Source organism: uncultured Caldilinea sp., from assembly GCF_937128415.1.
Taxonomy (GTDB): Bacteria; Chloroflexota; Anaerolineae; order Caldilineales; family Caldilineaceae; genus Caldilinea.
Genome location: NZ_CAKZMJ010000083.1, coordinates 1 through 55,980 on the forward strand (window position 1 = coordinate 1; position 55,980 = coordinate 55,980).

Consider the following 55,980-nt stretch of genomic DNA (forward strand, 5'->3'; position numbering starts at 1 on the left):
TCGCCCATCCACATGAAGACCACGTAGTCCGCCAGGCGTCGCGCCTGGTCGATGTCGTGGGTGACCATGAGGATGGTGTAGTGGCTGCGCAGCGCAGCGAGCAGCTCCTCGATGCCGCGCGCCGAAAGGGGATCAAGCGAGGCGGTGGATTCGTCGCAGAGCAGGATTTCGGGGCGGACGGCAAGCGTGCGCGCCAGGCACAGGCGCTGCTGCTGCCCACCCGAGAGCCCGGTCGCCGGCGCTTTGAGACGATCCTTGACCTCCTCCCACAGTCCAACCGCGCGTAGCTGCGCCTCCACGACCTCCGCAATCTCGCGCTTGTTGCGCCCTTGCAGACGCAGACCATACGCCACGTTGTCGAAGATCGACATCGGTAACGGAAAGGGCTTCTGCGCCAGCAGCCCGATGCGGCTGCGCACTGCGACGACGTCGACGCCGGGGGCGTAAATGTTCTCGCCGTCGAGCAGGACGCGGCCTTCGATGCGCACCTGCTCATTCAGCTCGAGCAGACGGTTGAAACTTTTGAGCAAGGTGCTCTTGCCGCAGCCCGATGGCCCGATGATCGCCGAAATCCGTCGCTCGGGAAACGCTGCGTTGATGTTTTTCAGCGCCTGCTGTTTGCCATACCAGACGTTGAGGTTCTGCACGCTGAGCGAAACCATGGCTCCCCCTAGCGGACTACATGCTTGCCCAACCGACGCATCGATAGATGCGCAGCGAGGCTGATGACCAGGATCATGACGGTGAGCACGAGGGCCGAGGCGTAGGCGCGCTCCTGGACGGACGGAAACGGCGCGCTCAGCTGGAAAAAGACCGCCAGCGGCAGCGACGCCACCGGCGAAAAGAGGCCGCCGGGCAGGTTGTCGGTGTAGCCTGCGGTGAAGAGCACCGAGGCGGCGTCGCCGATCCCGCGGCCAAACGCCAACAAGAGCGCCGTGAACAAGCCCGGCAGCGCCTGTCGCAGCAGCAGCCCGGCCACCTCCAGCCGCGTAGCGCCGAGCGCAAAGCCGGTCTCCAGCAGTTGAGGCGGGGCCATGCGCAGCACCTCGTCCAGCGTGCGCGCCAGGATCGGCAGCACGACGAGGCTGAGGGTGAGCACGCCGGCCAGCAGCGAGGCGCGCAGCCCCAGGAAGACCATCAACGAGAAGCCGAACGCGCCGTAGACGATGCTGGGAATGCCCCACAGCACGTCCAGCGTCAGCCGCACCCAGGCTGCGAGGCGGCTGCGCCGCGCATAGGCGTGCAGATAGAGCGCGAGCGGCGCAGCCAGACAGAACGCCGCCGCCGTTGCGCCGGAAGCCAGCAAGATTGAACCGGCGATCGCATTGGCGATGCCGCCGCCTCCGCCGAGATAGAAATTGCCGCGCGGCGGCTGCGTGAGCATCTCGACGCTCAAGGCGCCGACCCCGCGCCAGAAGATCACCGCCAGGATCAGGCCCAACGCCGCTGCAGCGCCGAGCATGCACAGCCGCATCAGCGCAAGGAAGACGCTCTCCTCAAAACGCCGGCGCTTGAGGTGCAGCGACTGCGCCGGACGAACGGAAGCTTGTAGGATCGAATCAGAGAGATGTTTGCTCATGGCTGTCCGGTCAGACGGTGAATCACAAGGCGCGCCACTGCGTTGAAGCAGAGGACGACAACGAGCAAGATCAGCGCAGCCGCCATCAGGGCCGAGTCATAGAGCGGCACGGACATCATTTCGCTGTAGTTGTTGGCGATCAGGGCGGGCAGCGGATAGGCGGCGTCGAAGAGCGAGGTCGGCGCACGCGGCGCATTGCCGACCACCATCATCACCGCCAGCGTCTCGCCAAACGCCCGCGAGAAGCCGAGCACCACCGCAGCCATTACGCCCGGCAGCGCAGCGTGGCGCACGATGCACTTCGTCGTCTCCCAGCGCGTGGCCCCGAGCGCCAGCAGCGTCTCGCGCATCTGCTGAGGCGCGCTGCGCATCACCTCCTCGGTGACGGCGACAATGAGCGGGAAGGTCATCAGCGCCAGCACAACCCCGGCCGCCAATACGCCATAGCCGCTCGGATTGGTCTGACGAAAGAACGGCGACATCGGCCCGAGCGCAGCGTCAACCGCCGGGCCGATCCGGTCGCGGATCAGCGGCACCACGAAGAGAACGCCCCACAGACCGTAGACGACGGAAGGGATGCCGACCAGCAGATCGATCAACGGCTTGAGCCAGGCGCGCGTGCGCGCCGATGTATATTCGGCCATGTAGACGCCGCAGAAGATGGCAGGGATCACCGCGATCGCCATGGCGACGACGGTGACCGCAATGCTGCCGGCGATGAACGGCGCCAGGCCGAAGCGACCCGCCATCGGATGCCAGGCATGGCTGCGCAACAGTTCGAGCGCGCCCACCTGTCGGAGGATCGGCAGGCTGCGCATCAGCAGCGTCACCGTCATCACCAGCAACAACAAGATGACCAGCCACTGCATCGTGCGCATGCCGGCGTCGGCGACGGCGTCGAGCAGCCGGCGTCGCCACATTGTGGCTCCACGCTTCACAGCGCCGGCTTGGGTGAGCAAGGTCAGGCTTTCTTCACGCGTCATTCGCTTATCCTGCAACTTAACTCTGCAACAATTCTCTACTGCAGCTTTGCCAACGCGGCGTCGATCTGCTCCTGCGTCAGCGGCGCATACCCTGCCTGGGCGACGTATTGCTGGCCGTCGGTCAGAATCCACCGATAGAACGCCTTGATCGTCGGACCCGGCTCGCCTTTGGTCACCAGATAAAGCTCACGCGCCGGCGGGAAGGGATAGACGCGACGTCGGATGGCGTCTATGATTGTGGCTTTGTTGGCGTAAAAGTCTTCATCAGGGCGAATGGCGCCGTCGCCGTCGAGATCGAGGGGGATCACGCGCAGCCCCGGCGTCGGCTCCCCCGTCGCCGGGTTATAGGCGAAAGCAATGTTGTTGTAACCGACGCCGAGGCGATCCTGGCGCACGGCTTCGGCCAGCCCCGGATCGCCGTTGACGCCGATGCCCTGCAGCTCCTCTTGAGTGGCTCCGCCTGCGAAGCGCGCCCACATCTCGCCGGCGCCCGATGCGTCGGCGCGCGTGTAGACGGTGATCGGATCGTCGCCGCCGACGCCGAGCCACTGTCCGTAGGTCGTCACCGTGCGCTCGATCCAAATTGCTCGCGCCAGCTCCGGGGTCAAACCGACGGCGAGAATGGCCGACAAGTGGGGATTGTCGGCGTTGACCACGCCCACGACCGCATCGATCACGACAGGAACAAGTGTGGCGCCTCTCGCCGTCTCTTCGGCGCGCGCCTCGCGCGAGAGCATGGCGATATCCACTGCGCCGCTGAGCACGTCGGTCATGCCTTTGCCGGCGCCGCCGCCTTGAATGTCAAAGCGCACGTTCGGGTTGAGCGCCTGATACTGCTCCGCCCAGAGGCTGACCATCGGCAACAGGGCGAAGGCGCCGGAGATGCTGATCGTTTCCTGTCGCGGCGCATCGCCTGCTGAGCCAGAGGGAGCGCCGCAGCCGAATAGCAGCGTGATGATCACGAGAAGGGACGCCGTTCGGCGCAACTGCCTTCTTGTTCTTTCAGTCACGATGCAATCTCCTTTTGGTTGTGCGGAGGGGTTTGAGCGGCGCGCTGAAACGGCTCGGCTTGCAGATGAGCAGCGCCCGCAGGTCAACGGGCAGCGCAGCAAGCTCGCGCAGGACGGCGGCCGCAAATTCTCCCCAGCTTTCGGCGCAGAGCGCCACCATGTCATACCGTTGCGTGGCCGCCTCATCAACGATCTGGCGAATCGGCTCGCCCTGCCGAATGCGCAACGTCGGTTCAATCCCTTTCGCCGTCGCCAGCCGCGTCACGGCGACGAGATGACGTCCGATGGCGGTTTCTGGGTCGAGCAAAGCATGCAAATCGCATCCGCTCGTCTCGTTCAACACGAGCAGCGCCAATTTAGCTGCTTCGGCCCTGGCGATCGCTGCGGCCCAGGGCAGCGCCTGCATGTCTGCGCCATGGCCGCGCAAGACCACCAGAATCTGCTTCAGCCGGGGCGAGTCGGTGGCCGCCATCAACAACGAAGTGCTCGAACGCAGCGCAACGTCTCCCCACTCCGCCGGTTTGGGCAACGGCAAGAGGCATAGTCGACACCGGGAGACGCTCGCCGTCGTGAGCGCAGCCGCCGCCGGCACCTCAGGCGAATCCAGGCGAGTGCATGGGCGCGCTTCCTCATCGGCGAGCGTCTGCGCCAAACGGAGCAACAGCGCGCCCTCCGGCACGTCAGGGGCGTACAACAGCAGTTGCGGCGGCTCTGACGAAGGAGATGCGGCGAAAAGCAGCGACAGGCGCTCGAACGTCTCCTGCAACAGCGCTGCGTCGGTCTGCACAGGCACAATCTCGGCCTCGAGCAGTTCTGCAAGCATCGCGCATGCGGCGGCGTTGTGTGGGTAGACCATCGCCACGCTGACGCGGCTGTCTTCGCGCGCCAGCGGCAGCGCCTGGTGATACCGGCACAGCTCCAAAGGAACGCGTTCGAGCAGCTCAGGGTCCAGTTCGATGTGTGTGAGATCCAGGATGGTCGCCATCGGTTGCACCTCGTCCTGATTTCAATCTAGCAGGACAAGGTCACAGCCGGCGTCGCGCGGGGGTCACAATCTGGTAACAAATCTGACCTTTCGGTGCAACTACGCCCTGAAGGCATAGCCGACGCCGGGCGCCGTCTCGATGACGTCGCCCCCGCCGAGCGCCTCCAGCTTGGCGCGCAGTCGATAGACAAGCTGTTTGAGCATGGCGCGGCTGGCGCCCTCCACGCCCCACACCGCCTGGATCAACGCATCGGCCGTCAGCACATGGCCGGCGTTGAGCATCAGGGCTTCGAGCAGCTTCGCCTCCAGCGGGGTCAGATGCAACCATGCTCCTTCCCGCCATCGCACTTCGTGGCGCAGAGGATCGAGCGTCCAGCCGTTGTGTGCGAGTTGACCCGCGGCGACGCCGGTCCCTGCGCGGCGCAACACTGCGCGCACGCGCGCCACCAGTTGGGCCGGACTGAAAGGTTTGACGATGTAATCGTCGGCGCCCAGCTCTAGCGCCTGCACGACGGCGTCGTCGCCGCTGCGCACGCTGAGGATGATGATCGGCGTCTGGCTCTGGCTGCGAATGGCGCGGCAGACGGTGAAACCGTCTTGTTTGGGCAGGTTCAGATCGAGCACAACCAGCGCAGGCTGCGTTGTTTCCCAGGCAGCCATGGCCGCCGCGCCATCGTACGCCGGAATCACTTCAAAGCCGGCGCGGCGCAACGTAAAACTCACTACGTCGGACAGCGCAAGATCGTCTTCTACAAGCAAAATTTTCATAGTGCGTTCAACTCAAACCAGAAAAGCGCGCCGCCGCCAGGCCGACTCTCCACGTCGATGCGTCCGCCATGCGCAAGGATGGTGGTTTTGGCGACGTACAGCCCCAACCCGACGCCGTACTGCTCGCGTTCGCTGTCGTGGCCGCGCACAAAGCGGCGGAAAATTTCGCTGCGCAACGCAGGATCGACGCCCGGCCCCCTGTCGGCGACGGCGACGCGCACAATTTTCTGCCGTGCGCCTTTTTCGCCCTTGTCTTCCTTCACCCGCACGGCGACGGTCGCCTCCACGGCGCTGCCGACAGGGCTGTATTTGCTCGCATTGATGAGGAGATTGAGCACGACCTGGGTCAACTGCGCTCCGTCGCCATGCACGAGCGCAGGCGCAGCCGGCAGCTCCACGATCAACGGCTGTTGGCGGCGTTCCAGCAACGGCGTCGCCACGCGCACGGCGTCCGCCAGGATCACCCGCATATCCACCTCGGCCAGATGCAACGAGAAACGCCCCGCCTCGATTGCGCTGCTGATCAGCAGGTTGTCGATCAGCGTCTGTAAACCGACCAAACTGAGATGGGCGGCGCGCAACACCTGTCGCGCCTCCGCCGGATCGAGTGGATTTTCCTCGTTGACCAGCAGCTCCAGCGACGCACGCAGCGCGCTGAGAGGCGTGCGAAACTCATGCGAGATGTTTGCCAGAAAATAGGATCGCAAGCGCTGATGCGCCTCCTCTTCGGTGACCTTGCGCGCCAGATAGGCGTTGAAGTTTTCCGATTCGTCCTGGACTGCGTTGACGGCGTCCTCGCTGCGACGCAGCGCGTCGACGACCGGGGCATTGCGGCGGCGAACGCCGCGCACGGCAAGCGCGATCAGGATGACAGCCGCAATGAGGCCCAAAATTATTAGCAGCGCCAGAACCAGAATACATCGCTCCGCTGCAACTAGATCGGAAATAGGCGACGCGCTTTCGAGCAACAAGGCCGACGCTCCTACAATGTGAAAGGGACACTCCGGAAAGCTCGAAGAAGCGTTTATGGTTGCCCATCTTCAATTATACTGTACTCCATGAAAACGGAGATTTACGGCGCTGCGGCGTTTTCCCTTTTCTTTCACTTTCGTTATACAATAAACGGCTATGCAAATGGATGCGTTTATTCGCTACCTCATCGCCAAGCGCACCGTCGACGATCGCGCGCTCAATCGCGTCGTTTGGTCGCAGCTTGTCGATGCCGTGCGGGCGCGACAGCGCCGCCTTTCGCGTCCGCTGCGCGTGCTGGAAGTGGGCGCCGGCGTCGGCGCAATGGTGGAGCGCGTTCTCGACTGGCGCCTTTTCGACCCGGACGCCGACGGCGTCGAGTATACGCTGCTCGACGGTGAACCGGCGTTGCTGGCCGTGGCGCAGGAGCGGCTGAGCGAGCCGCCCGCCTGGCTCCGGCTGGCCTACGCGCCGATCAATGTGTTCGAGTATGTCGAACAGAGGACGAAATATCCAACGGCGCCTCGCTATGACCTGCTGCTCGCCCACGCCTTTCTCGATTTGCTGGATCTGTCCACCGCCCTGCCCTTGCTGCGCTCGCTGCTGACGGACGATGGACTTTTCTATTTCACCATCAACTTCGACGGCGCCACGCTGCTCGAACCGACCATCGACCCGGCCTTCGACGCTGCGGTCGAAGCGGCCTATCATCGCACTATGGACGAGCGCATCATCGACGGCAGGCCTTCCGGCGACAGCCGCACCGGCCGTCATCTCTTCACGCAGCTGCCTAACGCCGGCTTCGAGATTCGCAGCGCCGGCGCGTCGGACTGGGTGGTGCATGGAGTGAATGGGAAATATCCGGCGGAGGAGGCGCACTTTCTCCAGGCCATCGTGGACACGATGCATGCGGCGTTGCGCAATGACCCGACGCTCGATCCATCCCGCTTTGAGGCGTGGATCGCACAGCGGCGCGCCCAAATCGAACGCGGAGAACTGGTCTACATCGCCCATCAGCTCGACTTTTTCGGCGTCGCCACGTCCACACCCACCCCACGGCGCCTCGCAAGCCCTGGCTCCCGCACGACGTAGCACGCAGCACGCACCATTCTGCGCAACCATGAATCTTTCAGGAGTGTCTTAGCATGCAAACCACCCTCGCCCGTCAGCGCATCTCCAACGGGACGCTGATCGTCGTCATCATCGCCTATCTGATGTTCATTGTGCTCGGCTTCCCCGACGGCATGCTCGGCGTGGCCTGGCCGTCGATGATGCGCGACTTTCGCGTGCAGAACGCCCAAATGGGGACGCTGCTGTTGGCCGCCACGATCGGCTTTCTGTTGACCAGTTTCAACACCGGTCGCCTGATTCGCTGGTTCGACGTCTCCAATCTGCTCGTGATCGGCAGCCTGGTGCGCGGGGCCGGACTGCTCGGCATGGCTTTTGCGCCGCAGTGGCTATGGCTGGTGGCGGCTTCCTTTGTCTTTGGCCTGGGCAGCGGCGCCATCGACGGCGGCATGAACACCTATTTTGCCATGCGCATCCGCAGCGCCCGCTTGATGAACTGGCTGCACGCCAGCTTCGGTCTGGGCGCCACGATTGCGCCGATCCTGCTCACAGCGCTCTTCAGCCTGGGGATCATCTGGCGATGGGGATACGCGCTGGTGGCGGCGCTGCAGGTCGCGGTGGGGCTGGCCGTCTTCCTGCGCGTCAGCGAGTGGCGAATGCGCAGCGAGGCGATGGAAGCAGAGACGCACGCAAGCCATCGCAGCACGCGCGCCACGCTGGCGCGTCCGATCGTCTGGGTCAATATTGCGCTCTTCTTCGTCTATGCGGGTATGGAAGTCACGGCGGGCAACTGGAGCTACTCCCTCTTCACAGAGGCGCGCGGGGTGGCCCCGGAGGTCGCCGGCCTGTGGGCCGGCCTTTATTGGGGCAGCTTCACCGTTGGGCGCTTCTTCTTCGGCGTGGTCGCCAACCGTTTCGCCGTCATCCCGACGGTGCGCGCTGCGTCGTTCACCGCCATCGCCGCCGCGGCGCTGCTGTGGTGGAATCCGACCAACTGGGTCGGTTTTCTCGGCCTGCTCATCCTGGGCTTTGCGATGGCTCCGGTCTTTCCGCTGCTGGTGACGGCCACGCCGCTGCGCCTGGGGGCCGCCGACGCAGGCAACGCCATCGGCTTCCAGGTGGCGGCGGCCAGCTTTGGCATCGGTGTGCTGCCTGGCCTCGCCGGCGCGCTCGCCGACCGCATGAGCCTGGAGGTGGTCGGCCCCTTCCTGGTGACGTGGCTGATCGTGATGGCCGTGCTGCACGAGATTGCAGTGCGCCACCATGGGGCTAAACGGGTTAAGTCGGCTGGCTCTTCATAAAACTTCTCACCACGGCGACGGCGCGTTCGACGCCCTTTTCGGCGCGAATCGCAGCCCCTACCTGTTCGTTGCGGCGACGAAAACTCGGCTCATACAGCGCCTGTACGATTGCAGCGGCAAGTCTGTCCGGCGTTAGCCGGTTGCGCGAAAGCGGGCGGGGCGTCACTTTTTGACGATAGGCCATCTCCGCCCATAGCGGCTGGTCGGCGCCGAAAGGGACGAGCACCTGGGGGATGCCTGCGCGCAGCGCTGCAGCCATCGTTCCGGCGCCGGCGTGATGCACCGCCAATGCCGCGTGTGGGAAAAGCCAGGCGTGCGGCGCATAGTCGAGCAGGAAGAAGTCCGGATGGCGGCGCTCCATGTGCAGCCCGCGCCAGCCAGACGCCAGGATGCCGCGTCGTCCACTGCGGCGGAGCGCCTCCACCACGCTCTGCGCCGTCTCCTCAGGCCGGCGGTCGCTCATGCTGCCGAAGCCGACATAGACCGGCGGCGGGCCGTCGGCAAGAAAAGCCTCCAGGCCAGGGGGAGGCTCCCAGTCGCTCACCTCTTCCAAAAACCAGAAGCCTGTCAGATGAACAGATGGTCCATAGTCCGCCGGACGAGGCAGCAAATGCTCGCTGAAGCCGTAGATAACGGGTGTGCGCTGTGCGATCAGGTCGCCGAACACATCTGTGTAGCGGAGCGCAGGCAGTCCGGTCAGCTCGCGACGGTGACGATTGACGAGGCGGGCCGAGGTGAGTTGCAGCAGCCGAAAGGCGGCGTGATGGGTCAGACGATGGTAGGCTCGGCTGCCTGGGAAAGAAGGACGTAGAGGAGGCAGCAGCGCGCAGGGAAAGGCCGACGTAGGCGTGAAGGGCTGCAGGCCGGCCAGCATCAGCGGGATGCGGTGGACGTGGCTGGCGGTGACGGCGTTGGGATAGGCGAGCGTCGAGGCCAGAATGAGATCGGCGTCCCGGGCGGCCTCGATGACGTCGATCATGACCTGTCGCAGCAGGGGCGCTGCGAGCAAGTGAAGCCGACGCACCGCCGCCAGAGGGTTGCGTTGCGTCAAGAGCCTGCGTCCGTCGTCACTCGCCAGCAAGGCGCGTATGTCGCCGGCCAGCGGCGCAAAGGCGACGCCATGCTTTTCAACAAATTGCCGGTGCGTTGCGTGTGTGCAGAGGACAACGGCGTCGCCGGCGGACTGTAAGCCATGCGCCAGCGCAACGTAGGGGCGCACATCGCCGTGGGTGCCAATAGTGACGATCAAGATGCGCATGAAGACAGTGTACGGGGATGGGAGTGGGGGAACAGCGAGCTTGCATCCCGGAGATCAAGGGCAGAGACGCAGAGGGCGCTGAGCTCTCAAAAGATCTCTGCGTTCTCTACGCCTCCGCAGTGAGCATTCCCTACGCTCAGGAGACCCGTTCGACGTATTCGCCCGTGCGCGTGTCGATCTTGATGAGGTCGCCTTCCTTGACAAAGTCCGGCACTTGCACCTCGGCGCCGGTCTCCACCTTCGCCCGTTTCATAACCCGGCCGGAGGTGTCGCCGCGCACCGCGACGTCGGCTTCGGTGACGCGCAGAGTGACGAAGGTGGGAATCTCGACGGAGAGCACCTTGCCGTCATCCTGGAGCAGGAGGGTGACCATGTCGTTTTCCTTCATCCAGATCATGGTGTCTTCGAAATCTTCTTTGGGCAACGCGATCTGGTCGAAGGTCTCATTGTCCATGAAGTGATACGACGTTCCGTCGTCATACAGATATTGCGCCTCGCGCGATTGCGTCGTCACGACGTCGATCTCGGAGCCGGCGCGCACGCGATCTTCGATGATTTTGCCGGTCTCGAAGTTTTTCAACTTCATGCGCACCATAGCGCGCCAGTTGCCCGGCGCAATGTGCTGATATTCGATGACGCGATGAATGGCTCCGTTGTAACGGATCAGCATGCCTTTGCGGAGATCAGATGTTGTCGCCATACCCTGCACTCTTTGAAAATCGTTCTGGTGTCGTAGTCTATTTGAAATTTACAATTTGATTTATCGTATCATTTATCAACGCCTTCACCAAACCTAATCGAGGTTTATCGGCAATTCCTCAGGCCAGGGCTATCTCCAGCGTGGCAGAAGGCGGCCGGTGCGTTGCATACAGGCTCGATATTCTTCACCGAATTTTTCGAGCATCATCTGCTCTTCGGGCGCTACTCGCATAAAGTAAAACGGCGTAAAACAAACGATTCCCCCGAGGCCGGCGATCCAATTCTGCAACAACAGCGCCTGCGCCATCACCCACAGCCACTGCGACGCATACATAGGATGACGGATATAACGATAGACGCCCTCGGTTACCAGTGCATGGCCTTCCCGAAGCTGCAATGTGGGCGACCAGTTTCGCCCCAAATCCACATGCGAGCGCCAAAAGAGGAGCACCGCCGCCAAAAGAAGGATGACGCCCAACCAACCTGCCCACACCGGCAACGTATAATCGGCAAAATCTAACCACGGTGTAAAGATTTTGAGCAAAGGCGCCAGATAACTGCCCAGAAAAAGGAGCAAAAGCAGTAGAGTCTCTTTGCGATCGACCCGATTCACTGCGATCTTACTCTTCCGGCGCTCTCGATTGAAGGGAACGCGGATCGCGGTCTCCACAAAAATTCCCGCCAGATAAATAAGCTGAAAAATTATCTCAGACATCGTCAATCATCCAAACTCTGAGGGAAGGATCAAGAAATCCAACGGTCGATCAAAATCGTCAAGGCGGCCGTGAGTTATGCTACAATTAGGCGTTATATGAGTCGGGCGTCCAAAGCAACCCTGTACGCCGCTGCGCTGATCGGAGCGGCCGCATTGATCTGGCTGGCCTGGCAGTACTATCCGGCTAACCCGCTCCCAAGACTGACCTGTCAGCCACATTGTGCGCAGGTGAACCTGGACGGTCAAGATCTGGCGCGCGCCGATCTGAATCGAGTGAATTTCACAGGGGCGAGCCTGAACCAGGCGAACCTGCACCGCGCCACCCTGTTGATGGCGCTTCTTTCGGGCGCGCAGCTGCGCGAGGCCAATTTGTACGAGGCGGATTTATCCAGCGCTGTGCTCGATCAGGCCGACTTGCGCTACGCTATGCTCGAGCGCGCCATCCTGCGCAGCGCCACCTTGCGAGGGGCGGACCTGCGCGACGCCAATCTGGCCGGCGCCGACCTGCGCGTGGCAGATTTCAGCGGCGCCCAAATGGAACGGGCGATTCTCACCGGCGCATCCCTGGTGGACGCCAATTTGACCAACGCCGTGCTGCGCCGCGCCGACCTGCGCAACGCCAATCTGCGCAACGCAGTTTTGCGCTACGCCGATCTGCGCGGGGCCGATCTCACCGGCGCCGATCTAATGGGCGCCGACCTGATGGGCGCGCGCCTGCCGCATGACCTGTTCTTGAACTCGCTTGATGACGTGACAAGGCTTTTGAATGGCGGATTCTCTGCAGCAGGTGGTTTCGATCGTCAATGCCATGCCGGCGATCTCGCTGGATGAGATCAAGGCGCTGTCATTGCTCGACCGCCTCGATGTCAAGTTCATCCTACACGAACAACAATTGATCCAGATTCTGGAGCGCATCCGCGACCGTTACCGCGTGCTCGAGATCAACGGCGTGCGCCCGGGCCGCTACTACACGACCTATTTCGACACGCCGGACTTTTTCTTGTTTCATTCCCACCATAACGGTCTGCGCGTGCGCCACAAGGTGCGCTGGCGCTGGTACATCGACAGTCAGCTCGTCTTTCTGGAAGTCAAGGAAAAGAACAACCGCGAACGCACCGTCAAAACGCGCACCATCCTCTCAGAGCCGATCACCCGCCTGGTCGATGCGCCTCCAGGCTGGATGCCGCCAAGCCTCACCGTGGACCCCGCTCACCTGCAACCGGTCGTCTGGAATCGCTTTCGCCGTATGACGCTGGCGGACTTCGAGCGCCAGGAGCGCATCACCGTCGATATCGGCATCGAATTTGGGCGCGAAGATCAGGTTATCCCGATGCCCGGACTGGTTATCGTTGAGGTGAAGCAACGCAAATTCTCGTTAAGCTCGCCTATCGGGCGCGAGTTGCATCGGCTGCATCTCACGCCTACGCACATCAGCAAGTATTGCGTGTCCATGGCCATGCTCTACCCAGAGCTGCGCCACAACCGTTTCAAACCGATTTTGCGCCGGCTCTCCACCCTTTGCAAAGGATTCATACGATGAACGTCTTGACCGAAGTCATGCCTGGCTTTGCCTTGACGCTGGCGACCGGCCTGATTATCTTTGGCCTGGGCTACACCGCCTCGCGGCGCAGCCGACCCGAATATTTCTTCACCTATCTCAGCTTCAGCCTCATGGCCTACCTGGTCACCAGTCTGCTGCGCGACGTGCAGTTGACGCTTGGTTTCAGCTTCGGGTTGCTCGCCGTCTTCACCATCCTGCGCTTTCGCTCCATCAACATTGCGGTGCGCGAGATGACCTACCTCTATCTGGCGATCATGCTGCCCTTCGCCAATGCGCTCTTCGTCGCCACGCGCGTCAGCTTCTCCGACGTCCTGATTATCAACGCAGGACTGGCGGTCTTTGTGGTCACCATCGATCGCATCCAGCTAGCTTATTTCGGCTCATCGCAGATCGTTCACTACGAGAAAATCGACCTCATTCAGGCCAACAACGAGCGCGCGCTGTTGGACGACCTCAGCCGGCGCACCGGCCGGCGCGTCAAGCGCTACATCGTGGAAGAGATCGACTTTCTGCGCGACACAGCGCTGTTGACCGTCTATTTCGAGGAAAAGCCTAGGATTCATGCTTCGAGAACGCGGTAGACGCCTTCGTCTCTATACAACCATAGGCGCTCTCTGGATCCTCTGCAGCGCAGTAGCTGCAACGGTGGCTGCGCCGCAGAGGGGCGTCAACGCTGTGACGGCCAGGAGCGGCGCGCCGGAGACAATTGTCATCAATGAGATCCTCGCTCATTCCGACGTCTCCGACGCCGTCGAGCTGCTGAACATCGGCGAGGCGCCGGTCGACATCTCCGGCTGGATGCTGACCGACGACCTGACGAAGGCGCAGAGCCTGTGGGCGCGCATCCCACCTGGAACCGTCCTGGCGCCCGGCGCCTACTATGTCTCCTGGCAAGTCGATCGATACCATGGCAACTGGAGCTTTGGCCTGAGCGAAGCGGGCGAGACCGTCCACCTCCTGCGCCCTGATCCGGCGGGCGGACCGCCCCTGCCGGTGCAACAGGTCTCTTTCGGCGCTTCTCCCAACGATATCTCCTTCATTCGTTACGTCGACTCCACCGGTCGCATCCACTATCCGCTTCAGGCGGGAAGACCCACGCTCGGCGCGCCCAACCGTGGGCCGCGGCTGAGCCTGGTCGTCATCGAAGAGGTCATGCATCACCCGCCCGGCGGTGAAGAGGAGTACGTCGTCATCGCCAACGTCAGCGGCCTATCGGTTCCGCTCTATGACCCTAACTTTCCCGGCAACGCCTGGAAGTTCGTCGGACAGGACCAAAATGGGCGGAGCCATGACATGCTGGTTTTCCCGACTTCTTTCCAGCTCATCCCTTACGAGCGGATCATTTTGAGCGAGGGCGATCCGGCTGCGCTCCGACAAAGATATGGGATTCCAGAGACGACCCGTATTTTTCGGTGGGAGCGAGGAGGATTGAACAACCGTCGAGAACGCATTGCGCTCATGGAGCCGCAGCCGCCGGAGGCTGACGGCGTCACCGTGCACTATGTGGTCGCCGACGCCGTTGAGTATAACTACGACCCTGACAACGGTTTGCCTCTCTGGCCAGACGCCTCCGGCAATGGATTGGCGCTCGGCCGCGTCGACGGCTGGGCCTTCGGCGACGACCCCGCCAACTGGCGCGCCGTCGCCCCGCTGCGCAAGGCGGCGCCTCGTCTCTATCTGCCGTGGGTGGGTGTAGACGTCGTCAGCGCTGAATCTGAATAAAGGGGAGTGGCGTGCATCTATAAAAAATGGTGCGTATTGCGTATTGCGTGAAAACACGAAACACGCATCACGAAGCACGCATCACGAAACACCGTATCACCGCAACACCCGCACATCCCCCTCGCGACGCGTGAGGCGCCGTGCGTCCATCTCCTCCAACACTGCCTGAGCGTATTTGCGACTTGTCTGAAAACGGTCGCGCACCTCGGCGAGCGTGATGGCTCCCTGCGCGCGCAGATGGGCCGTAATCTCTTCCACCATGGCGTTGAAATCTTCTGCGCGCAACAGCACGTCCCCTCCCAACCGCACCAACACGCCCTGGTCGGTCAGGTATTCAAGCAATTCTGTATTTTCATCAAGTATTCGCAATGTATCTTGCAGGTTGGGCGGGGCGTAAGGACTCGCAGCAAATGCAGCCAGCACGCGCTCGATGGAGCGCTGCTGGGCGGGCGTAGGGGTCGGCGCAAAATCCGGCAGGCGCACGCAGGCGTCGTCCGCATACAGAAGACCTTGTTGCGCCAGTGCGTCGATCAGGGCGTTGAAATGGCGCACGCTGAGGACGACGCCGGGCAGCAGCGCCTGCATCCGGCTGCGCGCCTCGCTGCGCGGCAGGCCGCGGCGCAAGGGAAATTGACGATGATGCTCGGCGACGCGGGCCGCAAAGCCGTCGGCGAGCCGACGCCATGCGCTCAAGCTGAGCAGAAGGCTTTCCTCGCCGGCTGCAATTTCAACTAGCGCCCGCTGACGGCGCAGCTCATCGAGCGCCGCTGCGCCCGTCGCTGCATCGAGTTCGACGTGGGTCAGCAACGCTTTGGGCGTCGTCAGGCGAAGGCGCTCCAGCGTCTCGAGCAAAATCTCATCGGGTCGACCGCGCGCCAGCGTCTGCAACCGCGTCAGCACATTAGGATCGAAGCGACGCCAGCGCCGCTGAGGCGATGGACTCAGCACGACGCCGCCGCCTAACGTTTGGCTAGGGCTGGGCTGGCGCAGAATGAAACGGTCGCCTGCCGCCACGACGGCGGGGCGGGCGAGCCGCAATTGCAGCCACCCCTCCTCGCCGGGCTTCAACGTCTCGGCGCCTAACAGCCGCACCACGCCGGGAATCTCCGCCGCTCCGACGAAAAAGTCGACCGTCTGGTTGTGTCTGAGCGGTCGCGGCGCGTCGGCGAGCAGGCGAAAGCGCACGTCGATGAGCGTGGTCGGCGTCAACGTGTTCAGATGGACCACCACGTCCCCGCGGCGCAGCTCGTCGGCGCCGACGCCGGTCAGATTGATGGCGACGCGGCTGCCGGGCTGCGCCGTCTGCACCGGTCGGCGATGCGTTTGCAGGGAGCGAATGCGCGCTGTGCGCCGGGCAGGCAAGATTTCCACGGCGTCGCCGACGTTGAACTCGCCGTCGAGCAGCGTGCCGGTGACGACTGTGCCAAAGCCGCTGAGCGTGAAGACGCGATCGATCGGCAGCCGCGGCCGTCCTCGATTGCGGCGGGGGGGCAGGTCGGTCAGCACCGTCGCCAGCGTGCGCTTGAGTTTCTCCAGGCCGGCGCCGGTGACGGCGCTGACGGGGACGATCGGCGCGCCCGCCAGATGCGTGGAGGCGAGCAGCTCGGCTGCGTCGAGCATCACCAATTCCAGCCATTCGGGGTCGTCGACCAGGTCAATTTTGGTGAGCGCAACTACGGCGGCGGGAATGGCCAGCAGGTCGAGGATGGCGAGATGTTCGCGCGTCTGCGGCATTACGCCTTCGTCGGCGGCGACGACCAGAAGCGCAGCGTCGATCCCGCCGACGCCTGCTAGCATATTTTTGATGAAGTCGATGTGGCCGGGCACGTCGACGACGCCCACGCTTTCCACTTCGCCGTCGAGGCGCGGCAGATCGAGCCAGGCGAAGCCCAGGTCGATGGTCATGCCGCGCGCTTTTTCTTCCTTGAGGCGGTCCGGGTCAATGCCTGTCAGGGCGTGAACAAGGGTGGACTTGCCGTGATCGACGTGACCGGCGGTGCCGATGACGCGCATTTAGCTCTGTTGACCGTTGCCGGGAGGCTCGCCGGTGATGATGCCCGGCGTGCGACGTTGCTGTCCCTGGGCGGCGAAAAGCTCTGCGTTGCGGCGCTGGCGTTGCCAGGCTTCCTCCATGGCCCGCAGCTTCTCGTCGCGATCCTTGACCGCCCGTTGTATGCCCTGGAGCCAGGCGTCGGCCATGGTGGTAAAATACGCGCTGTAGCTCTCCTGGAGCTTCCACAACTGATCGACCAGCGCCTCCAGCATCTTGAGGTCATGTTGGAGGGGCGGGAAGCGATCGAGAATTTCTTTGTTGTGTTTCTCTTGCTCGCTCCAGCGATGCTCCTCGCGCAGCTCGCTCTTGCGTCGTCGGCGCTCGAAGTCCTCGCGGAAGTCATCCATTTCGCGGCGCAGGCGCTCTTCGGCCAGGCGTTGCAGCTCCGCCACCTGCGCCTGTTCGCGCAGAATCAGGTCTTTGAACTCCTGCATTTCGGCCACGGCGCGGCGACCGATCTCGATCTGTTGGGCGAAGTTCTGGATGCGCTCGTAGGCCTGGGCGACGAGGGCCTTCTGCTCATCGATGACTTCCTGCCAGCGATTGAGCACCTGCTCTCGCTCCGCCACCAGCACGCGCGTGCGTTCCATAAATTTCACCTGGTCGTCGCGCAGCTGGTCGATCAGCGGGGGCAATTTTTCCATTTCCGCCGCCGTTTTGCGGATGCTTTCTTCCAGAAGCGGGAGGCGACCGGCCGTGGCTTCGGTGCGTTTGAACAGCTCGACCGTCTCCTGCTGCAGCTGGGCGATGCGCTTGGTGTCGCTGGTGCGCTGTTCAACCAGGAAGGGAATCTGCCGCGTGCGCTCCTCGATCTCTTTGGCGAGGCTGCCGATCTGATTGCGCATGCTCATGATCAGCTCGCCGAGGCGCTCATCTTCGGCGATGCGCACCTGGATCGCCTCCTCCAGCCGGCTGATGCGCGGCAGCTCGCGACGCACTTCGCTGATCTCGCGGCTCAGCATCTCGCGATCGCTCATGCGCGCGCGCTCCAGCTCGCGCTGACCGGCGACGCGCTCTTCATAGGCGCGCTCTACCAGGCCGACCAGCTCGGTCTTGGTGTTTTGAATCGCCTGTTCGACCTGATTGAAACGGCTCAGTTGCGCCTGCGTCTGCGCAAGACGCCCTTCCAGTTCCTGGATGCGCCGCGCCTGTTCGATGATGTCGCTCGACTGCGCCTCGATGCGCTGCTGAAGCCTGGCGATCTCTGCGCGATCGCGGCGGTGCTCTTCGTCGAGCCAGGTGACCATTTGGGCGAGTTGTGCTAAGTCCATAGAGCTTCCAGTTTGGTTTCTAAATGCCGCTCCTCACCAGCGGCCTGTGTTTCATGCGGTCACGCAAGCGATCGAAATCTTTGAACGCCCTGGTCTGGGTTGATAGGAATGATGGCAATATAAACGACATAAATGACCGCCTTTTTCTACGCAGAGTATACCATCATCCAGGTCGAACTCCAATCTATTCAGAAAAAGGGGAGATTTCAATCCGACGTCTCAGGCGCAGCGCCCTGAAAGAAGCGTCGCCTTGCAGCGCGCGGTTTTGGCCGATGATCGTGGGCGCTGCTACAATAATGTAAGTTTTCTCGACCTTGTGGACTGAGGTTTTGAAAATGGGCGGCAAGCGGGTGGTTTCTCTTGGATTTCCCCGTTGAGTGCATATGCGAATTGGCGTCGATACGCGGTTGATGCACTATCAGCCAGCGGGAATTAGTCGGTACACCGGACATTTATTACAGGCGCTGGCCGAACTCAACAAAGAGGATGAGTTCATCATCTTCCAGCATCCCAAACATCGCTCCCCTCTGATCCAACAGGCGAATTTTCGGCGTGCAACGCTCTTTGCTCCGGTTCATCATCGCTTTGAACAGATTTTTCTGGCGGCTGAGCTGCTGCGTTTCCGGCTCGATCTGATCCACAGCACCGATTTTATCCCGCCGCTCTATTCGCCGGTCGCAGCGGTAATCACGGTGCACGACCTGGCGTTTTTGCATTATCCCCACTTTTTGACGGCGGAGAGCGCCGCCTATTATGGTCAGATCGATAAAGCGGTCGTCAAGGCGGCGCACATCATCGTGCCGAGCGAGTATACGCGTCAGGACCTGATCGCGCAACTCGGCGTCCCCGCTCAGAAAGTGACCGTCATTCATGAAGCAGCCAACCCGATTTTCAAACCGCTGCCCTATCAGGAGACGCTAGCCGCGGTGCAGAAACGTCACGGCTTGAGCGAGCGCTTCGTGCTCTGCGTTGGAACGATCGAGCCGCGCAAGAACATCAACGGCCTACTGCAGGCCTTCGCCCATCTGCGCAACAAATACCGCCAGAACGATGTGATGTTGGCGATCGCAGGCGGGAAGGGATGGCTCTACGACGAAACGCTCGAACTGGTGAAGACACTGAACCTGAAGCCCTGGGTGCGCTTCCTGGGTCGCGTCTCCGATGAGGAGCTGCATCAACTGTACGTCGCCGCGCGCTGTCACGTGCACCCTGCGCATTACGAAGGGTTCGGGCTGCCGCCGCTGGAAGCCATGGCCTGCGGCACGCCCACCATCGTGAGCAACGTCAGCAGCTTGCCGGAAGTGGTGGGTGACGCTGCGTTGCTCGTCAACCCGCTCGACGTCGAAGAGATCGCAGTCGCCATGCAGCGCCTGCTCACCGACGACGACCTGCATGCAGAACTGCGCCAGAAGGGATTGCGCCGTGCGCGCGTCTTCAGCTGGGATCGCGCGGCGCGCCGCACGCTGGACGTCTACCGCCAGGTGGCCGAACCGCATCGCGCCGCGTCGCAACAACCCGCCGCCACGACGCCGGAAAAAGGGCTGTGAGGATTCTCTTCATCACCCCCCAGGCGCCCTATCCACCTCGTCAGGGCGCCACCATGCGCAACTACTATTTCATCCGCGGATTGGCCCGCAATCACGCCGTCGATCTGCTCACCTTTCTGGCGCCCGGCGACCAGATCGCCGACGACAGCCCGCTGAAGACGCTTTGCACGCGCATCGCCGCAGTGGAGCAGCCCATGCGCACGGCGTTGCAGCGCGTCCACTCCACCTTAACCACCCTGACGCCGGATATGGGGCTGCGCCTGGAGAGCGAAGCCATGCACCGTCTGGCGCGTCAATGGCTCGCCGAAACACACTACGACGTCGTGCAGATCGAGGGCATCGAACTGGCGCAGTACGCCCGTCCTCTTTTAGAGCGGCGCCGCGACCCGGAGCGCCCCGCCCTGGTCTTCGACGACCATAACTGCGAATATCTGCTTCAGAAACGCAACGCCTTCACCGATCTGCGCCATCCTCAGCGCTGGCCTGCCGCAGCCTACAGCCTGGTGCAGTGGCGAAAATTGCGTCGCTACGAGGCCGCCATCGTGCGCAGCGCCGACGCCGTCGTCGCCGTCAGCGAAGCGGATCGTCGGGCGCTGCTCGACCTCGGCGCGCCCACGCCGATTGTTGTTGCGCCCAACGGCATCGATCTGGAGGCGTATCGTCCGCCGGAGACAGTCTCCCCTTTGCGCACGATCGTCTTCACCGGAAAGATGGACTACCGACCGAATATTGACGCCGTGCTATGGTTTTCACAGAACGTGCTGCCGCGCGTGCTGGCGAAGGCGCCCGACGTGCGCTTCCAAATTGTGGGGATGAATCCTCATCCTCGGCTCAATGCTTTGCGCGGCCATCCGGCCATCGAGATCACGGGCGCCGTGCCGGACACGCGGCCCTACATTCACCAGGCCGGCGCGTATGTGATTCCGATGCGCGTTGGCGGCGGCACGCGCTTTAAGGCGTTAGAGGCGCTGGCGTGCGCTGCGCCGGTCGTCAGCACAACGTTGGGCGTAGAGGGCGTGGACGTGCGCGATGGACAGGAGCTGCTCATCGCCGACGAACCCGAAGCTTTCGCCGCTGCAGTCTTGCGTCTGTTGGAAGATGCGCAAAAAGGCGGTGCGCTGCGCCGCCGACTTGGCGCGCAAGGACGACGGTTTGTCGAGCAGCATTACGGTTGGGAGCAGATTCTGCCCAAACTCGAAGAAGCGCTGATCCTCGCGCAGCAAGAGAAGTTGCGCAGTTGAATTTGCAATAAATAGAGCGGATTGAGCGAACAGTCGGCAAGGGTGGGTGCGGCTCCCAGCCGCACGTGCTCGATGAACTGCATGGTTTAAAGAATTCACCGTTGCGCAACGCACGACAGACCTCGAGGAGCGTTATGCCGAAAATCGCGTCGTTTCAGAGCCAGCTCACCACGCGTCTGTTGGCGTGGGGGCTTTTCAACGTCATCATTGGCGCCTTGTTGCAAGGGACGCCCTCGCCGTTCTGGCGCGCCTTTGGGCAGCAGTCGATCGGATGGGGCGTCATCAATACGGCCCTGGCCATCTTTGGCCGTCGTGGACTCCGGCGCAAGCTGGCGCGCGGCTACCCGACGGAAGAGGCGCAGCGCGACGCCCACAACCTGCGGCGCATCCTCTGGATCAACACCGGGCTGGATGTGCTCTACGTCGCCGGCGGGTGGCAGCTGGCGCGCAGCCGCGGCGGCGCCGATGCGAAGGCCTGCGGCCACGGCGTCGGCGTCGTCGTGCAGGGCGCCTTTCTCTTTGTCTTTGATCTGCTCCATGCTATCCGGCTACCACAGGCAAGCAGTTCTGAAGGGAGATGAATATGGCGGAAGCGGCAAACAACGAGATTCACAAAACGGACATCTTGATCGTCGGCGCCGGCGTCTGCGGGTTGATGGCGGCCACCGTGCTGACGGCGCACAAACGCAATGTCACTTTGCTCGACAAAGGGCGCAGCGTTGGCGGGCGCATGGCCACGCGGCGCATCGACAAAGGTTGCGCAGATCACGGCGCGCAGTTTTTCACGGTGCGCGATGAGCGCTTCGGTCGTTTCGTCGAGCAGTGGCTCAGCGAAGGAATCATCTTCGTCTGGTCGCATGGCTGGAGCGACGGCAGTCTGGCGGACGCACCGTCGGACGGCCATCCACGCTACGCCGTGCACGGCGGCATGAACCACTTGACCCAATACATCGCAGCGCAGGTGGAGGCGCAGGGCGGGGTCATTCACACCGGCGTGCGCGTCGAAGCGGTGACGCCGGAAGAGGATGGCTGGCGCGTCTCCGCCGAAAACGGCGTTGCATTTCGAGCGCAGAGCGTCGTGTTGACGATGCCTGCCCCTCAGGCGTTAGCGCTTCTCGACGTAGGAAACACGCCTCTTGCGCCGGGAGACCGTGCAGCGCTGGAGCGCATTCGCTATGCTCCCTGCCTCTGTGGACTCTTCGTCATCGACGGCGAGGTGCATCTGCCTGCGCCCGGCGCCGTGCAGCGGCCGGAGCACGACTTCCCCTGGATCGCCGACAATCAGCGCAAGGGCATCTCTCCGCGCGTCCCAATCGTCACCGTCCACGCAGGCCCCGCCTGGAGCGAGGCGCACTTTGAAGACCCCGACGATGTTCTCTGCGAGGCGTTTGAGCGCGCCATGCGTCCATGGCTGGCGCCGGACGCCTGGATCCTGGAAGAGCAGGTGAAGCGCTGGCGCTACGCCACGCCAACCGTCCTGCATCCAGAGCGCATGTTGAAGATTGACGCCCACGCGCCGCTCTACATTGGAGGAGACGCCTTCGGCGCGCCGCGCGTGGAGGGCGCGGCGCTGTCCGGTCTGGAGATCGGCGAAGCGCTGCTCGGGTGAAACGAGGGGGCCCTCACCCCCAGCCCCCTCTCCCAAGGCTGGGAGAGGGGGAGAAGACACGCCGCAGATGGATTCATCGTAGCTGCGGCTCTCAGCCGCAGGTCCTCGGCAGACCCGAAGCCGTGGAGAAAGCCCTCACCCCCGACCCCCTCTGCCAATCCTGGGAGAGGGGGAGAAGACACGCCGCAGATGGATTCACCGTAGCTGCGGCTCTCAGCCGCAGGTCCTCGGCAGACCCGAAGCCGTGGAGAAATCGAAGAGGCGAAGCTGTTGCGTGACAGGTTTGCCATCAAGCAGGAGGAAGGGGCTGGCCTTTTCCACATCGCGCAGGCCGAGCGCAACCAGATGGCCGATCTCGCGGATGCGCCCTCGACGCCGCGCGGCCAGGATGGCGTCGGCGAGCTTAGGGCCGACGCCTGGGATGCGCAACAGCTCGCGACGTTCGGCGCGGTTGACGTCAACCGGACGTTCGAGCAGATGCTCTCGCGCCCACGCCAGCTTGGGATCGACGTCGAGCGGCAGGTTGCCGTTGCGCAGGAAGGGCAGGTCTTCGACGCTCCAGCCGTAATCGCGCAGCAGAAAGCTCGCTTGATAGAGGCGAAATTCGCGCTGCGGGGAAACGGGGGGGAGCGACTCGAAAGGCGTTTGGATCACCGGATGAAAGGCCATGAAATAGGTGCGACGCAGGCCGAGCCGGCTGTACAGATGCTCGCTCACCTGCAGAAGCTCCAGATCGGTGTCCCCGACGGCGCCGACGACGAACTGCGTCACGATGCTGGCGCGTAGCCCCTCTTTCCGACGCAGCTCGCTCATCCATTGCAGGCGTGGGAAGAGTTCATTCCAGTAGTCCTTCTTAGGAGCCAGCGCCACCAACCGTTCGGCCGTGGCGCCTTCCAGGTTGATCGAAACGCGGTCGGCGAGCTGCATCGCCCGTCGCACCTGGTCATATTCGGCGCCCGGCATGATCTTGAGATGAATGTAGCCGCGATAATGGTAGCGTTTGCGCAGAATCTCCGCCGTATCGATCAACTTGTCCTGCGTGGAGACGCCGCCTTTGATGATGCCTGACGAGAGAAAGAGGCCATCCACCAATCCGGCGCGGTGGATGGTATCATAGGTGCGCGCCATTTCGTCGGGCGTATAGGTGATGCGCTGCGTCTGGCTGCGACCGGCGCGGAAGGGGCAATAAAAGCAGTTGCGCTCGCACGCCGTCGTCATCATCGCCTTCAAGATCGGCTTCTTGCCGGTCGGCGTCGTCACCTCCGAGATGCAGGGCAGCGGCTTGGGTGCGCGCGGCGACGCGCTGCGCTCCGCCATCGGTTGGTCGCCGGCGGGCTCGAAGCGCAAGGCGTCGTCCAAGAGCGAAAGTTTCTGGATCGAATCGGGCGCTATCCGAAAATTCATACTATCTATTATACGAACGTTTGTTCGATTTGTAAAGTGAGGAAAAACCTGTTTATGCGAGCTGTGATTCAGCGGGTCTGTTCGGCGAGCGTGCGCGTGAACGGCAGTGAAATTGGCCGAATTGGACGTGGGTTTGTGGTGTTGGTGGGCGTCGCGCACAGTGACGGCGAGGCGGAGGCGCGTCTCCTGGCGCGCAAAATCGCCGGCCTGCGCGTCTTTGAGGACAATGATGGTAAAATGAACTTAAGCCTGAGCGACGTCGGCGGCGCAGTGCTGGCGATCAGCCAGTTTACACTCTACGCCGACGTGCGCAAGGGGCGACGTCCCAGCTTCACCGACGCGGCGCGGCCGGAGCAGGCGGAGCCGCTCTATCAACGCTTTTGCGAGCTGTTGAGGGCGGAAGACGTCCCGGTGCAGCAGGGCGTCTTTCAGGCCCATATGGAGGTCGAGCTGGTCAACGACGGGCCTGTGACCATCTGGATGGACACAGCAACGCTTTGAATCCGCATCATCAACCAAACGCAAACCAAAATGCACCAACCAAACACACAAAAGAGGGTTTCCGATGAAATATCGACCATTGGGAAGAACGGGCTATCAGGTCTCTGAGATCAGCTTTGGCGCGTGGGCGATCGGCGGCAGTTGGGGCAAGGTGGACGATGAAGAGTCGATGGCGGCGTTGCACAAAGCCGTCGACCTGGGCGTCAACTTTTTTGACACAGCCGATGTGTATGGCGACGGCCGCAGCGAGCGACTGCTGGCGCGGTTGAAGCGCGAGCGGCCGGGCGAGCAGATCATCGTCGCCACCAAGGCGGGACGACGGTTGGATCCGCACACGGCGGAAGGCTATACCTACGAGAACCTGTGCGCCTTTGTCGAGCGCAGCCTGCGGAACCTGGAGACCGATTGTCTCGACCTGCTGCAGCTTCACTGTCCGCCCACCGAAGTCTATCGCCGTCCGGAAGTTTTCGCTGCGCTAGATCGTCTCGTTCAGGAAGGCAAGATTCGATATTATGGCGTCAGCGTCGAAAAGGTGAGCGAAGCCTTCAAAGCCATCGAATATTCCAATGTGCAGACCGTGCAGATCATCTTCAACATCTTTCGGCAAAAGCCGGCGGAGGCGTTCTTCCGCACCGCCAAGGCCAAGCGGGTGGGCATTCTGGCGCGCGTCCCGCTGGCCAGCGGGCTGCTGACCGGAAAGATTACGCCCGACACCACCTTTCCGCCCGACGATCATCGCAATTTCAATCTCTACGGGGAAGCGTTCGACGTCGGCGAGACCTTCAGCGGCGTTCCTCTGCACGCCGCGTTCGCTGCGGTGGAGGCGTTGAGGCCACTCGTGCCGCCGGGCATGACCATGACGCAATTTGCTCTGCGCTGGATCTTGATGTTCGACGCCGTGAGCTGCGCGATCCCCGGCGCCAAACGGCCGGAGCAGGTGATTGAAAACTGCTCCGCCTCTGACCTGCCGCCGCTTGAAGAGCGCGTGATGGAGGCCGTGCGGGTCGTGTACGACACCTACATCCGCCCGCACGTGCATCATCGCTGGTGAAAGGAGAAAGCCGATGCAAGAGGGAAGTTATGTGTTGGCCGAAGCGCCGGAGATCGACCTGGCCGTGCTGGAGGCGGAAGTCGCCGAGCTGGAGGAGTACATCGTCAAAGGCGACATTTATCGCACAGTGCGCGTACAGACGCCGTCCGGCGTGCGCATGGTGCAAATGTCCGGCGGCGATCTGCTGACGCGGCTCTATCGGCTCGAACAGGAACGAGCTTCGTTGCCGCCCGAACAGAGAATACGCGTCGATGATTTGGGGAAACAGGCGCGCGCGACCATCTACAGTCTGCGCACGCGCTTCCATGATCTGTTGAAGCGCGAGATCAAGGCGCGGCTGGACAGCCTTAACTGGTTCCTCGACGATGTGGTGGGCGATCCCAAACGGGCGCGCGCCGAGTACCCCTTCGAGATCCGCAATCGCCAGCGCATCGAGCTGATGGTGGAGGAGCTGGCGGAAGATTTCACGCCTGAGTTGCAAAAACAGATCAGCCGGATCGACGACCGCATTCGTCTGATCGTGCAGCCCGGCGGATTCGTCTGGGACAAACGTCTGGAGCCCATCTTCCCTCGCGAGCGCTTCTGGTATCTGTACGTCTCTCCGTGAAAGAAAACCGGCGCGAGAGATTGTCGTCTACGAGCGATCTGCGCCCGTCGATGCAGGGGAGGCGGGCGCCAGATAAATTTCCCCAAAGGTGACGTCTTGCATCACCTCCACCTCCTGCAGTTTGACCAGCTCCAGCACGGCCAGGAAGGTCACGATCACCTCCAGCCGGGTCACGCTGCGGCTGAGCAGCGCCTCGAAAGGAACGCCGCGCAGATGAGCGTGTCCGTTTGAAGCAAAGGCGTTGCGCAGATATGCACGCACGTTCTCCAGTTGTTCGGCCACCGTGATCGGATAGGTCTTGACGCTCGGAAGGGGAGGCTCGGCGGGCATGCGCTGCAACACTCGTTGCAGCGCGCGACGCAGCGCTTCCAAGCTCACGTTGCTGAGGTCCAAACGTCGTTCGACCTCTGGCAAAGGGGCGACGCGCACATAGACGCGCAGACCCGCCTCTTCTCTAGCGCGCAGCGTCGCCGCCGCTTCTTTGAACTGGCGATATTCCATCAGCTGACGCATTAACGCGTCGCCGCTGGCTTCTTCTTCATCCTCGACCGGCGGTCGCGGCTTGGGCAGCAGGTGATAGGACTTGATATAGAGCAACCGCGAGGCGACGACCAGAAAATCGGCCAGCGCGCCTGGCTCGATCTCTTCCAGCTCGTTGAGCGTCTTCAGATACTGGTCGGTGACGGCCATGAGACTGACGACGCTGATATCCAGCTCTTGCGCCTCGATCATGTGCAGCAACAGATCGAGCGGCCCCTCGAAGACCGGTAGGTGCACCGGATAGCCGGCGCCGAGCGGTTGTGGTCGCGTCAGGGTCATTGTCAGAAGTTCACCTCAAACGAGCGGAAGCGGCGCCCAACGCGCACCAGTTCCGCCAACATCTGACCCAGCTCGGCGTCTGTGCGCCCGACGATGCGCTCGACTTTGCAGCCTGCTTCGACGAGTTGTTGCTCGCTCGCTGCGCTGACGCCGGCCTCTGACCCCAGGATGGTGACGTATTCGGCGTTGCGCGCCTCTTCGACGTGTGAACCGACCGTCGGTCGATAGCGGGCGATGTAAACCATGGCGTCGTCAAACAGGTCCGCCGACCCAGGGCCATCGGGAAGGAGAAGATAATGGCGGATCGTCTTCAGCCCGGCGCCGCGTTGAATCTGACCGATCTGCTCAAAGAGGAGGTCTCGCCAACGGTTGCCCTGCGTCCACTCGCTGCCGGGGCAGACGGTCATGTTGTCGGGAAACTCGCGGTGGCCCCAGACGCGCGCCAGCGGAATGTTCAGCTCCTGCATCAGCCACGCCACCAGGTGCGCGCCGGCGCGCAGCTGCGCCGACGTGGGAATCTTGCCGTTCATAAAGCTGCCGGCGAAGACGACGCCCACCGAGTAGCTGCTGTGCCGCGTTACGTGATACGAGACGGTCTCCAGGTCGTTTGTCTGCTCGATGCAGCCATCTTCATGGATGAAGTAATGGTAGCCGATGCCCGGCCACGCCTCTTTGCCGCGCGCCGGATCAGATGCGATGTGGAGCTCCGCAATGCGCGCTGGGCCAATGCGAGGCGGCGCCGCCGTATGGTGAATGGCGATATGCGTGATCTGGCTCAACGGGCGCCGTTCATAGCGCAGCCGCGCGTGTTTGGGCAGTTGGTCGGAGATGTCCCGAATCGGCGGCGGCGGCACGACAAAGCCCGCGACGGTGGCAGTCCGGGTCGCCAGTTCTTCGCGCAGCCGCCGGATCTCCGTCTCGTGTGCAACGCGTTCCTCCTCGAGCGCAGCTTGGGCCGAACGCAAACTTGCCAGCTCATTCTCCAGGCGAGCGATCTCCAGACGCAAGGCGCCGTCGTCGGCGTCCTCCGCCATGCCGGCCGCCCGACGCGCTGCTGCGAGCAGATGCGCCTTCCATGTCGCCCATTCGACGCCGGGCGACGGCGTGGCGATGTACTCTCCGATCCCCTTCACTGCGTCGAGCGTCAGATGCGGAAAGCGCTTCAGCAGCCAGGCGATCAGGGCGCCGCCTGCTGCGAGCTGATCGGGAGTGGGCATGCCGCCGCTGCGCAGGTCTCCCGCAAAGGCGATGCTGACGGCGTTGCGGATGTACGGCTCCGGCGTCTCCGGCGTCTGGTCGAGCGGCTGCGTCTGGTGCACACTCCCATCGGCCATGATCACAAAATCGTAGAGGATGCCGGGCCAGTCTCGGCGATGTTGATCGGCCAGGGCCTCCAGCGGCGTGTCGGCGGATGCCCCGGTGTCGTAGATCACCAGCGCCTGCACCTCATCCGCCCTGCGCGCAACGTAGCGATGGCGATCGCGCGGCAGCCGCTCAACGCTTTTGTGCAGGCGGAGGCTTCCTTCCACGACGGTGGATTGCTCTTCGAGCAGCCTGCGCAGCTTCTTCACTTCGGCGGCCAGCCGCTGCGCCTCGCTCTGCGCTTCTCGTTCTCTGGACTCGGCCTCGGCCAGACGCGCCGCCAGCGCCTGGTTCTGCGTTTGCAAAGACTGAATGCGCTGCTCGACGTCGGTGCTTTGCGCACTTTCTTGCGCGCCGTTGCTCAATGCGGCCAAATGCAGGCGCACCTGTCGCGCCAGCACCTCTTTCCAACGCGGGCCGGTGTAAAACGTCGCGCCCGGGCTATCGCTGGGGATCAGCTCGCCCAGCCCAACGATGGCGTCGGCGTCCAGGCCCATGTTCTGAGCCAACCAGGCGCAGAGGCGTCCGGCGGCGTCGAGTTGGGGCAGCGAAGGCGGCTCGACGTCAAAGCGGCCCGCCAGACAGATGTTGACGCCCTGCTCTGACCAGACCTTGTCCGGTTGCGCCACATCCTCCAGATCCTTCACCTTGAGAATCTCGCCCGCAGCGTCGATCACAAAATCGTAGGCGATGCCCGGATAGCCTGCCTTGATGTGAGCGCGCGCCACCCGCTCCAGGCTGAGCAACGGATGCGCGCCAGTTTGATTGACGACGATGTAGCGAATCTGATTGAGGTTGCGGCGGGCATAGGGTGCGCCGCTGCGCGGCAGCCGGCGGCTGACGTCGGTGAAGAGGCGCACCGGCAAGAGAATGTTGCGCTCTTCGCCGCCTTCGACCCGACTCAGCTGCGGCGCCTCCACGGTGAGCCAGCGCGTCAGGACCGGCGAACCTTTTTCTTTGAACCAGGCGACTCCTTCATGCACCAGATCGAGCTCGAGCGTGTAATTGCCCGGTTCATCGGGCAGAGCGATGCGCACCTGCACGGTGGCGATTTGCCCGGGTTCAACGTCGTCGGGGATGTCGGTGCGCAGGTCTTTGGCAGGAGGGAGCTTCAACGGCCGACGATTGCGATAGTACCGATACCCGATGCGAAACGGGTTCCCACCGCCCCACTGCCAGGTGAGCGAGCCGGCGTTGCGCAGCGTCACCAACGCCGTGACAACCTGACCGGCGTACAGTTGGGCAGGGAAGTCGTCGGATATCCACTCTACGGAATAGGCAGGGAGTTCCATGCGCTTGCGGGGACGACCTTCGCTGCGCGCCTCCGAGACGACGGCGACCGGCCTGATGGCATCTTTGCCAGCGGCCGCCGGCGCCGCCAGCGGAGGCGCATACTCTCCGGAGTGGCGTTCAAGCGATTGGGGAGGTGCAGCCGCCTCGACGGCCTCGTCTTCCAGCGGTTCATCCTGTACAACGCCGCGCCACCGATAATCGTGCGTGAGCGCCGCTTGAAAGTCCTCGATGACTCCCTTTTTGCCCTCGATGTGCCAGCGATCCAGCGCCGGCCATCGGTAGAGGATGGCTGCGCGAATCTGCTGGGCGCCCGGCTGGCGATTCCACAGGTCGATCTCGCTGTACATCGCCTGCACCCACCCGCTGTTCTGATCGACCCACGGCTGCACCTGCCCCACTTCAGTCAGAAACGCCGCCAGATGGCGCATCGAGGCGGGCACGGCGTTCATGAAGTCCATGTAGGCGCGGAATTGCAGGTGGCGATTTTGAAAAGGCGGCGCCATTTTGGCCGAACTGGAGATCAACGCAGGGCTGGCTCCATGGGTGTAGGCATGCAACGCAAAGCCATCGCAGCCATCTGGCCCCAGAAGTGTCAATATATCCTGAAAATATTGAACCCAATCGCCATTGGGATTGCCTGGATAGATGGTCTGCGTGTTCCAGGGCGCCACAGCGCCGACAAGCACCAGGTCGTCCTCATGGCCCGGCAGGCGGTGAATGGCGTCGCGGCAGAGGCGGTAGCAGCGCGCATACAGTTCGGGCGTGATCACCTCGCCGGGGCTGATCATCGCCCCGCGCGTGGTGCGAATTTCATTTGAGTGGTCGGGCAGCGTGTTGAAACGAATGGCCAACCCGCGGCGCATGGGGTCTGCGATCTCCGGTGGGCCTTCGCGTCGCGTGTTGTGACGCGACCAGTCGATCTTGACGCCCGGGCGCTCGACGGCGTAGTTCATCTCGTTGCCGATGACCCAGATATGCGCGCCGCGGCTGATGCCGACAAAGTTGGCGACGCGGCGTGCAAAGGCTTCGTATTGGCTGCTGTGGGGAATGGTGCCTTCCGGCTCGTGGCCGTGGTTCAGGCGAACGATGATGCCGAAGCCCTGGTTGGCGTAGGTGCTGTAGTCGACGCCGCTCAAATCGTTCGGGTCATGGCCAAGCACTTCAGAAAAGAGGATCCAACCCGGCTTGCGCGCAGCCAACATCAGGTGCTCCCCGCCGGGTTCATGAATTCCGAAAATATACGGCGAATCGAACAACGGTCGCGGCATGAATGCTCCACTCGAAATCGATCAATCGATGTGAAGTATAGCATAAAGACGCAACAACGGGTTTGAACGGGAGCAAATTGTCCGCTGGATGCGTGCTGCGTCCGCTCCTATCTGAATCCGTTGTTCAGGGGCGTTCGTGGCTGGGGACGGCGCCCATCCCGGAAGGCGCCAAGCGTACGAAGGCGTCCTCCGGCGCTGCGGACGCCATGGCAAGGGCGGGCGACGGGTCGAGGATGTACGGAGGCAGTCGGTAGGCGGTCGGCGGCAGATAGGGGAGCGGATCGCTGAAGCCGCCCCAGCCGTCTCCGCGTGTGTAGGGATGGATGCGGATGGCGAAATGCAGATGTGGGCCGGTGCTGGCGCCTGTGTTGCCGGAGCGGCCGATGAGCTGGCCGCGCGTGACCGTCTGGCCGACGCTCACCTCAAAGGCGGAGAGATGCGCGTAGATCGACTCTCCCCAGCTGTGACCAAGCAGGACGAAGTTGCCAAAGCCGCCCGCCTCGAAGTCGGCGCGCAGCACCACGCCGTCATCGACGGCGCGCAGCGCCACCCCGACGGGAGTGGAAAAGTCCACGCCATTGTGTCCTAACAGCGGGACGCCGTCGTAGCTGTAGCGCGCGTAGAAGGCGCTGTTTTCTCCCCAAAGCTGGCCGATGGTGTAGACGCCATCGAACGGAGGATGGAGGTAGACGCCGTCCGCCGGATTTGGGATGTTTGTCCCGGGCAAAACCGGCGCGCGCACCAGCAGATCGCCGACGCCCGCCAGGGCCGCAGCCATCCAGCCGCGCACGACAACGCCCGGCGGCGTGAGGATGGCGCCTCCTCGCCACCAGGTCACCCCATCCACCTGGCGCGGACCGTCGAGCAGCACCACCGTCGTGCGCGGTCGCAGCGCGCCCTGCACGTCATCCGGCGGCTTGTTGACGACGCCGGGCGTGCGGCGCACATTGAGAAAGTCGCTGGTCTGCACCAGATCGCCGACGCGCAAGGCAGGGGGCGGCGGGGGCGCGCTAATTTTTTGCAGCAAAACTTCTCCATCCGCAGTGGCTTCGGCCATCCAGCCGGCGAAAATCGCACCATCTCTGGCGACGATCTGGACCTGCCACCAGATCAGCCCATCCTTTTCCGAGGGGCCGGCGACGATGACGCCTTCGATGGCCGGCGCGATGTCGGCGACGATGTCCTCCGGCCCTTTGCCGAGGTGTCCCGGAGAGCGGCGCAGACGCACCAGCGTGGTCGTGCGGAAGCGATCGCCCGGCGTGAACGTGTAGCGAGGGGGAGAGGGCTGCGGCGGCTCAATGGCGGGGGGAGCGGGCGGCTCCGGCAGCGCCAGCTCTAGCAGCGCCTCGCCGGAGGAAAGGCTGCGCGCCATCCATCCCTCGACGCGGCCCAGGTCAGGGAGCGCGCCGCGCACGCGCCACCACTCCATGTCATCGACGCGGCGCGGCCCCTCCAGCAGCGTCAAAGTTGCGCCGGCGGGAACCAGCGCAATTGTGTCGCCGGCGGGCTTGTTGGTCACGCCCGGCGTGCGTCGCATCCGCACCAGCGTGCGCGTGCGCACCTCCACCCCCGGCGCAAAGGTCGGCGCCGCAGCGACGCTCGCCAACGCACTCTCCGGCGGGGCGCCCGGCAGGTGAAGCTCGAGCAAATTGACGCCGCCCTGCGTATATTGCGCCACCCAACCATCCACGGGCGCGCCGTTCAGTTCCCCGCGCACCGACCACCACGGCACGCCGGTCGCCATCACAAAAATGGGATCGAGGACGGTCAGCACGGTGTTGCGCGGGAGCTGTCCGAGCACCGGGCCGGCGGGCTGGCTGCGGAAGTTGATCACCTCCAGCGTGCGCACCTTGTCGCCCGCTTTGTAGGACGCAGGCCGCAGGTTGCCGAACGTCTCCGGCATCAGCAGGGGCAGGCCATCCAGCGTGTATTGAGCCAGCCAGCCGTTGCGCGGCTGACCGTTGAAGAGCACGCGCACCGCCCAAAAGGGGAGACCGCCGCTCATCGCATGGGGCGCGCTGCGAATCGTCGCCTGCGTTCCGGGCGGCAACACGCCGAGAATCTGACCGGACGGCGCGGCGCGGAGATTGATGGCGGCCAGGGTGCGCACCACGTCTCCCACCTGGTAGCGCGCCGGTTTCGGCGGCGGCTCCTTCCAGCGATAGTCATTGGCGAGCGCAGCGCGGAAGTCGGCGATGACGCCGTTCTTACCGTCGATGTGCCATTGATCGTAGCGCTGCCAGCGGTAAAGCAGCAGACAGCGAATCTGTTGCGCGCCCGGCTGACGATTCCAGCGGTCGATCTCGGCGTAGGCGGCCTGCACCCAGCCGTTGTTGGCGTCCAACCATGGCGCGTCCTGATTGGTCTCGGTGATGAAAACGGGCAGGCTGCGCATGGTGGAAGGGATGGCGTCCATGAAGTTGCGATACGCCTGAAAATTGAAAAAACGATGCTGAAACGGCGGATTCATCGTGGAGCGATCGAGGATGAGCGCCGGATCGGGGCCGTGGGTGTAGGTGTGCAGCGCGATGCCGTCCAGCCCATCGGCGCCCAGCCCCTCCAGGATGTGGCGGAAGTACAGGACCCAGTCCCCCGTGGGGTTGGCGGGATAGGTCAACTGCGCGTTCCAGGGCGCCACCGCCCCGATGACGACGAGATCGTCGCCGTGGCCGGGCAGGGAGCGAATGGCCTCGCGACACAGGCGAAAACAGCGCACGTAGTCTTCCGGCAAAATCGGGCGCGGGCCGCGGTGATCCACCGGCCATTCCTGCGGATGATTGGTCTCGTTGCCGATGATCCAGATGTGACAGCCGGGGCTGGCGGCCACGAAATTGGCGACGCGGCGCGCGAAGCTGGCGTATTGTTCCGGCGTAGGGATCGTGCCGACGGCGCCGTAGCCGTTGTTGATGCGCACAATCACGCCGAAATCCTGTTCGCTGTAAGGGCGATAGTCGGCGCCGCTGCGATCGTTCGGATCGCTGCCGACGGCCTCCGTGAACAGAATCCATCCACGGCGCCCTGCCTGCGCCATGATCCATTCTCCGCCCGGATCGTGGAGGCCGAAAATGTACGGTGAATCAAGCAGCGGTCGCGGCATAGGGCGATCTCCTGGCTTTAAAACGTGCGGCGAAGGACGACGGTTTCACTGCTCGGGGAGAGCAGCCAAGGCGCTATCCGCCCAAATAGGCTTCGCGCACCTGCGGGCTGGCGAGCACCTGGGCGGCCGGGCCTTCGAGCACGATGACGCCTGTCTCCATCACATAGGCGCGGTGTGCAATCGAGAGCGCCACATGCGCGTTCTGCTCGACCAGCAAAATGGTCGTCCCTTGTTCGTTGATGTTGCGGATGATGCGGAAGATCTGGTCGACCAGCAGCGGCGCCAGCCCCATCGAAGGCTCGTCGAGCAGCAGGAGGCGTGGGCGGCTCATCAGCGCGCGGCCGATGGCCAGCATCTGCTGCTCGCCGCCGGAGAGCGTGCCCCCGCGCTGGTTCAGACGCTCGCGCAACCGCGGGAAGAGCTCCATCACGCGCTCCATGTCCTCGCGGATGGCGGCCCTGTCGGTGCGCGTGAACGCGCCTAATTCCAGGTTTTCGCGCACGGTGAGGCGGGCGAAAATCTTGCGCCCCTCCGGCGATTGGGAAATGCCGAGCCGCGTGATCTCGTGTGCAGGGAGATGGTCGATCGGCTGACCCTCGAAATAGATCGACCCCATGCGCGGGTGCAGCAGCCCGCTGATCGTGCGCAGCGTGGTCGTCTTGCCGGCGCCGTTGGAGCCGATCAGGGTGACGATTTCGCCTTTGTCGACGGTGAGCGAGACGCCCTTCAGGGCATGGATGCGGTCGTAGTAGGTGTGAATCTGGTCAAGCACCAGCATAGGTGCAATTCTCCTCTATGGATGCGTCTCCGCCAGGATGCCTGGGCCGAGGTAGGCTTCAATCACTCTGGGGTCGTTGCGCACTTCTTCAGGTCGACCTTCGGCGATCTTCTTGCCGTAGTCGAGCACGGTGACGCGGTCGGAAATCGACATGACCACCTTCATGTCGTGCTCGATGAGCAGGATGGTGATGCCGAGCTCGTTGCGCAAACGATGAATGAGATGCATCATGGCTTCGGTTTCGCGCGGGTTCATGCCGGCGGCCGGCTCGTCGAGGAGTAGCAGCTTGGGGTCGCTGGCCAGCGCGCGCGCCACCTCGAGCAGACGCTGGTCGCCGTACGGAAGATTCTTGGCCAGCATATCGCCCTTGCCGGTGAGGCCGACGAAGGCGAGCAGCTCGCGCGCCCGCTTCTCCGCGCGTTGTTCCTCGCGTCGCGTAAACGGCGTCTGCAAGATGGCGCCGAGCGGCGTCGAGCGCAGCCGCACGTGTTGGCCGACCAGAATATTCTCGATGGCGGTCATGCTGCCGAAGAGCCGGATGTTCTGATAGGTGCGCGCAATGCCGAGCGCAGTGATCTGATCAGGGCGCAGCCCGATAATCGAACGTCCATCGAAGAGGATGTCGCCTTCTTCGGGCTTGTACAAACCGGTGAGACAGTTGAAGAACGTCGTTTTGCCGGCGCCGTTGGGGCCGATCAAGCTTGCGATCATGCGCTCTTCGATCGTGAGATCGACCTGGCTGACCGCCACCAGGCCGCCGAACACTTTGGTGACGCCGCGCGCCTCAAGCAACGCCATTTTATTTTTTACCTCCATCCGGGTTGTCTGATTTCAGCTCAGGCGCAAGCCGCTCCAGCACAGAGGGGACGTCTTCACCGACCACAGGCTCCGCCTCTTCATGTAGCTCGCGGCGCCGTCGCGTCGAGGGGATGATGCCCTCCGGTCGCACGATCATCATGGTCACCAACAGCGCCGCAAAGGTGACGATGCGATACTCATCGACCCCGCGCAGCACCTCCGGCAGACCTTTCAACGCCAGGGCGCCGAGCACCACGCCGGGGATGCTGCCCATGCCGCCGACGATCACGAGCGAAAGCGCATCGATCGACACGAAGAGCGAGAAATTTTCCGGGAAGATGTTCGTCTGGCGGGCGGCATAGAGCTGGCCGGCGAGCGCTGCAAAGAGCGCGCCGATGGCAAACGCCAGCAGCTTGGTGCGCACGAGGTTGACGCCGGTCGCCTGCGCCACGTCCTGGTCTTCGCGCATGGCGATCCAGGCGCGGCCCAAGCGAGAGTTGTCGAGCCGGTAGGCGGAAAACGCAATCACAGCGGAGCCGATCAGCCCTAAAATAAAGATATCGCGCGGGTTGCCGAGGTTGTATCCGAACAGATAGGGCGGCGCAATGTTGAGCAGCCCGCGCGGGCCGTTTGTCAGCTCCGCCAGGTTGAGCATGAACAGGCGGATAATCTCGCCGAAGCCAAGCGTAACGATCGCCAGGTAGTCCCCGCGCAGCCGCAACACCGGAATGCCTAACAGCACGCCGCCGATCCAACCGGCGAGCATCGTGATCGGCAGCGCCATCCAGAAGCTGAGCAGCGGCGCATTGGCCGGAATGCCCAGACTTTGCAGCTGCGCAGACAGCCAGGGCGAGGAAAACGGCGCCGAGAGGAAGGCGTACATGTACGCGCCGATGGCGAAAAAGGCGACGTAGCCCAGGTCGAGCAGCCCGGCGAAGCCGACGACGATGTTCAAGCCGAGCCCCATCATCACAAAGATGAAGACAATGCCGAGCACCGAGTTTTGAAATTGGTCAAGCGTAAACGGAAGGTATGCGACCCCGGCCAAATAAAGCAATGAAAGGAGCTGTCGTTCGCGACCCGGATGCGCCGCACGTAGCGCCAGGATGCCGGCGCCGATCGTCACCATGGCGGCAAGCAGACGGATCGTGCCCCGATTGTTGCCGCCGAAGGTCACTCCCGGCATGCCCAGCCAGAGCACGAAGAGAAAGAGCGCAATGGGCAGAAGCAGCGGGATCCAACGCAGCGCCGAGATGCGCGGCGTCGGACGGCCGCGAGCCCAACGCTCCACCAACACCAGCGCAGCGCCCACGCCGCTGGCGACGGTCAACAGCAGCGCCTGTTGCAGCCAGGCCAGCGGCGAAAGCTCGCCGCCGACAATTGCACCGGGGGCGACGCCGTAGAGCGCCGCCAGATTTGGCGGCGTCATTTTGTCAAAGATGGGCTGAAGGCGAACCCCGCTGCTCGTAAGATTGACGAACACGGCGAGCAACGCCGCAATCAGCAATCCCGCAGTCAGCCCTCCGCTCAGGCCTGCCGTGAAGAGCAGCGCAGGCTGTCGATTGAATACATCCTGCTTGCTCTTTCCCCCGCGCAACGCCAGCCAGAAAAAAAGCGCCATTGCACCTGCTAAAATGGGAAGGGCGAGGTCGCCGAGACGCAACGGCAGCCCCACCAGAACGAGATAGGTCAGAATTGCGAACGCAATGGCGCCGATGCGAAGGCCCCTTTGTACGGATGGAAGCAGCATACTCCTCACGCCCTTTTCTCGCTCACCACCTCGCCAAGCAGGCCGGAGGGACGGAAGATCAGAATCAACACCAGCACGGTGAAGGCGATGATGTCTTTATATTCGGTGGGGATGCCCAGTGCGCTCGGCCCGATGGCCTCGATCACGCCGAGCAACAGCGCGCCGACCATGGCGCCGGGGATGTTGCCGATGCCGCCGAGCACTGCAGCGGTGAAGGCCTTCAAACCTGGGATGAAACCGCTGTTGAACTTGACCACCGTGTTGTGAAAACCCAGCATCACGCCGGCGGCGCCCGCCAGCGCAGAGCCGAGGATGAAGGTGAAGACGATCACGCGGTCGACGTCGATGCCCATCAACGCCGCCGTGCCCTTATCTTCGGCGACGGCGCGCATGGCGCGCCCCAGCTTGGTGCGTTGGACGATCAAGTACAGCATTAACATCAAAAAGAGCGAGGTCACAAAGATAATGAGCCCTGTATAAGGAACAAAGACCCCGCCGGCGCGGAAGCCGCCTTCGATCAAAGCAGGCTTTTGGTAGACGCGCGGGCTGACGCCGAAAATGAGCAAGACCGAATATTGCAGGAAGAGCGATGCGCCGATGGCGCTGATCAGCGGCACCAGACGCGGCGCTCCCCGCAGCGGCCGATAGGCGACCCGCTCCAGGGTGACGCCGGTCAATACGGAGCCGAACATGCCCGCAGCCACGATCAAGATCAGCGCAAGCGCAACCAGCGCCGCCGGCCCCTGCAGCCAACCCAACGCCATGAAAAATTGCAGGGCGAAAAAGCCGGTGAAGCCGCCGATCATCATGACGTCGCCGTGGGCGAAGTTGATCATCAGCAAAATGCCGTAGACCAGCGTATAGCCCAGCGCAACCAGCGCATAGACGCCGCCCAGCACCAGCCCGTTGATCAGCTGCGACATCCAGAAAGTGGCCGGATAACCCTCAGCGAGGCCCACGGTGACGACGCGCCAGGCCACCAGTGCGAGGATCAGCACGCCCAGCCCGCGCACCAGCCAACGGGTGGTCGTTTTTTGTCGAAAGCGAACAGAGGTGGATGAATACGTTGTAACCGCCACGATATTTTGAGTTCTTTTTCGGTTGAATGAGGATTCTCTGTAGCTGCTGCACAGCAGCGTTGGAACAGCCTCGCTGCGGAAGCCGTCTCAACGCTGCTGCGCAGACAGGACAAATCGTCCGAAGCGTTGGCCTTACATGCCGAAGCCGGCGATCTGCTTAAACTGGCCGTTTTCGACGATGAAAATCTGCACGCCGCCGGCGCCGCATTCGCCGATTTCATTGCAGGTCAGCGTGCCGGTGATGCCCTGCAGCCCCTTGGTCGCCCGGATGGCCTTGATCAGCTCCTCGCGGTCGATCACCAGGTTGCCGTTGTCATCGACTTTGGCCACGCGCTTGATGGCCTCGCCGATCAGGATGACCGAGTCATAGGACTGGCCATGGAACGGGCCAAGCTGGCTCGGCTCGACGCCAAACTTGGCGACGTACTTCTCGGTGAACTCCGCCAGTTTGTCGGCCTGGGCGTCGCCGGCCACAAAGGACATGTAGGTGCCTTCTGCGGCTGCGCCGGCCGCCTGCAGGTACTGCTGCGTGTAGGCGCCGTCGTCGCTCATGAATTTGGCGTTCTCGAGGCCGGCCGTCTCCTTCATCTGCTGCGCGATCAGCGCCGCCTCGGTCGAGTAGCCGCCGAAGAAGATCAGCTCCGGCTGGTTGGCGCCGATCTTGGCGAGCACGGCGCGGAAGTCGGTGTCGCCCACCTGGACGCCCTCGAAGTTGGTGACTTCGCCGCCCAGCCTGATGAAGGCGTTTTGGAAGATCTCCGCCAGGCCTTTGCCGTAGTCGGAATTGTCGTGCATCACCGCGACCTTGCGCAGGCCGAGCTGGTTGTAGACAAAGTCGGCGTCCACTTCGCCCTGCAGCGCATCGCTGAGCGCCACGCGGTTGCAGACGTCGCACTCCGGATCGGTGATGGCGGGGTTGGTGGCGCTGGGGGAGACGAAGGGAATGCGAGCGCGCTGCAGAATCGGCTTCAGGCCGAAGGTCTCGCCGGAGCAGGTGCCGCCCGTGACGGCGACGATCGTGGGATCGGCCGCAAATTTGTTGCCGACCACCGTGCCCTGGTCGCCGGAGCAGGCGCCGTCCTCGGCGACCAGCTCAAAGAGGAAGCCTTCGACGCCGCCGGCGGCGTTGAGGTCGTCGATGGCGATTTCAGCCGCCTGGCGGATGTCCTTGCCGGGGTCTGGGATAGGGCCGGTCAGCGCAAACGAACCGCCGATGCGGATGGTTTGGCCTGGGGCGATCACGACCTGACCGCCGGTGGGCTGAGGCTGCGCTTCAGCCGGCGCCGGTTGCGCAGCAGGGGCCGCCGGCGCACCCGCCGGCGCAGGAGCGACGCAGGCCGTCAAAAGCGCAATCAGCGCAGCAAACAAGAGAAGAAAACGAGCATTGCGCATGTGCACCTTCCTTTCTTCGTGGTGATAATGTTTGAACTGGAAAAGCAAATTGTAAAACCAAGTAGAATGCAGCGGTGCAGAGCTACACCGCGAGCTTCGGTCGATGACGCCGGGCGACTCAAATCCTGTCGACCCAGTTGTCGATTGTAGCTTCCGACCGAAGATAGTGCAGAAATTATAGAAGCAGCAGCGGCGCTTTTCCAAATCGAGATTTTCTTGCAAAAGCCCTCCGTCGCTGCAACGGAGGATGCAGGCGCCGGAAAGGATTCGCCTCAGCCCTCCAGCGCCCAGTCCAGCAGCCGATTGGCCTCGCGCACCCGTTCATACTCATTGCGCGCCTGGACGAGCACATCGCCCAGCCTGGCAAGGCGACTGCGCAGATCCTCTTCGCTGGCGGCGCTTTCCCACGCCTCGCGTAGCAGCTCCTCGAAGGATTTGGCGCCGTCGATGTGGCCGAGAATCATGTCCAGCTCGCCGATCACCAGCTCGAACATGCGAATCTTGCGCGCCAGCAGATCGAGCACGTGCGCTTCGATAGTGTCGTTGCAGCTCAGGTTGAAGATGGTGACGTCGTGCTCCTGGCCCAGGCGATGGAGCCGACCGATGCGCTGCTCGACGCGCATGGGATTCCAGGGCAGGTCGTAGTTGATGAGCTGGTGGCAGAATTGCAGGTTGCGCCCCTCCGCGCCGCTCTCCGTGCTCACCAGCACGCGAGCGCCGCCTTCTGCGTCCGGTTTGCGAAAAAGGGCCACCGCCGCCTCTTTCTGGTGAATATCCATCCCGCCGTGAAAGCCGACCGCCTGGACGCCTCGTCGATGCAACGCGTGCAGGATACTCTCCTGCGTCTGGCGATATTCGGTGAAGATCAGGAACTTGCCCGGAAAGCGGTCGAGAATCTCGAACACCGCCCGCATCTTGCGGCTCTCGGGAATCGCTTCGGCCAGTTCCAGGAAGCGCTGCAGCTCGCCGCGCACCTTTTCGCCGTGCGCCGGGTCGGCGAGCATCCTGCGCAGGGTGTGGGCGAGCGCCTGGGGGCTGCTGCTCAGCTCCTTCTGCAGGGTCAGCAGCGTCAGGCGCAGATGTTTGGCGCTGTCGCCGTCGCGAAAGCGCCGACGAATGTACTCGGTCACCTCGCGATAGAGGGTCCACTCCGCCTCGCTCAGCTCCAGGTGGTAGATGGCGGCCTGGCGGCGAGGGAAATGCACGTTGACCTTGCTGCGCCGGTTGCGGATCATCACGTCGTTGAGAAGGCGGCGCAGCGAGGCGGCGTTGCGCGGCTGCCGCGGGTCATAGCTGTCGAGGAAGTGGCGACGGAAGGCGCGCACCGTGCCCAACTGCCCCGGCGCCAGGATGGTGATGAGGCTGTAGAGCTCCATCAGATCGTTCTGCACCGGCGTGGCGGTCAACATCAGCACGTAGCGCTTGCGAATCTGATTGACGAACTCCCAGGCCAGCGTGCTGCGATTCTTGAGCTTGTGCGCCTCGTCCACGATGAGCAGATCGTAGTCGCGGCTGAGGATCGCCTCGCGCTGATGCGCCAGCTTGGCGCGGTCGAGGCTGGCGATCCAGCGTCCATGTTCGGCCTGCGCCGCCGCCCGCCACGCCGAGGGCTGCTCCATCACGGTGAAGGTTTCTCCAAACTTGGTCTCCAGCTCCTCGCGCCACTGCTCGGTGAGCGAGGCGGGCGTCAACACCAGCACGGTGCGCACCAACCCGCGATGGATCAGCTCTTTCATGACGATGCCGGCTTCGATCGTCTTGCCGAGGCCGACCTCGTCCGCAAGCAGCGCGCGGCCGCGCATCTCGCGCAGCGCGCGCAGCGCTGCGTCGAGCTGATGTTCGTAATGCTCCACGACAATCTCATCGAGGCAGAGCAGGCGGTCGAAGCCCCGGCTCAGGCGCAGCGCCTCCGCCTGCACGCGCAGCTGATGCACCGTCGGCGACTCCGGCGGCCGCGCGCGCCCGTGAATGCGGAAGAAATTCTCCAGGTTCTGTCTGGTTTCGATCACGCGCGGCGGCAGCCGGACGCCGAGCTGGGCGATGCGCTCGGCCATGGAGTGATCGACGTTGTAGCGGTAGCTGCAGCGAAAACAGCTCAGCGCCGTCTCCTCATCCAGCCAGCCGCACTGCGGGCAACGCTTGCCCACCCTCGCCTCGGCGGGCGGTTTCGACTTCTTCGCAGGCGTCGTGGGCTGCTCAGGAATTTCGAGCCACTCGAAGCGTTCGTATGCCATGGGAAAATCGTAGCGGGAGGCAAGGAGATGCGCAAGTTTGAAATTCGTCTACCGAATTTCTTCCACCGCCCAGTGATCTCCCATGGTGCGACGTCCTTTTGCAAGCCCTTCACCATCTGAAACTTTGTAAGTCAGGTCAGAACGGTGAAGCGCCTCTTCACGCAGAGACACGCCCAAACCTGGACCTTCTGGAATGGGCAAATGACCGTCGCACACGGTGACTTCCAGTGTGCTCAAAATCGGAAAATAAGTTTTATAAAATGCGCGGACCGACTCCACAAAAAAGAGATTGGGGATATGGGCGCCCAGATGCATACACGCTGCATGGCAGATCGGACCGGCGACGTTGTTGTTTACACCACCGCCACCACATTTCGTAAAGTTCCCACATCCTCGATGGTGATCTGCACCTCATCACCAGCGGTCAACGTGAAGGTGTCCTCAGGTACGATGCCGGTTCCGCTCATTAACGCCACGCCATCAGGAAACTTCAGAGCGCGTCCCAGATAAGCGACCAATTCGTCTGGTCGACGGCGAATTTTACCGGTGTGGGTCTCACCGCTGAACACTACAGCACCGTTGCGGACAATCTGCATTGCAATGCGCTTCGCTGGCCACACATTATCCACTTTGCCAAGAGCAATGGCCGGTCCTAAAGCGCAAGAACGCGTGTAGATTTTGGCCTGGGGCAGATAGAGAGGGTTCTCGCCTTCGATATCGCGGCTGCTCATATCGCTGCCGATGGTGAAACCAACGATCTCTAGTGCCGGATTGATTATGAGCACCAGCTCAGGCTCCGGCACATTCCAGGTTGCATCATGGCGGATGCCCACCCGATCATATGGGCCGACCACCCACGGGCCGCGCGCCTTAAAGAAGAGTTCGGGACGCTCGGCCACATAGACGCGTGCATAGACGTCGCCGCCATCTTTTGCTTCCTCCTGACGGGCGATACGGCTGCGCTCGTAAGTAACGCCAGCAGCCCACACGTCTTGTGCGTCGACGGGCGGCAACCAGTGCAGGCGATCCGGTGCGGGCTCGTGGTTGAGCGCGTCTGTGGGAACAGTATAGGGCGAGGAATGAACGGCCTGGCGCAGATCGGCGATGGCGGCGTCGACGCGGCCTGCGCTTGCGCGCAGCCACATCGCCACAGAACCAACCTCCTCTGTGACATCGTGGACAGTAGCGCCAATTTGCACACCTACACGGGAGCCCAGGGCGGGATCGTGAAAACGGACAAGGAACAGTTGCGTCATGTTGGCCTCCAAATAATGAATCCGTCTGCATTGCGTTCTGTTATGAATAATACTATTGGACGGCGGGAAGGTAGAGCCAGTTATTGATGGCGAGCCAAGCTTCTTCGGCGGCGGCGCCGCCGACCCTGCTGGCGGGCGTGTCGCCGCCGCCGAAGTCGTCGAAGCGCGCGCCGGCGGCTGGTGGTGCCAGGCGCCGATGCGCCCGCCGCGGTTGACGAAGAAGCTCGTCGTCGGCCCGGCGCCGATCAGCACGCCGTTCTTGTAGACGCGCACCGAGACCCAGTGGCTACCCGGCGCCTCGCTTCACCGTATACCCGCTCAGGGGAGAAGGCTTGTTCAGTAGCTGGGGACGCGCGTGCGCTGGACCACCGCGCGTTGAATCTCGAGCAGCGCTGGAACGTCGAGCAGCGCCTGGAGCAGATTAGCGGCGGCCGGTCGCGCCGGATCGGCGACCAGCACGGCCTCGCCGAGCGCCGGCAGCATCGGATCGTCGTCCGTCGTCAATGGCGTCATCGCCACATGGTCGAGTGCGGCGGGCGTTTCCGGATTTGTCCACACCACGGCGTCGATGGCGCCGGCGGCGAGCAAATCCAGCGCCTGGTCATACTGGATGCTTATCAGCTCGACGCGTCGCCCTCGGCTCACCGCCCGCGAAATATAGGTATGGTCTGAAGAGAGGAAGTCGACGCCCAGGCGATCGCCGTCGCGTAAGCCCGTAGCCGAGGGATCCCGCAGCAGGAGCACGTGGCCCGCCAGATAGGTGTATTCGCCCAACGCCACGACCGTCGTCACCGTAAACCCGTGCGCCGTTGCCGTCTCCGCGGCGAACCTCGACAGCAGCGCCCAGTCGACTGTTCCCTGCGCCAGGGCCTGCAGGCGCTGCGATGAGCCGCGCATGAAGCGCAAGGTCAGCTCCACGCCAGCTTCGGCGAATTGAGCGTACAGCGCCGTCGCCAGCCCTTCCACGTGGCGAGAATAAGGCAGCGGCAAAGCGCCGACCATTGGCCGCTGATAGCCGAGCCGCCACAGGCGGATGTAATCCAGCATCGCAATCGATGTTCCCAGCCGACCGCGCGCCTCGAGCTGCGCTGCGCCGCTGTCCTGAAGATAGTCCAGAGCATTCTGCACGGTGCCCGCGCCGACGTGAAAGAGTTCGACATACTCCTGCACCGGCAGAAGGCGATCGCCGGGTTTCATCTCGACCAACACGCGCGCCAGCTCAACGACGATCCGCCCCTGTCGCGTCATGAACGCCTGCGCCGTGATGCGGTGATCCTGGTTTCCCGCCAGCGTCGTCATGAGCCTCCCCGTTTTTGACGCCATCGTGCATAAAATTCAAAATATTGAACACTCTCTTGTTCAAGGGTAACATGTCGCCGAGGGAATGTCAATGCCCCCGTATTTTGTTGCGCAACTCATCTCTTTCCTTCTTCGATGATCAGGCGCTATAAAATATTCTATTATTTGTATAAATTGCGTGAAACCTCCTTGACAAACGCCCAAAAATCGACTAGAGTATATTCAAAATACAGAACAAATTTCTAACAAGGAAGATTCCCCATGCAATTCCCGGTCTTCGACAGCGCCGAAGTCGTCGTGCTGGGCGCGGGGTGCGCAGGATGCACGGCCGCCATCGCCGCAGCGCGCGCCGGCGCCGACACGTTGCTTGTGGAGCGTTACGGCTTTCTCGGCGGCACCTCCACCATGGTGCTGGATTCGTTTTACGGTTTCTACATCCCCGGCAACGATGCGCGGCGCGTCGTGGGCGGCATTCCATGGGAGATTGTCGAGCGGCTGCGACGCTACGGCATGGTCATCGAGCGCCCCAGCAGCTACGGCGCAGGGCAGGCCGTCACCTACGACCCGCCCACCCTGCAGGTGGTGTGGGAGCAGACGGCGCTGGAGGCGGGCGTGCGCCTGCGTCTGCACACCTTCTGCGTCGATGTGCGCAAGGAGGGCGAGTGCGTGACGGGCCTGCTGGTGGCGGGCAAGAGCGGGCTGGGCTGGATCACCGGCAAGGTCTTCATCGACGCGTCAGGGGACGCCGACCTCTGCTTTCGCGCTGGCGCGCCCTTCCAGCTGGCGGGCGAAGATGGGCCCGCCCAGTCGCTCACCACGACCTTCCGGCTCGGCAACGTCGACGAAGAACGCGCCCTCAAGGTCAAACGCGCAGACCTGGTGCGGCTGATGAAGGAGGCCAACCTCAGCGGCGAATACCGGTTGCCCCGCGAGGAGGGCAGCGTCCACCGCACGCCGCTGCGCGGCGTCGTCGCTACCAACATGACGCGCGTCGCCTACGTCGACGCCACCGACCCGGTCGAGCTGACCAAGGCCGAGGTCGAAGGCCGCAAGCAGGCGATGGAGTACGTGCGCTTCCTGCGCGAACGCATCCCCGGCTACGAAAACGCCTACCTGATCAATTTCAGCACACAGATCGGCGTGCGCGAGACGCGCCGCGTTTACGGCGACTATCGCCTGACGCGCGAGGATGTGCTCAACGCCCGCCATTTTCCCGACGCCATCGCCCAGTGCGGCGCGCCCATCGAGGACCACCACCCCGGCAGCGACACGCGCTGGGAGTATCTGCCCCCCGGCGCAACGTACGACATTCCTTTCCGCAGCCTGCTCCCGCAGACGCTCGCCAACGTGCTGGTCGCCGGCCGCTGTCTTTCAGCGACGCACGACGCCCACGCCTCGGTGCGCAGCATGGGGCAGTGCATGGCGATGGGACAGGCCGCCGGAACGGCGGCGGCGATGGCGCTGCAAAACGAGGGCCTCGTGCGCAGTGTGCCGATCGCCCGGTTGCAACAACAGCTGCGCGCAGACGGCGCGCTCTTCTCCGGCGCGGAGTAGCGAGGATGATCCTGGCGGGCGTTGACCTCGGCGGCACCAAGATCGCTGTGACGATTCTCGAACACGAAAGCGGACGCACGCTGGCGCGCGCCGCCGCGCCGACCGATTCTCACGAAGGGCCGGAGGCGGTGCTGCGACGCATGGCGACGCTGGTGGAAAGAACCTGCGCTGATGCCGGCCTTGCAGTGGCGGAGCTTGCCGCCATCGGACTCGGCGTGCCCGGCGTCTATGACCTGAAGACCGGCTACACGCACTTCTTGCCCAACCTGGCGGGCGCCTGGCGCAACGTGCCGGCGGGGCCGTTCCTGCAGGAGGCGTTAGGGCGCCCCGTGTGGCTGATCAACGACGCGCGCGCCTTCGTGCTGGCGGAGACGCTGCTCGGCGCGGGTCGCGGCGCGCAGACGGTGGTCGGCTTCACGCTAGGCACGGGCGTCGGCGGCGGCATCGCCATCAACGGACGGCTCTTCTGGGGCATCGACGGCACAGCGGGAGAGATCGGCCATCTGACCATGGACCCCGACGGGCCGCTGTGCACGTGTGGCAACCGCGGCTGCCTGGAGACCTACGCCAGCGGCGTGGCCATTCAGAAGCTGGCGGTGCAGCGGTTGGCGGAGGCGCCGGACAGCCTGTTGCTGCAGCTTGCGGACGGCGATCCCGCCCGTGTGACCCCTGCGCTGGTCGGACAGGCCGCCGCAATGGGCGACGCCACCGCGCAGTCGATCCTGGCGCACGTGACGAAATATCTGGGCGCCGGCGTGGCGAACATGGTCACGGCGCTCAGCCCTGAGTGCGTGATTCTCGGCGGCAGCGTGGCCAATCTCGGCGAGCAGCTGCTGGCGCCCGTGCGCGCCATCGTGCGCGAGCGCTGCCGCGCCATCCCGGTCGACCGCGTGCGCATCGTGCAGGCCGCGCTGGGCCCGGACGCCGGCGCCATCGGCGCGGCGCTCTGGGCGGCGGAGCGGGCGTCGGGGAAAGAATTGTTTGCGATGACATAGAGGGGAGGCGTCATGGTGCAGAAGACCTCGCTTGAAAAGAATCAAGAAAGATTGCAGGTGGAGCCGGACGTTTACAGTGGTGCACGCGAAAGCGCACAGATGACGTTTACGGCGCCGGACTTGCCCTACCGGCCGCGCGACCCCCAGCGCTACCGCCCCGCCATCGGTCTGATCGGCTGCGGCGGCATCACGGCGCACCATCTTGCCGCCTATCGCTCCGCAGGATACAACGTCGTGGCGCTGTGCGATCGATTTCGGGAACGCGCAGAAGAGCGTCGCGCAGCGTTCTATCCAGACGCCGCCGTTTACACTGACTCCTGCGAGCTGCTGCGCCGAGATGACATCGAGGTGGTGGATATCGCCACCCATCCCGCCGAACGCGTGCCGTTGATCGAGGCTGCACTGTTGGCGCGAAAACATGTGCTCAGTCAGAAACCCTTCGTGCTCGATCTGGACGTCGGCGCACGCCTATGTGAGCTGGCCGCAAAGCAAGGAGTGCAACTGGCCGTCAACCAGAACGGCCGCTGGGCGCCGCACGTCGCCTATCTGCGCCTGGCGGTTGCAGCGGGCCTGTTGGGCGAGCTCACCAGCGCCGACCTTTCCGTCCACTGGGATCATTCGTGGGTGGTGGACACACCCTTCAACGACATCGCGGATCTGGTGCTCTACGATTTCGCCATCCACTGGTTCGATATGTTGACCTGTTACTTCGGCGAGGAAGAGCCACAGCAGGTTTTCGCTGCCGTCAATCGCACGCGCCAGCAACGCCCGCGGCCGCCAATGCTCGCCCATGTGCTCGTGGACTATCCGGCGGCGCAGGCGACGCTCAGTTTCAACGCTGTCACGAAATTCGGCCACCATGACCGCACCTACCTGGTCGGGACGCAGGGAACGGCGATGAGCAGCGGCCCCAATTTGCAGGAGCAGACGGTGCAACTGTTCACGGCGCAAGGCGTCGCCTCCCCTATCCTGAAGGGACACTGGTTCCCAGACGGCTTTCACGGTGCAATGGCGGAGTTGCTCTGCGCCATCGAGGAAAAGCGCTCGCCTTACAATAACGCTGCGGATAACCTTCGCAGCCTGGCGCTGGCCTTCGCCGCCATTGGCAGCGCGCGCGATCGCCAGCCAAAGCGTCCAGGCGAGGTGCATCGCCTGCCCAATCAGAATGGCTGACTTCCAGGTTTTTACGGTGCGCCGGAAACGTGTGGCTCACAGCCGCACCCGGTGTCGTGAAAGGCGCCCACGTAGTCCTCACCTCCGGCGTGATATGAAAGAAAAATCAGGAAATGTTTTGGGAGCCCATAGAAGGGAAGTGTGTCATGTCAAAACTCAAAGTCGTCGGCATTAACTTTGACCACATGCACATGGGCGATCTATTGCGTCAGGCGTATGAACACCCGGACGTTGAAATTGTCGGCATCTGCGACGAACAGCCGGAACGGATGGTCGCCGCCGCGCGCAACTTCTCCATTCCCGATGACCGTATCTTCACCGATTACCGCCAGTGCCTGGAAGCAACGCAGCCGGACTTCGTCATTCTCTGCCCGGCCACAGCCACCCATGGGCTTTGGGTCGAACGCGTAGCCCCCTACGGCGTGCACATCCTGGTCGAAAAGCCGTTTGCAGCTTCGCTAGCCGAGGCGGATCGCATGATCGCGGCTGTCGCTGCGACGGGCAAACAGATGGTGATCAACTGGCCGCTGGCCTGGTATCCTCCGCATGTCACCACCAAACGGCTGATCGATGAAGGCGTGATCGGCGAGGTGATCGAGGTGCACTACTACGACGGCAACCGTGGGCCGCTCTATCACCTGGCCGACAAAGTGGAAGTTGCACCTGAAGAGGCGGAGCGGCGCAAGCGTGAAAGCTGGTTTTATCGCCGCGACATGGGCGGCGGCTCGCTGCTCGATTACTTAGGTTACGGCGCAACGTTGGGCACCTGGTTTCACGGCGGCGACAAACCGATCGAGGTCATGACAATGGTTTATGAGCCTCCCGGCCTTGAAGTCGATGAGCACAGCGTTACAGTGGCGCGCTACGCCAAAGGCCTCTCCAAATTCGAGACGCGCTGGGGCACCTTCACCGACCCCTGGACGCATCAGCCGCAGCCCAAGTGTGGCTTCGTGATCGTCGGCACAGAAGGAACGATCAGCTCTTATGACTATGAGCCGACGATCCGCGTGCAGACGCGGGCGCATCCAGAAGGCCAGGTGCTGCCGGTCGACGAGCTGAAGCCGCCTTTTCAGAATCCGATCCAGAACTTTGTGCACAGCCTACGCACGGGTGAACCGGTGCACGGGCCGTTGTCGATCCCTATTTGTCGCATCGGCCAGCAGATCGTTGATACAGCCGTGTTAAGCGCGCGTGAAAGACGCGTCGTGCCACTGATCGAGTAAAGAGTTAAATCATCAAAAGACAAGTTGCGAAGGAAAGTAACGCCATGAGTGAAATCGTGGAAAAGTCTTCGACCTCGCCGGCGCTGCGCTATCTAGAGGCGGCGCAGCGCATCCTGACGCAAATCCGTGAGACGCAGACGCCCGCCATCGAGGCTGCGGCCCGCATCTGCGCCGACTCGATTGCGGCCGGCGGGCTGGTGCATCTCTTCGGCACGGGCCACTCGCGCATTCCTGTCGAAGAGATGTTTCCGCGGCACGGGAGCTTTCCCGGCTTTCATCCGATTGTGGAGCTTTCGCTCACCAACCACACGCAGGTCGTCGGCGCCAACGGCCAGCGCCAGGCGATGTTTCTGGAAAAGCTGGAAGGCTTCGGCGAGGTCATCCTGCGCAACTTTGTCTTTCATGCGCACGACAGCATGATCGTCTTCTCCAACGGCGGCGTCAACGGCGTCGTGATCGACGTGGCGCTGGGGGCCAAGCGCCGCGGCCTGCCGGTGATCGCCGTGGTCTCGCTGGCGCACAGCCTGGCTTCTCCGGTGCGCCACTCCTCTGGAAAACGACTCTCCGACATCGCCGACGTCACCATCGACAACTGTTCGCCGGTGGGGGACGCCATGGTGACCATCGAGGGTCTGGAGACGCCGGTGGGGCCGGGCTCGTCGATCGGCTACGTGGCGGTGGTGAATATGCTCAAATGCCTCGTGGCGGAGGAGCTGGTGAAGCGAGGCCAGCCGCCGCTGGTGTTGACGAGCGCAGCGTTGATCGGCGCCGAAGCCTCCGCCGATCTGTTCGAGCGCACCTACGACGACTATCGGGCGCGCGTGGCGCAGGTCTACGGCTGCCCGCCCGGAGGTGCACGGTGACGGAACGGCTGGCGGACAAGGTCGTGCTGGTCACCGGCGCGGCGAGCGGCATCGGTCGAGCCACGGCGCTGCGTTGTGCAGCGGAAGGCGCGCGCGTGGCGCTTTTCGACGTCGCCGCCGACGGCTTGCAGGAGACGTGCAGCCGCCTCGCCGCCGACCAGGCGCTGCCCGTGACCGTCGACCTCACGCAGCCGGCCGCGGTGGAGGCGGCGGTGGCGCAGATCATGGAGCGCTGGAGACGCCTGGACGGCCTTTTCAACGCTGCGGGCGGCAGCGGACGCGCGCACGGCGACGGGCCGGTTGACCGTTGCACGCTCGAGGGCTGGCGTTGGACGCTCGACCTCAACCTGACCACCGTCTTCCTGGTCTGCAAGTATGCGACGCCTGCGCTGCTCGCCAGCCGCGGGGCCGTCGTCAACCTGGCCTCGGTGCTGGGGCTGGTGGGCGGCGACGAAGACTTCGCCACGCACGCCTACGCGGCCAGCAAAGCCGGAATCATCGGCTTGTCTCGAGCGATGGCGTCCTACTATGCGCCGCAGGGGCTGCGCGTCAACGTGATTGCGCCGGGGCTGATCGCCACGCCGATGAGCCGTCGCGCCCAGCAAGACCCGGCGATCCTGGCGCGGCTGACGCAGCTCCAGCCCCTCACCGGCGCCATGGGCATGCCGGAAGATGTGGCAAGTGCGGCGGTCTTTCTGCTGTCGGACGAGGCGCGCTTTATCACCGGCGCAGTGTTGACGGTCGACGGCGGTTGGACGGTGAGATGAGCAAGGAAGGGAAAAGAGAATGGGCAAAATTCGCACGGTGCTGGGCGACATCGAACCGACAGCCTTGGGCTTCACCTACATGCACGAGCATGTCATCACGCATCCACCCGCCGACGTCGCCGATCGCGACCTGGCCATGGAGAGCATCGCAGCTGCGACGCGGGAGCTGACCAGTTTCTTTCTGGCGGGCGGGCGGGCGCTGGTGGAGATGACCCCGCGCGATTACGGCCGCGACCCGCAGGCGCTGCGCGAAATTTCGGCGGCGACCGGCGTGCACATCATCTGCACGACCGGCTGGCTCAAGGACAAATTCTGTCGCCGCTGGGTGGAGGAGCGCACGGTGAACGAGCTGGCGGATGAGATGATCCGCGAGATCGAGGAAGGAATCGACGGCGCCGGCGTGCGCGCAGGCGTGATCAAGGCCGGCTCCAGCCTGAACGCCATCACGCCGGCGGAGGAGAAGGTCTTTCGGGCGGCGGGCCGCGCCCATCGCGAGACCGGCGCGCTGATCAGCACGCACACGGAGAAGGGCACGATGGCGCTCGAGCAGATCGAGCTGCTGCGCCGCGAGGGCGTGTCCCCGGAGCGCATCCTGGTCGGCCATCTTGACCATAAGCCGGAGTTGGACTATTGGCGCAGCGTGGCTCAAACCGGCGCCAATTTGGGCGTTGACCAGATCGGCAAGGAAAAATATCTGCCGGACAGCCGGCGCATCGAACTGATCCTCGCCATGGTGGCCGAAGGCTACGGCGATCAACTCTGCCTCTCCGGCGACCTGGCGCGCGCTTCCTACTGGCCCGCCTACGGCGGCTGGGGCGGCCCTGGGTTGACCTACATCCTGTGGCGTTTTCTGCCCTGGCTGCGCGAGCGCGGGCTGGATAGTTCGCAGATTGAGGCGATGATGGGGAAGACGCCGGCGCGGCTGTTGCAATTGGGCGTAGCTTGAAAGCGCTCTTTGTTTACGTTTTCGCAAGATGACAGAATTTTGATGCTCTGGTAGACTTTTTTAGAATTCCTGTACTTTCATCAATTTGAGCTTCCGTAGGGCTTGCGAGACGCTAAAGCCGCCCGAGATTTTACAACCGTTTTGTAGCTCTACCCAGACAATCTGTGCACTCACATCAGGGACGCTCCCCTATCGTCGGCGTAACAACCCCTGATGGCAACATTTTCTAAACAACGCATAGAAAGGAAACAGGAGGAAAACGTATGAAGCAACGCAATCGAATCTATCTGATCGGGAGTGTGCTGGTGCTGTTGGCCCTGCTGGTGGGCGGCTGCGTGGCGCCGGCGCCTGGGGCGGCGCCGGCTGCTCCAACTGCGCCTGCGGCGGAAGCGCCCGCTAAAGAGGGTGGCTTTGTGCTGGGCGTCAGCAACACGCTCGTCGGCAACGCCTGGCGCGAGCAGATGATCTGCTCCATCAAGGCGCAGGCTCGGGCCAGCGGCCTGGTGGATCGCCTCATCATCGCCAACCGCAACGCCGGCCCCACCGAGCAGATCGCCGACCTGGAGAACCTGATCTCGCAGGGCGTGGACGCCATCATCCTCAACCCGAGCGACCGCGATGCGTTGAACGCCGTGCTTGAGGCCGCCATCGCCCAGGGCATCGTCGTCGTGGCGGTGGATCAGGCAGTCAGCGCAGAAGGGGCCTATATTGCGACCAACGACCAGACCGCCTACGGCCGCATCGGCGCCGAGTGGCTCTTTGAGACGCTGGGCGGCAAGGGGAAAGTCGTGGAGATGCGCGGCATCGACGGCGTGCCGGCGGACACCGACCGCCACAACGGCTTCCTGGAGGCGCTGGCCAAGTACCCGGAGATTGAAGTCGTAGCCGAAACCTTCACCAACTGGGATCCCTCGACCGGCGCACAGCAGGCGCTCGATCTGATCACGACCATCGAGATCGACGGCATCTGGACTTCGGGCATCGACTACACCGTTGTGGAGCAGTTCCAGGCCGCCAACGTGCCCTTCGTCCCGATCGTCGGCGCAGACAACAACGGCTTCGTCAAGCAACTGATCGAACTCAAGGATCAAGGGCTGATCGGCGCGGCCGTCACCAACCCGCCGGCCATCGGCGCCGTCGGCACGGCGATTGCTCTCGACGCTCTCACCGGCAAGAATCCGGAACGCGTCACCCTCTTGACGCCTAGACTCTTCGACAATGTCAACAACCTGGAAGAGCTGAAAGCGATCTACGCGCCGGATGAACAACCCGGCTGGAGCACCTACGTCGACATCGAGCCGTACACCCTCTACAACGGCAGCGCCGACGTCTCTGCGTGCAAAGGCCCGGGCGAGTAAAGAATGAGATAGGCTGCGTGGTGCGTGTTGTGTGGTGGATTGACGCAACACGCACCACGCAACACGCAACCCATGCTACGCAACCACCCATGAATCAATCGCAAGTGTTGCTCGCCACGCAGGGCGTCGCCAAAGCCTATGGGCCGGTGGTGGCGCTGCGCGGCGTCGATATGACGGTGCGCCGGGGTGAGATTCATGCTCTCCTCGGCGCCAATGGCGCAGGCAAAAGCACGCTCGTGAAAATCCTTGCCGGCGTTCAGCCTGCCGACGCCGGCAAGGTGTACGTCGAAGGTCGGGTAGTGCAGTTCCATACGCCCGCCGACGCCATCGCCGCCGGCATTGCGACCGTGTTTCAGGACCCAGCGCTGATCCCAGACCTCACCGTGGCGCACAACTTGCGCCTGAGCCGGATCGATAACGCCAAATTTCACGCCTGGCTCGAGCGATTCGGCCTTGGCAAACTCGATTTGGGCGCGCTGGTGCGGGAGCTTCCGCTGGAGACGCTGCGCATCGTAGACCTGGCGCGCGCAGCGGCGCGCGACCCTCATGTGCTGCTGCTCGACGAAATCACGGCGGCCTTGACGGCGGATCAGGCGGAGCGCGTCTTCGACCTGCTGGCCGAGTGGCGGGCGCAGGGCAAATCGGCGGTGTTGATCACCCATCGTCTGGCCGAGGTGATGCGCATCTGCGATCAGGCCACGATCCTGCGCGACGGTCGCAACGTGGCCGAACTGGTCACGGCGGAGGTCGACGAACATCAACTGGTTGAGGCAATGCTCGGCGCCTCGGTGGAGCCTATGCTGAAAACAACCCAGGACGCGGCAGCGACCCGTCGCTTCGGCGAGACGGCGCTGGAGGTGCGGGGACTGGCCGACCGCCATCACGTGCGCGGGGTTTCGTTTGCAGTGCGCTCCGGTGAGATTCTCGGCCTGGTGGCGCTGGAAGGACAGGGGCAGGATCGGCTGTTCGATCTACTCTCGGGCGCTCGACGACCAGTTGCAGGCGAAATTCTGGTCGCCGGCAAGCCCTGTCGTTTCCATTCCCCCTACGACGCAGTGCGACGAGGCGTGGTGCTGGTGCCGGGCGACCGGCTGATTGCGCTGTTGCCCAATCAGTCCGTCCATCACAACCTTGCCTTGCCGCTTTTCAACCATCTGCGCCGTTGGCTGCGCATCCCGGCGGACGAGCGTCCACGTGTGCAGCGCGCCATTGAGCGGCTGTCGATCGACGTGCGCGCGGCGTCGCAGGTGCGCAGGCTCTCCGGAGGCAACCAGCAAAAGGTCGTGCTTGGTCGCTGGTTGGTCAGCGGTTTTCGCACGCTGCTCTGCTTCGATCCGACGCGCGGCATCGACATCCAGACCAAACGCGAGATTTACGCCCTGCTGCGCGAACTGGCGGCCCAAGGCGCAGCCATCGTGCTCTACACCAGCGAGCTGGCTGAGATCGGCCTGGTGTGCGACCGGGCGCTGGTCATGCACGATGGTCGCATTGTCGATGAACAGGACGCCGCAACGGCTACGGAGTCTTCTCTTTTAAAGGCTGCCCATGGATTGGAGGTTGGGGTGTAATGGCGTTTAGTGTGGCTATGCGAAATCCAGCGCTGCGCATCCTGTTTCGCAACAGCTGGGCGCTAGGCGTCTGGCTGTTGCTCGGCGCACTGGTGCTCTGGTACAGCACGCTGATCCCTGTGTTCGGCCCCTTTCAAATTACATCGATCACCAAGAACAGCCTGCCGCTCGTCTACCTGGCCATCGGCCAGGCGATCATCGTGATCTCCGGCGGCATCGACCTCTCCCTGGGCGCCCTGCTGTTGCTGAGCAATGTGATCGCCGCCCGCTTCATGGCAGGCCAGCCGCTGCCCACTGTCGTGTTGATTGCACTGGGAATCGTCGCCGGCCTGGCTCTACTCAACGCGCTCGTCGGCTTTGTCATCACCCTCTCCGGCGTGCCGGACATCGTCGTCACCCTGGCGACGGGTTATATCTGGTCCGGACTCGCACTGTGGATTCTACCCTCTCCAGGCGGCGGCACCGCGCCGGAGATGCGCTGGCTCTTCACCGGCTCGCCCAGCGGCGTGGGCGGCTCCTACTGGCCGCCGCTCCTGATGCTGTTGATCCCTGGCGCGTTGGTGGCGATCTGGTCGCGCACGACGCGGGTCGGCCTTTCGCTGTACGCCGTAGGCAGCAATAAGACGGCGGCGCAACTGGCCGGCCTCGACGTGCGACGGGCGAAGATCGTCGCCTATGGCATCGGCGGCGCCATGGCCGGCCTGGCCGGACTCGCCATGGTGGCGCTCACGGGCACGGGCGACCCTCGCTTCGCAATTGGCGCCAACGCCACGCTGAACAGCGTGGCCGCAGTCGTGTTGGGCGGCGTCGCCTTGACCGGCGGCGTCGGCAACGTCTTCGGCGTGGTGGCGACCGGGGTGACGCTAATTATGTTAAATCCAATCCTGATCGCCATGCGCGTCGACTCCAACAATGCGCAGGTCATTCAGGGCGTCCTGATCGCAGGCGTGATGATGTTCGGCGGCCTGGTCGCCTTCTTGCGGGAGCGGAGATCATGAGCAGTGAATCGCGCGTAGTTCAAGGCCGCGCCGGCAAAGAACGATCCTTTCAGCGGTGGGCGGAGGAGAATCCGTTGGCGGTGCTGGCCGGCGTCTTCGTGCTTCTGTTTCTGGTGACGAGCGCCATTCAGCCTGGCTTTTTCTCGGTGAGCGGCGTTCGCAACACGTTGTTGCAGGCCGCCCCACTGGGCATCCTGGCGGCGGCGCA

General features: G+C 63.3%; 48 protein-coding genes and 1 pseudogene. 24 read left to right on the forward strand and 25 right to left on the reverse strand.

What is annotated here, in order from left to right; translation table 11 throughout:
• From Q0367_RS15985 to Q0367_RS16015, 7 genes are all read right to left on the reverse strand, one after another.
• Positions 1-662: phosphate ABC transporter ATP-binding protein (locus tag Q0367_RS15985; protein ID WP_298983474.1), on the reverse strand; the 662-nt coding region annotated here is incomplete at its 3' end.
• Positions 663-670: 8 nt separating this feature from the next.
• Positions 671-1,579, reverse strand: a complete 909-nt coding sequence (locus Q0367_RS15990) for a PstA family ABC transporter permease (protein ID WP_297641110.1) — start codon at positions 1,577-1,579, stop codon at positions 671-673.
• The gene (gene pstC, locus Q0367_RS15995; protein WP_298983479.1) at positions 1,576-2,562 is read right to left on the reverse strand and encodes a phosphate ABC transporter permease subunit PstC; all 987 of its coding nucleotides are present in this window, start codon (positions 2,560-2,562) and stop codon (positions 1,576-1,578) included. Before pstC ends, Q0367_RS15990 begins: the two co-directional genes overlap by 4 nt.
• A gap of 35 nt (positions 2,563-2,597) precedes the next feature.
• Entirely contained in the window at positions 2,598-3,572 is a 975-nt protein-coding gene (locus Q0367_RS16000) for a PstS family phosphate ABC transporter substrate-binding protein (RefSeq protein ID WP_298983481.1), read from the reverse strand.
• Positions 3,565-4,557 (reverse strand): universal stress protein, encoded by a 993-nt coding sequence (locus Q0367_RS16005; RefSeq protein WP_298983486.1) that lies wholly within the window; start codon positions 4,555-4,557, stop codon positions 3,565-3,567. The genes Q0367_RS16000 and Q0367_RS16005 overlap by 8 nt, the downstream gene beginning before the upstream one ends.
• Positions 4,558-4,656: 99 nt before the next feature.
• Entirely contained in the window at positions 4,657-5,325 is a 669-nt protein-coding gene (locus Q0367_RS16010) for a response regulator transcription factor (RefSeq protein WP_298983490.1), read from the reverse strand.
• Positions 5,322-6,296, reverse strand: coding sequence for a sensor histidine kinase KdpD (locus Q0367_RS16015; RefSeq protein ID WP_298983494.1), 975 nt, complete (start codon positions 6,294-6,296; stop codon positions 5,322-5,324). The genes Q0367_RS16010 and Q0367_RS16015 overlap by 4 nt, the downstream gene beginning before the upstream one ends.
• A 163-nt stretch (positions 6,297-6,459) precedes the next feature.
• On the opposite strand from Q0367_RS16015, the gene Q0367_RS16020 reads away from it, so the two are divergent.
• Both Q0367_RS16020 and Q0367_RS16025 read left to right on the forward strand, forming a co-directional pair.
• On the forward strand, positions 6,460-7,386 hold the full coding sequence (locus Q0367_RS16020; protein WP_297641100.1) for an SAM-dependent methyltransferase: 927 nt from the start codon (positions 6,460-6,462) through the stop codon (positions 7,384-7,386).
• A 53-nt stretch (positions 7,387-7,439) separates the two neighbouring features.
• A complete protein-coding gene (locus Q0367_RS16025) occupies positions 7,440-8,663 on the forward strand; it encodes a sugar MFS transporter (RefSeq protein ID WP_297641098.1) in 1,224 nt (407 codons plus the stop codon).
• Here Q0367_RS16025 and Q0367_RS16030 read toward each other — a convergent pair.
• The 3 genes from Q0367_RS16030 to Q0367_RS16040 form a co-directional block, all read right to left on the reverse strand.
• The gene (locus tag Q0367_RS16030) at positions 8,641-9,912 is read right to left on the reverse strand and encodes a glycosyltransferase (RefSeq protein WP_297641096.1); all 1,272 of its coding nucleotides are present in this window, start codon (positions 9,910-9,912) and stop codon (positions 8,641-8,643) included. The genes Q0367_RS16025 and Q0367_RS16030 overlap by 23 nt on opposite strands.
• A gap of 145 nt (positions 9,913-10,057) precedes the next feature.
• On the reverse strand, positions 10,058-10,621 hold the full coding sequence (efp, locus tag Q0367_RS16035; RefSeq protein ID WP_297641094.1) for an elongation factor P: 564 nt from the start codon (positions 10,619-10,621) through the stop codon (positions 10,058-10,060).
• A 129-nt stretch (positions 10,622-10,750) separates the two neighbouring features.
• Entirely contained in the window at positions 10,751-11,335 is a 585-nt protein-coding gene (locus Q0367_RS16040; RefSeq protein WP_297641093.1) for a protein-S-isoprenylcysteine O-methyltransferase, read from the reverse strand.
• A 96-nt stretch (positions 11,336-11,431) separates the two neighbouring features.
• On the opposite strand from Q0367_RS16040, the gene Q0367_RS16045 reads away from it, so the two are divergent.
• From Q0367_RS16045 to Q0367_RS16060, 4 genes are read left to right on the forward strand one after another with little or no spacing between them, the layout of a single operon-like run.
• Complete coding sequence (locus Q0367_RS16045) at positions 11,432-12,166, forward strand: pentapeptide repeat-containing protein (protein WP_298983499.1); 735 nt, start codon at positions 11,432-11,434, stop codon at positions 12,164-12,166.
• Positions 12,102-12,875, forward strand: a complete 774-nt coding sequence (locus Q0367_RS16050) for a polyphosphate polymerase domain-containing protein (protein ID WP_297641089.1) — start codon at positions 12,102-12,104, stop codon at positions 12,873-12,875. Before Q0367_RS16045 ends, Q0367_RS16050 begins: the two co-directional genes overlap by 65 nt.
• Complete coding sequence (locus Q0367_RS16055; protein WP_298983501.1) at positions 12,872-13,477, forward strand: DUF4956 domain-containing protein; 606 nt, start codon at positions 12,872-12,874, stop codon at positions 13,475-13,477. The genes Q0367_RS16050 and Q0367_RS16055 overlap by 4 nt, the downstream gene beginning before the upstream one ends.
• Positions 13,458-14,618 (forward strand): lamin tail domain-containing protein, encoded by a 1,161-nt coding sequence (locus Q0367_RS16060; protein ID WP_298983503.1) that lies wholly within the window; start codon positions 13,458-13,460, stop codon positions 14,616-14,618. The genes Q0367_RS16055 and Q0367_RS16060 overlap by 20 nt, the downstream gene beginning before the upstream one ends.
• A 96-nt stretch (positions 14,619-14,714) precedes the next feature.
• Here Q0367_RS16060 and selB read toward each other — a convergent pair whose 3' ends face one another.
• Both selB and Q0367_RS16070 read right to left on the reverse strand, forming a co-directional pair.
• The gene (gene selB / locus Q0367_RS16065) at positions 14,715-16,631 is read right to left on the reverse strand and encodes a selenocysteine-specific translation elongation factor (protein WP_298983505.1); all 1,917 of its coding nucleotides are present in this window, start codon (positions 16,629-16,631) and stop codon (positions 14,715-14,717) included.
• Positions 16,632-17,942, reverse strand: coding sequence for a hypothetical protein (locus tag Q0367_RS16070; RefSeq protein WP_297641080.1), 1,311 nt, complete (start codon positions 17,940-17,942; stop codon positions 16,632-16,634).
• Between the two features lie 383 nt (positions 17,943-18,325).
• Between Q0367_RS16070 and Q0367_RS16075 the strand changes: the two genes are divergently transcribed.
• The 4 genes from Q0367_RS16075 (at position 18,326) to Q0367_RS16090 (ending at position 22,339) form a co-directional block, all read left to right on the forward strand.
• Complete coding sequence (locus tag Q0367_RS16075) at positions 18,326-19,489, forward strand: glycosyltransferase family 1 protein (protein ID WP_297641137.1); 1,164 nt, start codon at positions 18,326-18,328, stop codon at positions 19,487-19,489.
• On the forward strand, positions 19,486-20,730 hold the full coding sequence (locus tag Q0367_RS16080) for a glycosyltransferase (protein ID WP_297641078.1): 1,245 nt from the start codon (positions 19,486-19,488) through the stop codon (positions 20,728-20,730). Before Q0367_RS16075 ends, Q0367_RS16080 begins: the two co-directional genes overlap by 4 nt.
• 134 nt (positions 20,731-20,864) lie before the next feature.
• Positions 20,865-21,311 carry a DUF6992 family protein gene (locus tag Q0367_RS16085; protein ID WP_298983508.1) on the forward strand — a complete coding sequence of 149 codons (447 nt, stop codon included), beginning with the start codon at positions 20,865-20,867 and terminating at the stop codon, positions 21,309-21,311.
• Between the two features lie 2 nt (positions 21,312-21,313).
• Positions 21,314-22,339, forward strand: a complete 1,026-nt coding sequence (locus Q0367_RS16090) for an NAD(P)/FAD-dependent oxidoreductase (protein WP_297641074.1) — start codon at positions 21,314-21,316, stop codon at positions 22,337-22,339.
• A gap of 213 nt (positions 22,340-22,552) precedes the next feature.
• Here Q0367_RS16090 and Q0367_RS16095 read toward each other — a convergent pair whose 3' ends face one another.
• Positions 22,553-23,743, reverse strand: a complete 1,191-nt coding sequence (locus Q0367_RS16095; RefSeq protein WP_297641072.1) for a radical SAM protein — start codon at positions 23,741-23,743, stop codon at positions 22,553-22,555.
• 54 nt (positions 23,744-23,797) lie between these two features.
• Here Q0367_RS16095 and dtd point away from each other — a divergent pair, with 54 nt between their 5' ends.
• The 3 genes from dtd to Q0367_RS16110 all read left to right on the forward strand — a co-directional run bounded on the left by dtd (position 23,798) and on the right by Q0367_RS16110 (position 25,902).
• Complete coding sequence (gene dtd, locus Q0367_RS16100) at positions 23,798-24,244, forward strand: D-aminoacyl-tRNA deacylase (protein WP_297641070.1); 447 nt, start codon at positions 23,798-23,800, stop codon at positions 24,242-24,244.
• 64 nt (positions 24,245-24,308) lie between these two features.
• A complete protein-coding gene (locus Q0367_RS16105; RefSeq protein ID WP_297641068.1) occupies positions 24,309-25,295 on the forward strand; it encodes an aldo/keto reductase in 987 nt (328 codons plus the stop codon).
• A gap of 13 nt (positions 25,296-25,308) precedes the next feature.
• On the forward strand, positions 25,309-25,902 hold the full coding sequence (locus Q0367_RS16110; RefSeq protein WP_297641066.1) for a hypothetical protein: 594 nt from the start codon (positions 25,309-25,311) through the stop codon (positions 25,900-25,902).
• Between the two features lie 27 nt (positions 25,903-25,929).
• On the opposite strand, the gene Q0367_RS16115 is transcribed toward Q0367_RS16110, so the two are convergent.
• The 12 genes from Q0367_RS16115 to yhfZ form a co-directional block, all read right to left on the reverse strand.
• Positions 25,930-26,721 (reverse strand): ScpA family protein, encoded by a 792-nt coding sequence (locus Q0367_RS16115; RefSeq protein ID WP_297641064.1) that lies wholly within the window; start codon positions 26,719-26,721, stop codon positions 25,930-25,932.
• 2 nt (positions 26,722-26,723) lie between these two features.
• Complete coding sequence (locus Q0367_RS16120) at positions 26,724-30,644, reverse strand: N-acetylmuramoyl-L-alanine amidase (RefSeq protein WP_298983512.1); 3,921 nt, start codon at positions 30,642-30,644, stop codon at positions 26,724-26,726.
• 124 nt (positions 30,645-30,768) lie between these two features.
• A complete protein-coding gene (locus tag Q0367_RS16125; RefSeq protein ID WP_298983514.1) occupies positions 30,769-33,741 on the reverse strand; it encodes a peptidoglycan DD-metalloendopeptidase family protein in 2,973 nt (990 codons plus the stop codon).
• 73 nt (positions 33,742-33,814) lie between these two features.
• On the reverse strand, positions 33,815-34,519 hold the full coding sequence (locus Q0367_RS16130) for an ABC transporter ATP-binding protein (RefSeq protein WP_297641058.1): 705 nt from the start codon (positions 34,517-34,519) through the stop codon (positions 33,815-33,817).
• A gap of 15 nt (positions 34,520-34,534) precedes the next feature.
• Positions 34,535-35,317 carry an ABC transporter ATP-binding protein gene (locus Q0367_RS16135; protein ID WP_298983517.1) on the reverse strand — a complete coding sequence of 261 codons (783 nt, stop codon included), beginning with the start codon at positions 35,315-35,317 and terminating at the stop codon, positions 34,535-34,537.
• A 1-nt stretch (position 35,318) separates the two neighbouring features.
• Complete coding sequence (locus Q0367_RS16140) at positions 35,319-37,067, reverse strand: branched-chain amino acid ABC transporter permease (RefSeq protein WP_298983518.1); 1,749 nt, start codon at positions 37,065-37,067, stop codon at positions 35,319-35,321.
• A 5-nt stretch (positions 37,068-37,072) separates the two neighbouring features.
• A complete protein-coding gene (locus tag Q0367_RS16145; RefSeq protein ID WP_363325879.1) occupies positions 37,073-38,080 on the reverse strand; it encodes a branched-chain amino acid ABC transporter permease in 1,008 nt (335 codons plus the stop codon).
• Positions 38,081-38,278: 198 nt separating this feature from the next.
• The gene (locus Q0367_RS16150) at positions 38,279-39,538 is read right to left on the reverse strand and encodes a branched-chain amino acid ABC transporter substrate-binding protein (RefSeq protein ID WP_298983521.1); all 1,260 of its coding nucleotides are present in this window, start codon (positions 39,536-39,538) and stop codon (positions 38,279-38,281) included.
• A 272-nt stretch (positions 39,539-39,810) separates the two neighbouring features.
• Positions 39,811-41,772 (reverse strand): DEAD/DEAH box helicase, encoded by a 1,962-nt coding sequence (locus Q0367_RS16155; RefSeq protein WP_298983523.1) that lies wholly within the window; start codon positions 41,770-41,772, stop codon positions 39,811-39,813.
• A gap of 48 nt (positions 41,773-41,820) precedes the next feature.
• Positions 41,821-42,105: an enolase C-terminal domain-like protein gene (locus tag Q0367_RS16160; protein WP_297641135.1), complete on the reverse strand. Its 285-nt coding sequence runs from the start codon at positions 42,103-42,105 to the stop codon at positions 41,821-41,823.
• Between the two features lie 20 nt (positions 42,106-42,125).
• Positions 42,126-43,301 carry a fumarylacetoacetate hydrolase family protein gene (locus Q0367_RS16165; protein ID WP_298983525.1) on the reverse strand — a complete coding sequence of 392 codons (1,176 nt, stop codon included), beginning with the start codon at positions 43,299-43,301 and terminating at the stop codon, positions 42,126-42,128.
• 63 nt (positions 43,302-43,364) lie between these two features.
• Positions 43,365-44,327 carry a GntR family transcriptional regulator YhfZ gene (gene yhfZ, locus Q0367_RS16170; RefSeq protein ID WP_297641045.1) on the reverse strand — a complete coding sequence of 321 codons (963 nt, stop codon included), beginning with the start codon at positions 44,325-44,327 and terminating at the stop codon, positions 43,365-43,367.
• 261 nt (positions 44,328-44,588) lie between these two features.
• Between yhfZ and Q0367_RS16175 the strand changes: the two genes are divergently transcribed.
• From Q0367_RS16175 to Q0367_RS16225, 11 genes and pseudogenes are all read left to right on the forward strand, one after another.
• Positions 44,589-45,881 (forward strand): FAD-dependent oxidoreductase, encoded by a 1,293-nt coding sequence (locus tag Q0367_RS16175; protein WP_297641044.1) that lies wholly within the window; start codon positions 44,589-44,591, stop codon positions 45,879-45,881.
• 5 nt (positions 45,882-45,886) lie between these two features.
• A complete protein-coding gene (locus Q0367_RS16180) occupies positions 45,887-46,876 on the forward strand; it encodes an ROK family protein (RefSeq protein ID WP_297641043.1) in 990 nt (329 codons plus the stop codon).
• 12 nt (positions 46,877-46,888) lie between these two features.
• Positions 46,889-48,049: a Gfo/Idh/MocA family protein gene (locus Q0367_RS16185; protein WP_297641042.1), complete on the forward strand. Its 1,161-nt coding sequence runs from the start codon at positions 46,889-46,891 to the stop codon at positions 48,047-48,049.
• 146 nt (positions 48,050-48,195) lie between these two features.
• The gene (locus tag Q0367_RS16190; protein WP_297641041.1) at positions 48,196-49,272 is read left to right on the forward strand and encodes a Gfo/Idh/MocA family protein; all 1,077 of its coding nucleotides are present in this window, start codon (positions 48,196-48,198) and stop codon (positions 49,270-49,272) included.
• A gap of 44 nt (positions 49,273-49,316) precedes the next feature.
• Entirely contained in the window at positions 49,317-50,135 is an 819-nt protein-coding gene (locus tag Q0367_RS16195) for an SIS domain-containing protein (protein ID WP_297641040.1), read from the forward strand.
• Positions 50,132-50,902, forward strand: a complete 771-nt coding sequence (locus Q0367_RS16200) for an SDR family NAD(P)-dependent oxidoreductase (protein ID WP_297641039.1) — start codon at positions 50,132-50,134, stop codon at positions 50,900-50,902. The genes Q0367_RS16195 and Q0367_RS16200 overlap by 4 nt, the downstream gene beginning before the upstream one ends.
• A 19-nt stretch (positions 50,903-50,921) precedes the next feature.
• Positions 50,922-51,848 (forward strand): phosphotriesterase, encoded by a 927-nt coding sequence (locus Q0367_RS16205; RefSeq protein WP_297641038.1) that lies wholly within the window; start codon positions 50,922-50,924, stop codon positions 51,846-51,848.
• Positions 51,849-52,111: 263 nt separating this feature from the next.
• Entirely contained in the window at positions 52,112-53,206 is a 1,095-nt protein-coding gene (locus Q0367_RS16210) for an ABC transporter substrate-binding protein (protein WP_297641037.1), read from the forward strand.
• 89 nt (positions 53,207-53,295) lie between these two features.
• Entirely contained in the window at positions 53,296-54,774 is a 1,479-nt protein-coding gene (locus Q0367_RS16215; protein ID WP_298983531.1) for a sugar ABC transporter ATP-binding protein, read from the forward strand.
• A gap of 17 nt (positions 54,775-54,791) precedes the next feature.
• Positions 54,792-55,772: an ABC transporter permease gene (locus tag Q0367_RS16220; RefSeq protein ID WP_298983534.1), complete on the forward strand. Its 981-nt coding sequence runs from the start codon at positions 54,792-54,794 to the stop codon at positions 55,770-55,772.
• Positions 55,769-55,980, forward strand: a pseudogene (locus tag Q0367_RS16225) (ABC transporter permease); the annotation flags it as partial. The gene Q0367_RS16220 and the pseudogene Q0367_RS16225, both read left to right, overlap by 4 nt.

Excerpts from the sequence above, each read along its gene's own strand:
- Q0367_RS15990 (WP_297641110.1), bottom strand. The coding sequence starts at position 1,579 with ATGAGCAAACATCTCTCTGATTCGATCCTACAAGCTTCCGTTCGTCCG.
- pstC (WP_298983479.1), bottom strand. The coding sequence starts at position 2,562 with ATGACGCGTGAAGAAAGCCTGACCTTGCTCACCCAAGCCGGCGCTGTG.
- Q0367_RS16005 (WP_298983486.1), bottom strand. The coding sequence starts at position 4,557 with ATGGCGACCATCCTGGATCTCACACACATCGAACTGGACCCTGAGCTG.
- Q0367_RS16010 (WP_298983490.1), bottom strand. The coding sequence starts at position 5,325 with ATGAAAATTTTGCTTGTAGAAGACGATCTTGCGCTGTCCGACGTAGTG.
- Q0367_RS16020 (WP_297641100.1), top strand. The coding sequence starts at position 6,460 with ATGGATGCGTTTATTCGCTACCTCATCGCCAAGCGCACCGTCGACGAT.
- Q0367_RS16025 (WP_297641098.1), top strand. The coding sequence starts at position 7,440 with ATGCAAACCACCCTCGCCCGTCAGCGCATCTCCAACGGGACGCTGATC.
- efp (WP_297641094.1), bottom strand. The coding sequence starts at position 10,621 with ATGGCGACAACATCTGATCTCCGCAAAGGCATGCTGATCCGTTACAAC.
- Q0367_RS16040 (WP_297641093.1), bottom strand. The coding sequence starts at position 11,335 with ATGTCTGAGATAATTTTTCAGCTTATTTATCTGGCGGGAATTTTTGTG.
- Q0367_RS16045 (WP_298983499.1), top strand. The coding sequence starts at position 11,432 with ATGAGTCGGGCGTCCAAAGCAACCCTGTACGCCGCTGCGCTGATCGGA.
- Q0367_RS16050 (WP_297641089.1), top strand. The coding sequence starts at position 12,102 with ATGGCGGATTCTCTGCAGCAGGTGGTTTCGATCGTCAATGCCATGCCG.
- Q0367_RS16055 (WP_298983501.1), top strand. The coding sequence starts at position 12,872 with ATGAACGTCTTGACCGAAGTCATGCCTGGCTTTGCCTTGACGCTGGCG.
- Q0367_RS16060 (WP_298983503.1), top strand. The coding sequence starts at position 13,458 with ATGCTTCGAGAACGCGGTAGACGCCTTCGTCTCTATACAACCATAGGC.
- selB (WP_298983505.1), bottom strand. The coding sequence starts at position 16,631 with ATGCGCGTCATCGGCACCGCCGGTCACGTCGATCACGGCAAGTCCACC.
- Q0367_RS16070 (WP_297641080.1), bottom strand. The coding sequence starts at position 17,942 with ATGGACTTAGCACAACTCGCCCAAATGGTCACCTGGCTCGACGAAGAG.
- Q0367_RS16075 (WP_297641137.1), top strand. The coding sequence starts at position 18,326 with ATGCGAATTGGCGTCGATACGCGGTTGATGCACTATCAGCCAGCGGGA.
- Q0367_RS16085 (WP_298983508.1), top strand. The coding sequence starts at position 20,865 with ATGCCGAAAATCGCGTCGTTTCAGAGCCAGCTCACCACGCGTCTGTTG.
- Q0367_RS16090 (WP_297641074.1), top strand. The coding sequence starts at position 21,314 with ATGGCGGAAGCGGCAAACAACGAGATTCACAAAACGGACATCTTGATC.
- Q0367_RS16095 (WP_297641072.1), bottom strand. The coding sequence starts at position 23,743 with ATGAATTTTCGGATAGCGCCCGATTCGATCCAGAAACTTTCGCTCTTG.
- dtd (WP_297641070.1), top strand. The coding sequence starts at position 23,798 with ATGCGAGCTGTGATTCAGCGGGTCTGTTCGGCGAGCGTGCGCGTGAAC.
- Q0367_RS16105 (WP_297641068.1), top strand. The coding sequence starts at position 24,309 with ATGAAATATCGACCATTGGGAAGAACGGGCTATCAGGTCTCTGAGATC.
- Q0367_RS16110 (WP_297641066.1), top strand. The coding sequence starts at position 25,309 with ATGCAAGAGGGAAGTTATGTGTTGGCCGAAGCGCCGGAGATCGACCTG.
- Q0367_RS16115 (WP_297641064.1), bottom strand. The coding sequence starts at position 26,721 with ATGACCCTGACGCGACCACAACCGCTCGGCGCCGGCTATCCGGTGCAC.
- Q0367_RS16120 (WP_298983512.1), bottom strand. The coding sequence starts at position 30,644 with ATGCCGCGACCGTTGTTCGATTCGCCGTATATTTTCGGAATTCATGAA.
- Q0367_RS16125 (WP_298983514.1), bottom strand. The coding sequence starts at position 33,741 with ATGCCGCGACCGCTGCTTGATTCACCGTACATTTTCGGCCTCCACGAT.
- Q0367_RS16130 (WP_297641058.1), bottom strand. The coding sequence starts at position 34,519 with ATGCTGGTGCTTGACCAGATTCACACCTACTACGACCGCATCCATGCC.
- Q0367_RS16135 (WP_298983517.1), bottom strand. The coding sequence starts at position 35,317 with ATGGCGTTGCTTGAGGCGCGCGGCGTCACCAAAGTGTTCGGCGGCCTG.
- Q0367_RS16140 (WP_298983518.1), bottom strand. The coding sequence starts at position 37,067 with ATGCTGCTTCCATCCGTACAAAGGGGCCTTCGCATCGGCGCCATTGCG.
- Q0367_RS16150 (WP_298983521.1), bottom strand. The coding sequence starts at position 39,538 with ATGCGCAATGCTCGTTTTCTTCTCTTGTTTGCTGCGCTGATTGCGCTT.
- Q0367_RS16155 (WP_298983523.1), bottom strand. The coding sequence starts at position 41,772 with ATGGCATACGAACGCTTCGAGTGGCTCGAAATTCCTGAGCAGCCCACG.
- yhfZ (WP_297641045.1), bottom strand. The coding sequence starts at position 44,327 with ATGACGACGCTGGCGGGAAACCAGGATCACCGCATCACGGCGCAGGCG.
- Q0367_RS16175 (WP_297641044.1), top strand. The coding sequence starts at position 44,589 with ATGCAATTCCCGGTCTTCGACAGCGCCGAAGTCGTCGTGCTGGGCGCG.
- Q0367_RS16180 (WP_297641043.1), top strand. The coding sequence starts at position 45,887 with ATGATCCTGGCGGGCGTTGACCTCGGCGGCACCAAGATCGCTGTGACG.
- Q0367_RS16185 (WP_297641042.1), top strand. The coding sequence starts at position 46,889 with ATGGTGCAGAAGACCTCGCTTGAAAAGAATCAAGAAAGATTGCAGGTG.
- Q0367_RS16190 (WP_297641041.1), top strand. The coding sequence starts at position 48,196 with ATGTCAAAACTCAAAGTCGTCGGCATTAACTTTGACCACATGCACATG.
- Q0367_RS16195 (WP_297641040.1), top strand. The coding sequence starts at position 49,317 with ATGAGTGAAATCGTGGAAAAGTCTTCGACCTCGCCGGCGCTGCGCTAT.
- Q0367_RS16205 (WP_297641038.1), top strand. The coding sequence starts at position 50,922 with ATGGGCAAAATTCGCACGGTGCTGGGCGACATCGAACCGACAGCCTTG.
- Q0367_RS16210 (WP_297641037.1), top strand. The coding sequence starts at position 52,112 with ATGAAGCAACGCAATCGAATCTATCTGATCGGGAGTGTGCTGGTGCTG.
- Q0367_RS16215 (WP_298983531.1), top strand. The coding sequence starts at position 53,296 with ATGAATCAATCGCAAGTGTTGCTCGCCACGCAGGGCGTCGCCAAAGCC.
- Q0367_RS16220 (WP_298983534.1), top strand. The coding sequence starts at position 54,792 with ATGCGAAATCCAGCGCTGCGCATCCTGTTTCGCAACAGCTGGGCGCTA.